The sequence below is a fragment of the Maricaulis sp. genome, from assembly GCF_039978735.1.
Lineage (GTDB): Bacteria > Pseudomonadota > Alphaproteobacteria > Caulobacterales > Maricaulaceae > Maricaulis.
Map to the genome: position 1 here is coordinate 1 of NZ_JBDWAS010000038.1, position 57,671 is coordinate 57,671.

Here is a 57,671-nt window from a genome sequence, read left to right on the forward strand (position 1 = left end):
CGCCCTGCGCCCGCTCGATACAGACGGCCAATACGCCCTCTGCTTCGGAGCCATAACCATCAAAACCATCAACCTCAACACACCGAAAATGTGTTAGCCATGTCCCCGAACAGGTGTCAGCCATGTCCCCGGGCTGAACACCTGTTCCGGGGGCCGGGGGAAGTGGACATAGAGTGAGGAAAGAAAGGGCCGCTCAATCGTGCAGGCCCTTGCCGGCCAGGATGCGGGGGCGGTGTTTGGCGATGCGGTTGCGCCGGGTCTGGGCCTGTTTGGCGCCGGCGATATGCAGGACATAGCCGCGCTGGCGGCCGGGGGTGAGTGCGTCGAAGGCGGCGCTGAGTTCGGCATCGCCGGCGAGCGCCTCGGTCAGTTCTTCCGGCAATTCCAGATCGGTCCGGGGCGGCAGTTTCGCGCCGGAAGCCTCGACATTGATCGCCGACGCGACAAGCGCCCGCAATTGCGGTTCCGCCGACCGGATCGCGTCGGCGCCGGTGAACTCCAGCCGTTTTGCCGAACGCGAATTGGGGCCCTGTTCACGCAGGAGGCCGTCCGGATCATCGACCAGCGCGCCCTTGAAGAACATCAGCGCCAGAAAGTCCTTCATCGGCTGCATGATGGCGATGTTCTCGCCATCACGGGCATAGCAGGGCTTGGCCCATTTCAGCGCCTCGACGAGCCCGCAATCGAGCAGGACGGACCGCAGGACCCGCATCTCATCGCGCCAGGCACCGGGCGTTTCAAGATAGTCATCGACGGGATTGGTCATCGCAAATCGCACCGCTTCTGTTTGCGCGCCCAAGAGAAACGCATGCGGCCGCAGCGTCAACGATATTGCCCTCTCCCCAAGACGGCAGCACCCCGCTAGTGTGCCCGCGAACAATTGGGGGAGAGCGTTTATGAAGTACCGGTTGATTGCCGCCACATCCGTCCTGCTGGCTGCGTGCCAGCCGGCGCAGGACCACACGGCTGCGACACAAGACGCAGCACCGGCGGCCGAGCCAGCCCTCTCCATCGAACGCGCTTTTGCCAGCCCGGACCTGGCCGGTGCCCGGCCGCGTTCGCTGACCTTCTCGCCGGACGGCAGCCGCGTCACCTTCCTGCGCGCCAAGGAGGAGGACGCCTCCGTGCTCGACCTCTGGGCGATGGATATCGATGGCGGCGAGCCCTATCGCCTGGTCGATGCCCGCGTGCTGGCGCCGGAAGAGCAGGAGCTGTCCGAAGCTGCGCGGCAATTGCGCGAGCGCGCCCGCATCTCCGAAAGCGGCATCGTTTCCTATGACTGGGACAGCCAGGGCGAGGCCATCCTCGTGCCGCTCGATGGCGACGTCTTCCGCGTCGATGTCGAGAGCGGCGAGGCGCGGCGTCTGATGGAAACGCCGCAATACGAGACCGATGCCCGCATCTCCCCGCAGGGCAATTTCGTCTCCTTCGTGCGCGACCAGAATCTCTACCTCATCGACCTGGAGACCGGCGAAGAGACCGCACTGACCACGGAAGGCGGCGGACTGATCTCCTGGGGCATGGCGGAATTCGTCGCCCAGGAAGAACTGGACCGGCGCACCGGCTATTGGTGGTCGCCGGACGAGCGCTATCTCGCCATCGCGCGGGTCGATGAAAGCCCGGTCGACAATATCGAGCGCATGGAAATCGCCACCGACGGTTCGGCGGCGGTGGTCGACCAGCGCTATCCGCGCGCCGGCACCGACAATGCGATCGTCGAGCTTTTCATCCTCGATCGCGAGACCGGTGAACGCCGCCAGGTCGAGCTGGCCGGGACCGACGACATCTATCTGGCCCGCGTGAACTGGGCGTCCGACAGTGGCACGGCCTACATCCAGGTGCTCAACCGGATGCAGAACGAACTCACCATTCTGGCCGCCGATCCGGCGACCGGCGAGGCGAGCGACTGGCTGGTCGAAACGACCGATGTGTGGATCAATCTGACGAATGATTTCCGCGCCCTCGCCGATGGCAGCGTCATCTGGACCAGCGAGGACACGCCAGGCGGCTATCGCCATATCCAGCACCGCGCCGCCGACGGCTCGCTGATCGCCCAGGTCACGGCCGGCGACTGGCTGGTCAACGAGGTCGATGCCGTCGATGCCGAAAACGGCCTGGTCTATTTCACCGGCTGGACCGAGACGCCGCTGGAACGCCATGTCTATTCGGTGCCGCTGGACGGCTCGGCCGATCCGGTACAGATCACGCAGGGTGAAGGCCGCTGGTCGGCCACGTTCGCCAGCGATGCGGCGACCTTCATCGGCACTTATGATGACAGCGACACACCGGCCCAGACCGCACTCTATGCGGTAGATGGCGAACGGATCCGCTGGATCGAGGAAAACGCCGTTGTCGAAGGTCATCCCTATTTCGACTATGCGGCCGATCATATCGTACCGCAGTTCGGCACGCTGACCGCGGCTGATGGCACGACACTGCACTACCAGCTCTACCTGCCGGCCGATTTCGACCCGAACCGGCAATATCCGGCGGTGCAGTATCTTTATGGCGGCCCGCACTCCCAGCAGGTGCATCGCGGCTGGCAGGGCGTGCGTCCCCAGCTCTTCGCCCAGCGCGGCTATGTCTATTTCACCATCGACAATCGCGGCGCGTGGAATCGCGGCCGGGAGTTCGAAAGCCATATCCAGCGCCGCATGGGATCGGTCGAAGTGGAAGACCAACTCGTCGGTCTGGACTATCTGAAAAGCCTGGATTTCGTGGACGCAGACCGGGTCGGCATCTGGGGCTGGTCCTATGGCGGCTACATGACGCTGATGACCACGCTGCAGGCGCCCGGCGCCTTTGCGGCCGGCGTGTCCGGCGCGCCCGTCACCGACTGGACGCTCTACGACACCGCCTATACCGAGCGCTACATGGACCATCCGGACGCGAACTTTGAAGGCTATCAGTCCTCCTCGGTCTTCGCGCATCTGGACAATTACGAAACGCCCCTGCTGCTGATCCACGGCATGGCGGACGACAATGTCATCTTCGCCAATTCCGTGCGGCTCTATTCGGAGATGCAGGAACGGCGCTACCCGTTCGAGATGATGACCTATCCCGGCCAGCGCCACGGCGTGCGCGGCGAGGCCCGGCAGGTCCATCTCTGGCACACGATCTTCGACTATTTCGACCGCAAGCTGAAAGACGGGGAATAGGCATTGCGTCAGGAGGGCAGACGGCAATGATCCGGGCCAATGTGATCGAGAGGGCGGACGAGATCCGGAACGCGTTCCAGAACGCGTCTCCCTTCCGCCATGCCTGCATTGAAAACTTCCTCAACGAGGACATCGCAAGACAGGCGCTGGCCGACTTTCCCGGCTTCGACGAGGACGCCGCGCGCAACGAGTTCGGGGATGTCGGCCGCAAGGCGGTGAATACCGACCTGCCCCGGATCAGCCCCTTCTATGCGCAGCTGAGCGATTATCTGGTCTCCGACGATTTCATGGACGCGATGAGTGCGCTTACGGGGATCGCCGGGCTCAAACCCGACGTGAACCAGTTCGGCGGCGGCACGCATGAAAACCTCGACGGCCAGTCGCTCGATCCGCATGTCGATTTCAACTACGACATGGCCACGGGCCGGCACCGCCGGATCAACCTGCTGATCTATCTCAACCCGGTCTGGGACGAGGCCTGGGGCGGATGTATCGAGCTGCACAGGAACCCGCGCGATCCCGAGCATGACGAGACGGCGGCCTTCGCGCCATTGTTCAACCGGGCCGTGATGTTCGAGACCAATGAGCATTCCTGGCACGGCTTCCGCCGTATCGCGATACCGCCGGGCGCGGGCGTGCAATCGCGCAAATGCCTGTCGATCTACCTCTATACGGATGACCGGCCGGAGGACGAGATCGCGCCGCCGCACGGCACATTCTACGTCCCGCCACCCCTGCCCGACACGCTGATCGAGGGACACACGCTGACCGGCGAGGATGTTGCGGAGATCCGCGACCGGATCCAGCGCTGGTCGCACTGGCTGGAATTCCACCAGAAGCGGGAATTGCGCATGTCGCAGGAGATCGAGGATCTGCGTGTCGCCGTGGCGCCTGAGCCCCCCTACATCAACCGGGGTGTCCGGCATCATGCCGCGGCCATGCTGCACGAGGCTGGCGAGCTTGTGATTGCGTTCGGAAACGCAGTGGGGCGGTTGTTCGGCCGCAGCGGCTAGAAGGCCACCCAGCGATCGGCATCGGCACGCATGCGGTCTCGCCGTGCCCTCCAGTCCGGCATCAGACCCGCCACCACCCGCCAGTAGGCGGGCGAGTGATTGTGCTCGACCAGGTGCGCGGCCTCATGGGCGCAGACATAGTCGATCAGTGCCTCCGGGAAGCCCATCAGCCGCCAGTTCAGCCGGATCGTGCCATCGGCCGCGCAGGAGCCCCAGCGGCGTTTCTGATCGCGCACGATAACCTTGCGGACCGGCCGCCCCAGCTGCGCGGCATAGGCCTCGACACGCGGCGCCATCAGGGCCTGGCCCTGCCGGGTGTAGAAGCGCTGCAGGGCCGCCGTGAGGGTGCGCACGCGCAGCTCGCCGGACAGGTCCGGATCGTGGCGCAGGACCAGCCCGTCGTCATCGCGGCGAACACTTGTGCGCACGCCCGTCGGATCCAGCCGCAGGCTGATCTCGCCGCCCAGCCAAGGCAGAACCGCTCCGTCTACCAGGTCCAGCGTGCGCGGGGCCGGCCGGGCCGACCAGGCATCCAGCTTGGCGAGGATCCAGCCGGACTTGGAGGCCAGCGCGCGTTCGATATCCCGCTCGCTCACCCGGCGCGGTGCCGTGACTTTCAGACCGTCATGGCCGATGGAGAACCCGATCGTGCGCCGGTCCGACCGGCGCAGCAGGTAGGCGATGTCCCGGCCCTCCAGCCGGATGGAGCGGGACGCCGGCGTCATGCCACCGTCAGGAGATCGCCGCAAATGGCTTCAAGCCCCGCCTGGTCCTCGGTGTCGAAGGCACCGAATTCGGTGGAGTCGACATCGAGCACCGCAACGAGCGCACCGCTGGCATCGCGCACGGGGACCACGATCTCGGAGTTCGAGCGGCTGTCGCAGGCGATATGTCCCGGAAAGGCGTGGACATCCTCGACCAGCTGGGTTTCCCCCGACGCTGCCGCCGCACCGCACACGCCCTTGCCGAAGGGGATGCGCAAGCAGCCCAGCGTGCCCTGATAGGGACCGACAACGAGTTCGGCCGGCTTGTCCGGATCGACAAGGTAGAAACCGGTCCAGAAAAAGCGCTCCCCGAAAGCCTCGCGCAGCAGGCAGGCCGCCGTGGCATAGCGCGCGGTCAGGCTGGTCTCGCCCGCAATCACCGAGGCGATCTGCTTGCGGACATCGGCATAGGTTTCGGACTTGGCGGACATGGTCGGTATTCCTTCTGGCAGGCCGGGCACAGATTGGGCGTGCGCCCTCCGGGTTCAAGCCCGCGCTGCAGCCCGCGGCCGCTAGAGCCGCACAAGCCCGCGCAGGGAGTGCCGGATTGCGCGCTCGATGACCTGCTCGGCAATGTCGCCGCCATCGCCTCCACCGGCACTGCCCTGCCCGCCGCCATCCCGGCGGTCGCCGCGGGGATCGTCGTGCTGGCCGGTCTCGTATTCCAGACGGGTGTTGATCATGCGGATACGGGCATCGACCAGCCCGTTGATCGTCTCGTCCACCTTGGACGCGACATTCATGCCCAGCTCGCGCGCTTCCTTCACGGAGATCGCCTGGCTGTGCGACAGTTCTCCGGAGGACAGATAGTCGGCCAGATAATGCTCCGGCTTGCCGGGCTTGCGGTGAACCGGATTGACGATCTCGCGCGCCACCTTGACCGCATACTGGTCGTATTTGCGGGCTTCGTGCGCCAGCATCACCAGCACGTCCTGGGTGGCCAGCACGCCCTTCTGCTCGATCAGGGCGTTATAGGCATCGGTGGGAAAGCCGCCATAGATCGTGTCGATCGGACCGAGCGAGGCGGTCTTGTTCATGCACACCTTGTCGGCCGCCAGCGCGATCATCGTGCCGCCGGACATGGCGATATACGGAATATGGGCAATGACCCGCGGTTCGCGCTTGGGATTGTGGTGGCCTTTGGTCTTTTCCAGATGCTGGCGCAGGGCCTGGGCGATCATGTGGGCCGGGCGGGCATAACCGCCCAGCGTGTGCAGCACGACCACGACCTTCGCCCGCGCATTCGCCTGCCGTATCGCCGCGACCGCCTGCAGCGCCTCGTCAAAAGCGATCTGCTGCTGGGCGCTATCGCGGCCGACAAAGTCGTCACCGAGATCATGGATCAGGTCGATCAGAACGGTATTGCCGGTCTCGATCTTCTTGCGAAGCTTCTCGTATTCCCGGCGTGCATCCTCATAGTCGGCGAAGCGCTTGCGGCGCAGCTTGACCATCTGTCGCTCGTCGGAGCTGGCGCGCTGCCGGGCCAGATGATGGGCGTAGACATAGACGAGGCCGGCGAGCACGACGAGCGCGACCGCCGCCCCGATCAGGACGGTATTGTCGATGCCTTCGGCCACGGCACCCCCCGGGACACGCATCCAACCGAGGATGCGAAACGTCCCGGAGATATTAACCAAACCCTAACGAGACCGACAAGCTGAACCGGTCCGTTTCCGCCCGATCAGTCGAGCGCACCCGACACCGTGGAAGCGCCGCCACCGCCTGCCGCGACCTCGCGCTCGCCGGCCAGCTGGTTCAGAAGACCGGCCAGACGAACGCCAGCCTGTTTCAGCCGGTCGCGGCTCGTGCGCAGCGAGCGCTGGTAGTAGGCCTCGCCTGGCTCGATCGTCTGGTCGGCCCGCGCCCAGTAGTAGGCAAATTCGCGCGAGCGGACGATGTCATGGCTCTCCTGAGCCCAGCCGATGGAGTCGAGCTGGGCGTAGACGTCGACACCGCCAAGCGGGATTTCCGCCTCGAGTGCATCGGCGAGATACTGCCAGCGTTGGGCTTCGGGGGCCCAGGGCCATTCCTCGCTCATATGGTCGAGCAGGATTTCGCTGTCCCAGACGCGATGCAGATTGGTGAAGCGCTCGCCGCGCCACAGCACGGGAATGTCATTGCCGCCACGATCACCCTCGATCGAGACATGTAGGGGCTGGTGCACATCGCCCATCCAGTGCGCCAGGAATTTCAGCGCTTCCAGCCGCTCCGCATCGCTGCGGGCACGGTCAGCGAAAATGCCGGCATGAAGGTCGATGGCCTGGGTAAGGCAGCCGTCCTCGGCACAGTCTTCCGGGTCGATGTGCGAATCTTCCCGGGTCTGGTTCACATAGTGCCAGGGTGCCGTGTGGCGGTGTGTCGTGCCACGCACTTCATCGGCCCAGGAACACGCATCGCGGAAATGATCGAACTGGGGATCAAGCGCGATCAGCCGGTCGACTTCGGACCGCGCGTCTTCGGTCAGGTGACGATAGGCGAGGTCGCAGACAATACGGTGGCCGTCACGGCCATAGGCTGCAGCCGGTGCCGGCACGGCAATGGCCGCCAGGGTCGCGCCCGCGGCGACCAGACAGATCGGGAGTTTCATGATGTTCCGCCCTTGAACCGAGCGGCCCTAACCGCTCTTCCGGGCCTGTCTAGGGGAGCGGAAGCCCTGCCTCTACTAGTCAGGGCGGGCGCGAGGCCGCCGCACCACCTGGGATGGCGGCGCGAGACCTTTTGTAATCAGCCGGTCATATACTATACCGTCCGGACGGTATTGACTGTACCGTCTGGACGGTTTATGTGCGCCGCAACATAAATCAGGTCAGTTCCGAAATGTCCGAAAAGCCCACCACCACCAAGGATCTTATTCTCGATGCCGCAGAGACCGTCGTTGCCCGCGACGGTACGCGCGCAATGACGATCGACGCTGTTGCCGCGGAAGCGAGCATTTCCAAGGGCGGCGTGCTCTATCACTACCCCAACAAGATCGCCCTGCTCGAAGCCATGGTGACCCGCATGGTCACTGGCGTGCGCGACGACATCCACCGCGCCGAGGCCGACGCCGAAGCGGCGGGCGAGCCACCCCTGCCGTGGGTCATCGAAGCCCTGCTGACCCGCACCACTGCGGCCGAGCCGATCGGCAATGCCATTCTCGCCGCCGCGGCCGAACAACCGCAATTGCTCGAAGCCGCCGGGAAGGTGCTGGCTGGCGAATTCCAGCGCCTGTCGGCCATGGCGCCGGACCCGGTGCTAGGCCAGATCGTCCTTCTTGCCCTCGACGGACTGAAGCTGAGCTCCATGCTGGGCCTGAGCCATGTCGAAGCACTGCAGGTCAATGCCGTGAACAACCGCCTCGTCGCAATGACCCGGGAGATGTACCAATGATCCGCCTTGCCCCGCTCCCGGTCCTTGCGACCATGCTTGCCCTTGCAGCCTGCTCGGGCGAAACCGCGCCGCCGCCGCCCCAGCCCCGCCTGGTCCAGCTCGGGGAAGTCCAGAGCAACGCGCCGGAAACCCGCCACGAATTCGTCGGCCGGGTCGAGGCGCGCCTGAGCGTCGACATGGCCTTCCAGGTCGGCGGCCAGCTCGCCGACCTGCCCCTGACGGAAGGCCAGCGCATTGCCGAGGGCGATCTGGTTGCACGGCTCGATCTGGAAGATTTCGAACTCGCCCGCCAGGAAGCCCGTGTGCAGCTGCAACAGGCGCGCACCGATCTGGAGCGCCAGCGTACCCTGCACGAGCGCGGCATCGCCTCGCAGGCGGCCCTGGACAGTGCCCAGACCCAATATGACCTGCGCCTCGTCGCCCTGGAAAATGCCCAGCGGAACCTGCAATACGCCACACTGACCGCTCCGTTTGACGGGCTGGTCAGCCGCCGACTGGTCGACAATTTCACCATCGTCTCACCAGGCCAGCCGATCGTGCGCATCCAGGATGTGGGCGAGCTGCGGGTATCCATCCCGGTCTCCGAGGACATGGTCGCCACCTTCGACCAGAACAATCTCGTCGCGCTGGAAGCGGCTTTCTCCTTCCTGCCCGGTCAGACCTTTTCACTGATACCGCGCGAACTGGTCAGCGAGCCGGACGATACCTCCAACACCTACCGCGCCATCGCGGCCCTGCCCGACGACATCCCGGCCAATATCCTGCCCGGCATGACCGCCACCGTGTGGGCTGAAGTGGAGCGCAACGGCCCTGTAACCACCGATGTCATGGTACCGCTGGCGGCCGTCTCCGAGCGGCCGGATGGCAGCAATTCGGTCTGGGTCTATGACGCAGAAACCGGCACGGTATCGCCTCGCGCAGTGGAAACGGCGGGCCTGCGTGGAAACAGCGTCATCGTGACCACGGGTGTCCAGGCCGGCGATCTCATCGTCACCGCGGGCGTTTCAGCCCTGCATGACGGCATGGAAGTCCGCCCGCTCGACGACACGCAACCGCGTTTCGGAACCGCGCAATGAGCATCCAGTCCCAAAGCGCCCTGTCGCTCGCCCGATTGTCGATCGAGAAACCGGTCCTCACCTGGCTCGTGATCCTGTTCTGTGTGCTCGGCGGACTGTACGGCTTCCTGAATGTCGGCCGTCTGGAAGACCCGTCCTTCACCATCAAGCAGGCGATCATCTTCACACCCTATCCCGGCGCGACGGCCGAAGAGGTCGAGCTGGAGGTCACCGAACACCTGGAGATCGCCATCCAGCAGATGGGCGAGGTGAAGGAAATCCTGTCGGAATCCTCCCCCGGCATGTCCGAGATCCATGTCGAGATGCTCGATACGATCGGCGGCGACGAGATTCCCGCTGTCTGGACCGAGCTGCGTGCCCGTATCCGCGACGCCACGGCGGGCCTGCCGCCGGGCGCCAGCACCCCCATAGTCTATGACGATTTCGGCGACACCTACGGCATTTTCTACGCGGTGACCGCCGACGGGTATTCGGACGACCGGGTGCGCGATATCGCGCGCATGCTGCGCCGCGAACTCCTGACGGTCGACAATGTCGCCAAGGTCTCGGTCGAGGGTGAGCCGGAAGAACGCATCTATATCGAGATCCCGCAGGAGACCCTGTCCCAGCTGGGTCTGTCCTATGAAAGCCTGCTGAGCGAGCTGAACCAGCAGAATGCCGTGGTATCTGCCGGCGCCACACCGATCGACGAAAACTATGTACGCATCGCCATTCCCCAGACCCTGGGCGGGGTGGATGCCATCAGCAACCTCCTGATCACGCCGGGCAATGGCAGCGAGGCGATCCGCCTGTCCGACATCGCCGAGGTCTCCCGCGCCCGTGAAGAACGGCCGCAACAGCTGATCTATCACAACAATGTCCGCGCCTTCACGCTGGGTGTCGCAGGCCTGTCGACGGCCAATATTGTCGATGTCGGTCATGCCGTCGAAGCGCGCCTCGCCGAGCTGGAATCGCAATTGCCGGTCGGCGTGGACCTGCACCCGATCTACCAGCAGCACATCGTGGTCGACGAGGCGATCAACAGCTTCCTGTTCAGCCTCGGCCTGTCGATTGCCATCGTGGTCGGCGTGCTGTGCGTCTTCATGGGCTGGCGCGCCGGGCTGACCGTGGGGTCGGCCCTCTTCCTGACCGTCGCCGGCACCATCTTCTTCATGAACATGTTCGCCATCGAGATGGAACGCATCTCGCTGGGCGCGCTGATCATCGCCATGGGCATGCTGGTCGACAATGCGATCGTCGTGGCCGAAGGCATGCTGACCGGCGTGATGCGCGGCAAGCCGCGCCTCGATGCCGCCGAGGAGGCGGTCCAGTCAACGCAATGGCCGCTGCTGGGCGCGACCGTGATCGGCATCCTCGCCTTCGCCGGCATCGGTCTGTCGCCGGACGCGACCGGGGAATTCCTCTTCTCCCTGTTCGCTGTGATCGGGATTTCGCTTCTCTTGAGCTGGGTCATCGCGGTCACCGTGGTGCCGATGATCGGCTTCCACCTCTTCCACGCCCAGCGCCAGAAAGCGCTGGCCCGCGGCGACGCGCCTGAGACTGACGCCGAGCTCTATTCCGGCCGGATGTACCGCTTCTATCGCGGCGTGCTGGAACCGGCCCTGGCCCGGCGCTGGCTGGTTCTGGCCGGCCTGATCGTCGTGACCGTTGTATGCTATGCCGGCTTCGGCTCGGTGAAGAACTCCTTCTTCCCGGATTCCAATACGCCGATGTTCTATGTGAATGTCGAGGAGCCGGAAGGCACCGACATTCTCGCCACCGCCTCGACGATGCGCGATATCGGCGCCTTTATCGGCGAACAGCCGGAGACGGTGTCCTACGACACCTTCGTCGGCGCCGGCGCAACGCGCTTCATGCTCACCTATAACTCCGAGCAGCCGAATACGGCCTATGGCCAGGTCATCGTGCGCACCGAACATCGCGACGAGATCCCGGCCCTCGCAGACCGCATCCTCGGCCATGTCCGCGACACCCATCCGAACGTGCAGATCCGGATCGACCGCATCGTCTTCGGTCCGCCCTCCGGTGCCAAGCTGGAAGCCCGCATCCTCGGCCCAGATGCCGGCATGCTGCGCACCATCGCCGACCGGATCGTCGAGGAACTGCATGTCCGCGGCAATGTCATCGACCTGCGCACCGACTGGCGCAGCCGGGCACCGGTAATCAATCCGGTCATCATCGAGGAACGCGCCCGCACCATCGGCGTGACCCGCGAAAACGTCGCCAATGCCATGCTGTTCGCGACCGAAGGCTCGCAGGTCGGCGTCTATCGCGAGGGTGAGGAGCTTATCCCGATCATCGCCCGCGCTCCTGCTGTGGAGCGTGCCGGCGAGACTTATCTGGGCGACCGCCTCGTCTGGAGTTCTCAGCAATCGGCCTATGTGCCGATCGACCAGGTCGTGTCGCGTTTCGACGTCGATTTCGAGGATGTCCTCATCCAGCGGCGCGACCGGACACGGGCCATCTCGGTGCGCGCCAATCCCCAGCCGCACGAGACGGCAGCGGAAGGCTTTGTCCGCTTCAGCGCGATCGTGGAGTCGATCGAGCTGCCACCCGGCTACACCCTGGAATGGGGCGGCGAGTATGAAAGCGCCATGGAGGCGAACCAGTCACTGGGCAGCCAGCTGCCGCTGACCTTCATCGCCATGCTGACCATCTCCTTCATGCTGTTTGCCAAGGTGCGCCAGCCGCTGATCATCTGGGCCGTCGTGCCGATGGCGGTGAACGGCGTGGTGATCGGCCTGCTGGCCACGAATGTCGCCTTCTCCTTCACCGCCCTGCTGGGCCTCCTGTCCCTGTCAGGCATGCTGATCAAGAACGCCATCGTGCTGGTGGACGAGATCGACATGCGGATCGCCGCCGGCGCCGATCCGTTCGAAGCCGTTCGCGACGGTTCGGTCAGCCGCCTGCGGCCTGTCCTGCTGGCCGCCGCCACGACCATTCTGGGCATGACACCGCTCCTGGCGGACGCTTTCTTCCAGGGCATGGCGGTGACCATTATCGGCGGACTGACCTTCGCCTCGATCCTGACCATGATCGCGGTGCCGGTGCTCTACGCGCTCTTCTTCGGCATCCGCCGGACACGGCGCGACGAACAGCCCGCTTGACGACCGGTGCGGGCGGGACAACGCTCCCGCCCATGAGCCGGATAGAAAACGCCCACAATATCGCGGCGCTGCGCCGAGAGGCGCAGCGCCGCCTGCCCCGCATGGTCTTCGATTATATCGATGGCGGGGCCGACGACGAGTTCACCCTCGGCGCCAACAGCCGCCGCTTTGCCGACTACGAGCTCCTGTTCAAGTCGCTGGTCGACATCTCCGAGATCGACACGGCCACGACGGTAATGGGCGATGCCTGCGCGGCGCCGATCATCGTCACCCCGACTGCAGTGCAGCGCCTTTTCCATCCGCGCGAAGGCGAAGCGGCTGTCGCGCGGGCGGCGAAGAAGGCCGGCCTGATCCATTGCCTCTCCACCCTCGCTTCGACCACGATCGAGGACATCGCCCGCTTCAACGACGGGCCGAAATGGTTCCAGGTCTATGTCTGGAAGGATCGCGGCCTGGTGGAACAGGCCTTGGAGCGGGCGCGCAAGGCCGGCTTTACCGGCCTGATCCTTACCGTCGATGTACCCGTCGCCGGCAATCGCGAGCGCGATCTGGTCAACGCCTTTTCCGTACCGCCCGAGATCAACGCCAAGACCGTCAGCCAGGTGCTCGCCAGGCCGGGATATCTCTGGGATATCGCAACGACGTCGAAAATCTCCACGGCCAACTGGGTCGATCTGGAAACCCGCGATATGGGCATCGCCGAGTTTCTCGACACCCAGTTCGATCGCTCGGTGACCTGGAAGGATGCGGCCTGGATGAAGGAAGCCTGGGGCGGGCCGTTCGCGATCAAGGGGATCTGCCGGGCCGATGATGCCAGACGCTGCGTCGATGCCGGCGCCGACGCCGTGTGGATTTCCAATCATGGCGGGCGCCAGCTGGACACGGCGCCGGCAACCATCGACACGCTGGCCGATATCGTGGCGGCCGTCAGCGGCCAGGCCGAGGTCATTCTCGACGGCGGCATCCGGCGCGGCACCGATATCGTGAAGGCGCTGGCACTGGGCGCACGGGCGGTCGCTGTGGGGCGGCCCTATCTCTACGGTCTCGGTGCCGCGGGGGAAGCCGGTGTCACGCGCGCGCTGAATATTCTCACCAGCGCCCTGCGGCGCGACATGGCGCTGACCGGCGTCACGCGGCTGGACGAATTGACGCCGGACTTCGTGCGCAAGCCGCGCTAGAACGATCAAAAGACAAGAACATACTCGGTTGGAGGACGTCTCGATGTTTGCAGCGGAAAGCCTGGTGCGCACCCTGATCAATCAGGGCGTGGAGGTGTGTTTCACAAATCCCGGCACCTCGGAAATGCACATGGTCGCAGCCCTCGACCGGATCGAGGGCATGCGGTCGGTCCTGTGCCTCTTTGAAGGCGTGGCGACCGGCGCCGCCGACGGTTATGCCCGCATGGCCGGCAAGCCCGCCTGCACCCTGCTGCATCTCGGCCCCGGCGTCGGCAATGGCCTCGCCAACCTGCACAACGCCCAGCGCGGCCATGCGCCTGTGGTGAACATTGTCGGCGATCATGCCCGCCACCACCTCGAACTCGATGCCCCGCTGACCAGCGATGTCGAGGGCGTCTGCCGCCCCATGTCGCGCTGGGTCGGCACGGTGCGGCAACCGTCCGAAGTTTCAGCCATGGCCGTCGAAGCCGTGCGTCAGGCCTACGGTCCGTCGCGCGGGGTCGCCAGCCTGATCCTCCCCGCCGATTGCGCCTGGTCGGACGCCGAGCCGGATGTGCTGCCAGCCATCGAGCCGCCCGCAGCGACGCCGGTGCCTGCCGACACGATCGCTGACATCGCCGATGCCCTGAGAGCGGCCAAGGCGCCGGTCATCCTGCTGGGCAATGATGCCTGTCTGGATAGCGGGCTTGAAGCCGCCGGCCGGATCGCCGAGGCGACCGGCGCGAAACTCTTCATGGACACATTCGTGCCCCGGATCGCCCGGGGTCATGGACGGGTTTCCCCGAAACGGCTGGCCTATTTCGGCGAGCAGGCGCTTGAGGAACTGGCCGGCACCGACCTTCTGGTGATTGCCGGCTCCAAACCGCCGGTCGCCTTCTTCGCCTATCCCGACCAGCCGGGCGAACTGACACCTCCGGGCGCCAGAACTGTCACACTGGGCGACGCTTCCAGCGGCATTCAGGAAGCATTGGTGAGCCTTGCCGACCAGCTCGCGGCAACCGCACAACCGGAGCTGCCGCCGCAATCCGGTGCTCCCGATGTCGATCCGGCAGCGCCGCTCAATCCGGGCTATGTCGGGATTTCCCTCCTGCGCCACATGCCCGAAGACTCGGTCATCTGCGACGATGCGACGACGTCGGGCATGGGCGTTTTCCCCTGGATCGAGCACGGCCCGCGGCATGACTGGTTGTGCCTGACCGGCGGTGCCATCGGCTCGGGCATGCCGCAGGCTGTCGGTGCGGCGATGGCCTGTCCGGACCGCCAGGTGTTCGCCCTGTGCGGCGACGGTGCGGCGGCCTACACGCTGCAGGCGCTGTGGACCCAGGCGCGGGAGAAGCAGAACATCGTCAATGTCGTTTTCGCCAATCACTCCTATCTGGTCCTGAACGTCGAGCTGGCCCGGGTTGGCGCCGGCGAGCCGGGGCCGGCGGCACAGCAGATGCTGTCGCTCGACAATCCGAAAATGGACTGGGTGAAGCTGGCAGAAGGCTTTGGTGTTCCGGCCCGCCGGGCTGCGACCGCGGGTGAGTTCGACGACGCCCTGCAAGCCGCGCTCGCCGAAGGCGGACCGCAGTTGATCGTGGCGGAGATCTAGCGCTTCGGCGCGGCTGCGCCGGGCTTCTCCACCGCCTCGTCCGCTTCCGCCGCTGTCAGCAGGTGGGCGAGGACCGAGCGCAGCGTTCCCAGCTCGACCGGTTTGGGCAGGTAGGCGGCGAAACCATCGGCCTCGAATTCGCGGCGATGGTCCTCGGACGCCAGCGCCGTGACGGCGACAATGCTCGCCCGTCCGGACTTGCGTGTCTCGCGGATGCAGCGCATGGCGCTGACGCCGTCCATTTCGGGCATCTGGATGTCCATCAGCACAATGTCATAGGCCTCGGAGGTTGCCTTGTTGACGGCTTCCCGGCCGCTGGATGCGCATTCGATGACAAGCCCGTCGCCGCTGGCGACCTGCTGCACCATGGCGCGCAGCACCAGCTGGTTGGTCATCACATCATCGACCACGAGAATGCGGACCGGCTTGTCGAGATAGATCGGTTCGGCCGGCGCCGAGACGGCTTTCGGCACGGGCTGGCTGCCGGCAGAGAAAGGCAGGTCGACGGTGAAGGTCGCGCCGCGTCCCGGATCGCTCGCCACACCGATATCGCCGCCCATCTGGCGCACCAGGCGGCGGCAGATCGCCAGGCCCAGCCCGGTGCCGCCATATTGCCGGGTCGTCGAGGCGTCGACCTGGGTGAAGGCCTCGAAGATAAGATCGTGCTTGTCCCGCGGAATGCCGACCCCGGTATCGCGCACGCTGATCCGCACCGGGATCACCGCACCGTTCTCGCTGTCCGGTCGCGACAGGACGACCGTGATGCCGCCGCGATGCGTGAATTTAACGGCATTCGAGAGCAGATTGTTGACGACCTGGCGCACCCGCATGGCGTCGCCGCGGACGTTGAAACGCTCGCCGATACCGTCCTTGCTGAACACCAGATCGACACCCTTCGCGCCCGCCTGCAGGCGCCAGTGCTCGACCGTACTGCGCACCAGCGCGACCAGATCGAAATCACCCTCTTCCAGATCCAGCCCGCCGGCTTCGATCTTGGACAGGTCCAGCACGTCGTTGAGTAGTTCCAGCAGCGACTTGCCCGACGCATCGATGAGTTTCAGCGAATGCTTCTGTTCCTCGGACAGGCGCGCATCCTGCAGCATGACACTGGTCATGCCGAGCACGCCATTGAGCGGCGTGCGCACCTCGTGACTCATGTTCGCAATGAATTCCGACTTGGCCCGGTTCGCCTCGCGCGCCGTCGCCAGCGCGGCTTCCAGCTTGGCGTTGTACTCTTCCAGCGCCTGCTGCGCATCATGGGCTGCCGAGCGGAAACTCGTGCCGAACAGCACGATCCAGCCGCAGGAAAAGGCCGAAGCGGCGACGAGGATGTGCAGCATTTCGCCAGGACTGAAGGCCAGCAGGCTGCCGTCATTGCGACCGGCCTCCCACAGGACATAGCCGAAATAGGCGGCTACCGGCAGGGCCGCGACGAAAATCGCCTGGCGTCCCCAGGCGATATAGGCGCCGAGAATGATGCCGGGCAGATAGAGCGAAGCCGGCGGAAAGGACCCGCGATTGGCAAAGGCCGCAGCCCCGAGCGCGAGCGCGCACAGCCCCAGCATCATCGCGATGGTCAGGTTCGGCCGGCGCAGCCGCAAGCCGACACCGCCTACAATTGCGGCCAGGAAGGCCGTGCCGACGGCCAGCTGCGCCATGCCCGGGCGACCGTCGACGATCAGCGCCAGCATGGCGGCATTGACCAGCCCCATCAGGCAGAAAACGACCGTGAAGGCGGCGGCCACGCGGCAGCGCACCGCATGTTCCAGATCCAGGCGCGGATCGGCTCCGACCAGCCTGTCTATCCATTGCCAAGACATGCAAGCGCCTCCCTGCCGCCGTACTAGCCCGGCTGGCGTTAACAAGAGACATACAACCCGACGCTGGATCGCTCTGCGCGCGCACCCGGCCTCGACACAAGCCGCCGGGGCGCGGGAAGGTTCATATCCTATGAAGACCGGCTTAACGCCTCGGCAAGATTGTCCGCCGACGCTGTCGGACAGGTTTCAGGTATTCGACCTGCTCCGGGGACGCAAACCAGGGCATTGGAGGATGGATGTATACCGAGGACGGTTTCGAACTCCGCCCGATCGGCGACACCATGGAGATCTATGCATCGGGCGAACAGTTCCACGAAACCCGTCCGCCGGTGATTGCCGCCTTCCAGGCGCTGACATCCCGCATGCCCGTCACCAAAGTCCTCTGCGATGTCCGCCTCGCGACTTATGTCCTCGATCCAACCGAGCTGGAGATGCGGGCCCGCGCGACGGCGCGCGCGCTGGCCGGCTACCGGACGGCCCTGGTCTGCCTGGCGAACCAGCATGAACTGATGGAGCGGACCGCCAGCAATATCCGCAGTCAGGGCGGCACCGCCGAACTCTTCTCCGGCAAGGGCGCCGCGCGCGAATGGCTCGCTGGCAAGGATGGCTGCCGTAACGACGCGAAGGCCGCCACGACAGTCTAGACGAGTTCCGCTCCCGGAACGGCGGCAGTACCGACGCCACACATGAAAAAGGCGGGCTCCGAAAAGCCCGCCTTTCCCGTCAGCTCCCCCAAGACCCCTAGAAGGTCCAGTCGAAACCGATCCGGACAGACCGCGGCGACTGATAGTACCGCACGGCGCCATAGTTCGGATCCGGCGTACCCGCCGAGGTGTCGCCGTTCTCGTTGTAGTCGACACCCGCTTCCAGGCCGAGCACGTTGAAAACGTCCGCTCGCAGGATCAGGTCACCCCGATTGTCACCCATCGGCACAGCATAGCGTGCAGACAGATCCAGCCGGGTTTCCCAGTCGCTCTCGAACTCCGAGCTCCGGCGGGAGGCAACACCCTGGCAATACCAGGACGAGGCACCGTAGGCGGCCGAGGAGGCTTCTGTCGGGTGAAGACCGCGGCACCCGTACAGGCGCGGCGAGGTCACCGACAGATTACCACCGACCAGCAGATCGTCGAGGAGCTGGTAGCTGCCCCAAACCTTGAACTGGTGACGGCGGTGGTTCGGCAGATAGCCATAGGCGTTGTCGGTCAGACCCGGGTGATCGTACAGGATCGTCGTACCGGCATCGTCTTGGCCATTGTCGGACAGAACCGTGCCCTCGTAATTGCCGTAGGATGTGGACCAGACGTAGGAACCGCGCAGCCCCCACACGCCGTCGAACGCCCGCTCGAAGCTCAGCTCGAGCGCCGCATAGTCGCGTTCGGCGGTCGGCAGGTTGAGCTGTTCTTCCGTGAGGTGGATGATCGTGCGTTCGGACTGACCCGGCAGCGGATCGCGCGTGTAGACGTCGATCGCCTCGCCCGGATTCATGATGACGTACTGGTAGTCGCCGAACCAGATATCCTCACAACCGGCGATGCCGTTGTCCTGGCAATAGCGGATGATGGCGTCGTCGATGGCAACGTCTTCTGACACATCGCCCAGGGTCCGCCAGGTGGCACGGGCACCGATGGTCCAGTCGTCATTGAGGTCGTGATCGATACCGATCGAGAATTCGTCCTCATAGGTCGCCCGCAGGTCACGCGACGTCTTGGAGATCGCCGGCTCCTGAGAACCATTGCCATAGATGAGACAGGACGTCGTTCCCGCCGGCGAGATCGCGCCATCCGGACAAGCACTCGCGCCGAGCGCCGCGACACCGGAATTGTTGGTCGTGCGAACATCGCCGAGCACGAATTCACCCGTCGTGGTGTTGAGCGACAGGAGCTCGAAATACTCGCGCACGAAGAGGTCGGCCCCGCGGAAGCTCATATTGAGCGCTGGCGGGATGTAGTAGCGGCCATAGGAGCCATAGAGACGCGTTCCGCTGTCGCCGAAGACATCATAGTTGAAGCCGACCCGCGCACCCCAGTTATTGTCGAGATCGACCGGCACTTCACCGATCAGGTTCTCGAGCAGGAAGTGATCGTTACGCACACCGATCTGCAGGTTCAGGCGATCTGTCACATCCCAGGAGTCCTGAATGTAGAACGCCTGGTTTTCACCTTCCACCGAGCCCCCGAACCGGCCGACGGTCGAGCGGATGATTTCCGACCCTTCCGGCAGGCCATAGATACTGGCCGTACTCGCGGACACGGTATAGGCACGCCAGTCGGCGCCGCCCGTGCGGGCGAGCTCGTGCTCCATGGACAGGCGCTCGTTCTCATAGCCGATGCGCAGGTGGTGAGACCCCATGAAGTCGAAGAAGACATCACCGTCGATCCGGTAGAATTCCCGCCGGGTCTCGTTGAAGTCGTTATTGCCCGACGTCTGCGGGCCGACACGCACGGCGGTGCCGGAACGCTGGTCGACGACGTAGGGCGCATTCGGGTTCGATGCGAGTTCGGAGTGACGATCTTCGCTGACGCCATAGGCAGCCGAGATGGTGAAATTGTCGGTGAGGTTGCCGGTGTATTTGGCAACATAGCTCGGACCGCCATTCTCATAGACCGTGGTGCCGATGACATCCGTTCCCACCGTGTCGACACCGTCGAACGCGTAGGAGCTCATCGTCGTCTCCCGCGTCGTGTCAAAATAGGTGAGCTCGAAGTGATGGTTATCGGTCAGATACCCGTCCAGCTTCAGGCCGAAGAACGGATCGTCGGATTCGGTGACGTCGAAAGTCCCGTTGGCAATCGATGCATTCGAGTTGCTCGTGTCGCGGAACTGGTAGAGGCCGTAGAAGAACAGGCGATCGGGGATGATCGGGCCGCCCGCCTCCAGGATCAGATCCATCGCCTCGTTCTCGTCCAGCGAGTTGCGGGACAGATAGGTGTCCGGGCTGTCGGAACGCAGGGCGTCCGGCGACCAGTTGCCGTGAATGCCGAACTCGAACTCGTTCGTACCCGACTTGGTCACGGCATTGATGACGCCGCCGGTCGCGCGGCCGAACTCGGCCGGATAGCCGCCATTCTTCACTTCAACCGTCTGGTAGAAGTCGAACGGCACCGTTGCGCCACCCAGATAGGTGTCGAAATTGGTGATGTTCAGACCGTTGACGTAGAAAGCATTCTCGGCTGCCGAGGCGCCACCGACTGCCGTCGCGCCGGCTCCGCCGCCGCCGACACTGCGGAAGTCGTTGTCGCTGGCCACCACGGTCGGTGCGAACTGGATAATGGATTCGATGTTGCGGCCGACTGGCAGTGTTGCAACGAGGTCTTCCACATCGACATTCAGACCTGACGTGGTCTGCTGGAACTGCAGCTGCTGCACAGCCGTGCCCGTCACCACAATGGTTTCGGTGTCGCTCGCTTCGACGGCGTTGAAGGTGTAGTTCGACAGGCCGCCGACCCGGATCGCGACCGTGTCAGACATGTCGGCAAAGCCCGGCGCGCTGATCGTCACATCATAGCTGCCCTGCGGCAGCAGGGTGGCGCGGAAGGAACCATTGGCATCGGTCGACAAGTTACGGCTGAAGCCTTGCGCCTGCGAACGCAGCGTCACGCTGGCGCCCGAAACCGGATTGCCATTCGCGTCAACCACCGTGCCGACGATACCGCCGCTGGTGTAGTCCTGTGCGGTCGCGACAGTCGCGACGGCAGGAACAGCGACGGCGGCCCCCATCACGACAGCCAGCGCATAGGCAGTAGAGCCCAGACAGGCTCGCTTGAAACTCTTCATTATTATCCCCTCTTCATGCCCCGCCGGTTCGGTTTTCGGGCATCGAGGCCCGGGCGGGAGATGCGACGGATATCGCGAGGTCTGCGACGCGCGCAGCGGGGGATGCGACCGCGAATGCGATCCGGTCGATCACGGCTCCGTGTTTGCGATGAACGAATGAAAACCGCGACGAATGGCATCCGTAAGGTTCGCCGGGTCAAATAATCTCAGGACGTTATCCGCTTACCGGAGCGCCAGAGTGCCACAGAGCCTGTCCAACCCTGTCTTGAGGATCCGCATATTCGGGGTGATCCTCGTTGTCGTCCTCGGCCTGGCCCAGCTTCTGTCTCTGGTGGTGCTGCCCCTGCTGCTCGACGTCCACATCACCCGGGTCACCTATCTGAAAATCATTGCCAGCGTCTCGTTCGGCATTGTCGTGGAGCAGGCCTGTTTTACGGTGTTCGTGCGCCGCGGGCTGAAGAGCAAGCTGGCCTGGCTGGCCGCGGCCGCGGGCCTGCTGGCCTATGCCGGTTTCGACTCGATCGTGAGCTTCCTGACCAAGGAAACCGAACCGCTCACGCTCGAACTCGTCCTGCTCTATTTCAGCCTGAGCCTGACGGGCAACACGATCTGGACCTATGGCATCTGGCTGGGCGCCAGCCTGTTCATGCTGTCACAGCACCAGGTCGCCGAAGAACAGCAGAAGAATCTGATGCTGGAACGCGCCCACTTCGAGACGCGCCTGTCCTTCCTGGAAAGCCAGATCAATCCGCATTTCCTGTTCAATGCCCTGAACACGGTCGCGTCACTGATCGTGCTGGAGCGCGCGCCCGATGCGCGCAATGCCGTGATCCATCTCGGCCATCTCCTGCGCCGCAGCCTCAATGGCGAAGGCTCGCCGCTGGCGACTCTGGACGACGAGATAGAAGCCGCCCGTGCCTACCTGGCCATCGAGAAACTGCGCTTTGCCGATCGCCTGGATGTGGAGTGGAACATCGCGCCGGGGCTGGGCGGCATTCATCTGCCGCGCTTTTCGCTTCAGCCCCTCGTCGAGAATGTCGTCAAGCACGGCGTCGCCCACGCTCTCGCCCCCGTCAAAGCCCGCATCACCATCAATAGCGGTCCGTCCGGAATTGCGATTTCCGTCTGGAATGACGGGCTTCCGGACCGCCCGGCCGCGGCCGATCCGCAGCGGCGGCCGGGCGTCGGTCTTCGCAATCTCGAACAACGCCTGCATCTGCTGTTCGCCGGCGAGGCGTCACTGGAAACAGACCGGCCGGAACCGGGCGCATTCGAATGCCGCGTGACCCTGCCGCTCCCAGCCCTGAGGGAGGCCGCCGAATGAAAATCGCCATCATTGACGACGAACCGCTCGCCATCTCCAGCCTGCGCCGCATGATCGAGACCATCCCGGCAACCGCGATCGTGGGCAGTGCGCGGTCAGCCGCCTCGGCGATGCATCTGTGCGAAGCGCGCCAGCCCGATCTGGTACTCCTGGATATCGAAATGCCGCAGATGGACGGCATGACCTTCGCCCGCGAACTGAAGCAGGCCGGAAACCCGCTGATCATCTTCATTACCGCCTATGACAAGTTTGCCGTCGATGCCTTCGATGTTGAGGCCATCGATTACGTGCTCAAGCCGGTCGATCCCGCCCGGCTGCGCGGGGCCATCGAACGGGCCCGTTCGCGCCTGTCCCTGCGCCCGCTGATGCAGGCGGTGGAGAGCGCCGCGCTGCGGCTGCATTCCGCTGTGCCGCATCCGCCGGAAACGCCGGAGCAACCGGTCTACTGGGCCAATGTCGGCGGCCGCACGATCCGCATCCCGATCGCCGATATCCGCCATGTGGAGGCGTGCCGCGACTATGCCTTCATCCATACCGGCCGCGACCGTCACATGGTGCGAGAGACCATGGCCCGGCTGGAAACCGCGTTCGAAGGCACAGCCCTGCAACGCATCCACCGCTCGCACATCGTCAATCTGGACCGCATCCAGGCGGTCTCCCGCGATACCGGGCTGCGTCTCGTCACACTCGACAGCGGCGAGGAAATCCCCGTCGGCCGCCGCTTCTACAGCCGCCTCGTCGACGCGATCGACATCGCTGCGGGATAGGAACGGGTTCCGATCGCAGGGGCTAAGCGGACACACCGAACCCGCAGGGTTCGCAAGCGCGACCGCGCGCCGGGCGGTGCGATCTCCACATCACCCTGAAAAGCGGGGATGGTGTCTGGTCGGTGATGTGGAGTGCGTCGCGGATACGCCCTCCTGCGCCAAGGCTTCGGAGAGCATCTCTTCGCCCTGCGGGCTTCGGATGGCTTGCCATCCGAAGCCCGCAGGTGTGCGGCGACATTTGGATTGATTCTTACTCTTGAATAAAATCAATCGCTTGTAGAGTTTCACGCCAACAACACTGATTCATTGTGAGTCATGTGATTCAGCCTCGCCAATGCGACAGACACCGACGAGAGTGAACCTGCTTCACCCAACTAGTTAAATAACGTGCGACCTGCGAATGGCCGGGCCTCTCTAACCGTCTCCCCAAAAACCTCGACGGCATCTTCAAGCTTCCAAAGCTTGAACTTGTTCCGAATGACGAGACCCGGCTTGATCCCCGCCTTTCCCATCGTGATACTTACAGACCGCAGACCACGTCCGGTCGTATTCATGATTTCCTGGGTCGTGACGTGCGTATTGAAATAGGTCTGCAGGTCGGCCACGCTGACAAAAGAGCCGCGATCACGCACCTCGGTCTCGAGCACTTCAGCGTTGGCAACTCCCGTAAGGATCACGTCGATCCATGGCAGGAACCGCTCACAAGAATTGGCCGTGACAAAGCCCTTTGGGCGAAATGCCGCTGTTGGAAGGCTCTCCATCCACGACATCGCCTCATCAACATCGAACGTCAGGTCAGCCAACCCCTGCCGTCGACCGTCGCGCGCGAAGGTTTGGAAATCGCCGGCAAGCGCCGCATGGTAGAGGCAAGCCCAGAATTTTGGTGACAGGATACCTGCAAAGATCTCCGTAGCCCAACGGTTGTTGGCCGGGCGGGTAATGCGCATCCCGTTGATCTGGTCTTCGATCCGCCCGACATCCGCGCCAGCAATCCGGTCTTGACCGTTGCAGAGCATACGGACGCCCGGGTCGGTCTCGTAGCTAACGACGCCCTTGTCAGCCAAGGCATCGACAACCTGGACGCTTGTCTTCAACCGGATTGCCGCCTGACGCGGCGAGAGAGACTGCTTCCAAGCCGCCGCTACACGGGTCAACTCAGCCCGCTGATCCTCGGTGAGAAAGGGCGGGTTTCTTCTCCTAGCGGAATAGGCCCGCAGATCGGCCAGAAGCGGGTAAAGCGGCGTCAGAGGCGCCCCAACGTTGTTTGCGATCTCCACCAACTCATCGATCACACGACCCGCGACGACGTATTTGTCAGCTTCAACTACAACGTCCGGCCAAACGATCCTTTGCCGTGCACACATTCCCGACATGAACGTCCGCGAAAGTGTGTCGCCCGCTTTCGCCAGTTCCGGCCTGTTCGCGAAGGGCTCAAACAGCGTCCCGAAAGTTCGATGACGCACTGGAAACTTGGCACACTCCCAAAGGGCGTCCGCGCCACACGGCCAATTCGACAACACATCCCCTGCCCTTGCCAGCGCTTCTTCAGACAAGCCGGGGGACTGGATGGAATAGCGGGACACCTTCGCGCGCTCCTCGCGCATTTCCGCGTCGAGATGCTCAGCAATTTCGCAAGCAAAAACGAAAACGTCGCCAGGCTCTTCTTTGGCAAATGCCGGATCAAGCGCAGCCAGAGCATGCTGCCGGACTTCCCTGTGCGGCGCCACGAGATCAACGATCAATTGGGCCGAACGCGAGACCGGCGGAGGGTTGGATGTTCGATCGAATGTGAAGCCGCAGCTCGCGCACTGGTCGAGCCCCGTAACCTGGGTCCAGCCGAGGCGCTGTGAACACTGCGGACAGACATCGACGAGCGGCGCACCCGACACCGGACAAAAATCCAACTTTCTAAGAGACCATCGCGCATCCGCAACGATCTGGTTTGACGCCCAGACGGATGGCACACGCCGCGCATTGTATTCGATGCACCACCGCGGCAGTTGTGTTCCGTACCAATTCACGAGCCGGTGGTTGGCTCCGCCGCCCAGCGACCGGTGCATCCGAGCTTCAATATCGGCCACGTCACATCGCATGAGGTGGGCCAGCCCTTGAAGATCCAGCTTGTCACTGAACGCAACGTTCAATGGTTTACGGACACGCCCGGCCTGTTCGTGCTCGATAAGGGCAGTGACGCGATAGAGCCCGCTGTCAATCGCGGCTCTGGCAAGCCACGATAAAAGAGGCTCTCCAGCCTTCGGCGCAACGACGACAGACAGGCGCTGCGAGGGCACCACTTTGTTGGCGGACAAGGGCTCTTTGATCTCAATCCCCATAGCGCACCCTACCGAAACGGATTCGCCCGAGGGCTGGTGTGCTGAGCGATGACCTCAGCCGCAGCAGCAAGGTCTTCGACCGATAGTCCGCTATCGCGACGCTCGCTCATTTCGGCGAGCGCATGTCGGATCAACCGGCAGACCCGTCCCAGGAGACCGCCCGTCACCTCGTGAACGGCATATGCGATTTCCTTGTTCGCAACCGCTTCGGCATTGTTGATGATACCGCGTTGTTCAAGCGCGATCAGGTAATCGACAAGGAAGTCGAAGAAGAGCTTGCGCTCTGCTGCCTTGTCAGCCCGCAGCGGATTGAGCGACAGCTTCTTTTCAGCCCGCAGAGCCAGTTGCTCATTCATGGAGAACGGCGCCTCGGCAGCTTCACCGACGCCAGCCATGGCGACACTGCACGCACCACGCAACAGGATGGATTTGATCATTTCACCCACATCCGCGGCATATTCGTCGCGCGTGCCGCGTTTAAGATGGTGACACTCGTCGATGATCAACAATTCGGTTTGGAGGTTTCGTAGCGACTTGCAGACCCGATCGAGCAAGACACTTTCGGTGCCCGAGCTTGGCGCTGTGAAGAAGCCGAAATCCTCAATCCGCAGCAAGATGTCCTGAAGCAACCCTTTACGGGTGATCCTGGACGGGATCGACAGGTGAATGACCGGAACGATCCCGACCTCAAGCTTGCTCTCGATATTGCGCTCACGCTGGAACTCGCGGCAGATCGTCGTCTTTCCGGACTGCGAGGGACCATTGATCAACATGCAGCTTCCCTCGGCGAACCGGCCCGAGCGACTTTGCTCGCACATCCGTCCCAGTCGATCGTGGGCCTGCCGCATGAGCGGATGGGCAATCACGATTTCGCTGGCACGGGCCTGAAGTTCGCTGGTCTGTTCCATGTCCATCTAGTCGTCGTTGCCGCGGGACCGTCGCTGCTGGAACAGGTCCGCGATGTCATCACGTTCAGGCTCGGATAGGTTTACCTTGGCTCTCTCAGCCCAGCCGGATTTTTTGCTTGGCGTCGACCGGCCGGTCCGGCCGGCGTCCTCTGCATGAGTACCCAACTCGTTTTCGGACAGGGTCACACACCCAGCTGCTTCGGGTGGCGAAATGGGCGCCAGTCGAGGCGTCGTGTTTCCGGCACGGTCATCGGTCCTGGCTTGGTCGCTAGGGCGTTTCTCCCCCGCTCCACGCAATCGATGCGACTTCGTGCGGTAGGAAAGTCTCTTGTCCCGACGCATCTCTTCAAGCCTCTCAAGTCGTGCCACCGCAGCCCTTTGGAGTTCCTTCTCTCCAATTTCGTCACCTGCTTCAGCACGCGCTTGCTTGCGCAGTTCGTCCAGCAAATATTTGCCGATACCATCCGGATACCCATCTTCAACGCGAGGGATCTCAACGAACCTCGACGTCACTGTGTTGAGAACGAAGATCCGACTTAGATCATCGGGCAAATAGCGCACCTTGACCGGCACGGACCGTTCACCGGCGCGCCCAGGCGCACGCGGCAAGAGGTCGCCCAGCAGTGCATTCACGCTTGAGCCGTTGAAGCGCAGACTGAGAAGCTCGATACCTTTGACGCTGAGATGACGGTCTACCTCCACGCCAAGCGAGGCCTCATATTGGTCAAGACACGGTGGGATAAAGGGCGGTGTTGTTCGGCTGGCTTCGATCCACAGCGATCGCGGAGATCTGCCCAAGGCGCTGTGAACACGGTTGTGGTATTCCAGCGCAATAAATTGCGCCAACTCGGCTCTCAACTGACCGATGTCCAATCGCGCGAGCTTTTCGGGATCGATATCACGCTTGTTCCGCTCTTGAGGCGTAAACGGCTTTCCACCTGGCAGGCCGTGGAAGGGCCCCTCATTGAGAGTCTTGAAGAAGCGCTCGACCTGCCCCTTCGCTTGCGGCCTGCGTACAGGTGCAAAGACAAGGTCGATGCCGTTCAGCTCACAGCTCGCAGGAAACGAGCGGCCGACATTCTCCAGCGCATTGTCGACGATGATCTGACGCGGCAAGCCGATGGGAGCAAACGCGGGAACCTCAGCGGTGGACGATAATTCCAACTCAGCAGGCCAACCTCGCCCAAACTGACGCATCAGTGCCGTCAGGGTCTCAAGGCTCGGCGGGGTAAAGGTCAGCTCCCACGCACAGATTGCTCGCGTGTGAACGTCCATGGCTACGGCGAGCCAAGGGCATCCTGCGGAAAGCCCCGTTTCCAGGTCGATCGTCATGACATCGACCCGGGTATGGTCGATCATCACCAGTTCACCTGGCCGCTCGGCAGTTATGGGTTGTCCAACAGGCTGAAATCGCGATTGGGCAAAGCGCTTCCCATAGAGGCGCGCTGTGGTGCCCTCATCGAGACGCACTTTGAAGCGCCGGTAGAATTCGCGCAGTGAAATCGGGCGCGCGACATCAACGCCATAGCCACGCCGCTCTGCATTCTTTTCATCCAGCCGCGTGCAGTAAAGAGCGTATGCATCCTTGATATTCATCGCGCACTTCTCAGAAACGCTTCAAAGCTGTCTTCGAAAATCTCCTGGGCGTATTCCGGTTCTCGCGAACAGCGGGGTCCTCGCGGATACCGGCCTCGCATTTGTCCTGGCCATCGACGCCCTGGCTCCCCGCGGCCATTAACCCAGCGGCGCACGGAACCAGGCGACGGTTTATGATGGGGAAAATCCGCAGTCGGATAGACCTCGTCGATGAAGCGCGCGAGCTGGGCCGTGCTCTTTGACGGCTGAAGGCGGTCAAACTGTTCGACGTAGAACAGCCGCCGCCGCGCCGCATCGTCCAGCTGATCACCCGTTTGTGCGTAGAAATCTTGTGGCACGGAGTTCCGGGCGCGAACGCGAAGGCGCTTGACCTGGAACAACTCGGTCATCTCAGCTGGCGAGAACTGTACACAGCGGCGTGTCAGGACACTTTCCAGGCGCATCCACTCGATCTCATCCGTACGCCCGGGCACACAGTTGATAAGGTCGACCCGATGCAACTCGTCATCCAGATCGAGCAATTCGCCGGCCTTCAGAAACGACCAGCTAAACACCTGTGACCTCCCGGCAGATCGGTTCGATCAGGGTCGCCTCGCAGAAGTCTGAACAGATGGTCGTTGCAACCCGGCGCCTGACCAACCAGCCTGAAAGCTTGGCAAAAGCGGTTGGCTCGTCACCATAGGCCTCACACAGTGCTCCGAACGGAAAGCCGCTGGTAAACCCGCTCGTCAAACCGTCCAGAATGGCGTGATCACTGGGCTCCAGCACAGTACGCCTGTGATGAAGAACGCGCGCAACGAAGTCCGCACCGGAAGAGCGCACAAGCTCGCTTGCAAACTCCACCTTGAACCCAACATCGACTGCGTGAAGCAGGCCTCGAACAAGGCCCAGCTTCTCCACCATCTCAGGCTTCCAAAGAGCCTGGCGGTCCGACTTGACCTCCACGCACTCAAGTTCGCCGTTGCTGTTCAGATCCAGCCTGTCAGGCGTGTAGGAAATCTGACGATGCCCGTTGTACCAGGAGAGGCGGAAGGGTTGCGCCCTGAAGTCGATGCGATGCGGATCGACTTCGGCACGCTCGAGCCCGATCCGTTCGGCTCCCGATTCCCAAGGCAGTGACCTCCCAGCCTTGATGCTTGCGAAGTTACCGACATAACGCGCCCGCCGCCCGTGTGACTTGAGGCGCACCGGTTTGAAGTCGGGCTCATAGCGAACACGCACATTGGAAAGGCCGCAGAGGCGGTCCGCATTGAGTCGAGCAATCTTGTCTGACCAGATCAACATGAGCGTCGATTAGCAACGAATTAAATTTAGATCAATACTAATTTTGCCGTAATTACTATTGTCAAAAATTTTGACATGATTGACATAAATATTGACACCAAGAGTCCGATTTATTTATTTGATTTGCTGCCATCTATAGCATATATCAGCCAAAAGTACGGAGCACACCATGTCCCTTGATCTGACCGCGCTGGCTGCAGAAACCGAGATCCCCCTGACAAGGCTCAAAGCGTGGAATCGAAATAGTTCGGCCATTCTCAGCATCGAAGAACGTTACCGCGTCGCCGTTGTCACAGGCATGCCCCTCGCATCCATGCTGACCAGCACAGAACGGCGACGCGCATTCTCAGAGGGCGCCCTATGCGCTTGCGAGGCGTCATCCGTTGGAGGCCGCGCACTCCTCTTCACGGGCGGACACACGATTGAGGCATTCTGCACCCCAGAACTGCACGAAGCTATTTCGGGACTTGCACTCGCACCGCGGGAAAATCCGCCCACTTTTCATGACCAGTTCGTACGCCTGGATTGCGCTTCAGGCATCACGCACATCGTCTCAACAGGCAAGATACGGCGCATTGAAATCAGCGACGAGAACGAGCTCCAACGCAGCCATGCCTTCCACCCCGAGTTTCAGCTGGCCATTTCCGGCGCGTTCTCAGGCCTCGCGGCCGACTCCAACTTTACGGAGAGCATTTGCTCTGCCCGCACCCGGCGGGTCGCAAGCTTGCAGTCGCTGATCGAGGACGATCTCGCGTGCCTTCATTTTAGCAACGGCGACACCCAGAGATTTCCCATTGACAGCGACGAACGCGGCTGTCTTTGCAAAGTCATTCGCGAAGTATTTTCAGAAACCTTCGGCCTAACCTACAACTTCTTTCCGATCGCGCTCGAGGATGCAGACGAACAAACATTTTTCCGGGCCGAAGACATCGATTTCGTCTCTGTTCCCACAGAGCACCTCGCCCGACATATTTGAGGGCCAATGTGGCCTGCCGAGACGCACGCGTTGAAACGCGTATTAGGTTGAAAAATTGAGCACCTGCTCGGATGGGTAGCGTCAGCTGGCCCCACGCGAGGCCACCGCTTGTGGGTGGGAAACCCCACCACAGGAGTCCGAAAACCACCCACAAGCTGCGCCACCTGGCACCCCGTCCGAGCAGGCGCTAAGTGATCGATGCTGAAAGTCGGCCTTTGTTGGTCTCTATCCTTTCAACATCGGCGAATGGGGGCCAGCGATCTGCCCGGCCACCACCGCTTCAGTAACGCTTTTATAAGCCATGTCTGATTTTCTTTCAATGTGAAAATTGGAAGAACTTTGATATTTTTCTTGGCTATGGTGAATAACGGGAGTGATCACAAGATGCGGTATCTCTACGGCACAAACGCAACGCTACACTCTCCTGCGCAGATCGAACGAATGACAGGTCTAAGCAGCCAGACACAATTCAACTGGCGCACGCGCGGCCTGCTTCGACGGGGAAAAGGGCCCAAGGCCCACCTCAACACCTGGGAAGTCGGCGCACTTGCCGTACGCAGCTGGGCCACAAAATTGGGCTTCCCAGCCAGCAAGAACGAAGCATTGGGGGAAGATGCCAAGGCGTCTGTCATCTACTTCGCGCTGATGCACGGCGCGGAAACACTCGAAACCGATCTTAAACGCGCCGCGCACAGGCAGTTTCAAAAGAACTTTCTCACCGACGACACGATCGCGCGCGATCTGGCAGGCTTGAGGCCCAGAGAAGCCCCGATCTACGCAATTGGCTGGATTGATGACGAGTCCCCTCGCCTGCTTCGCCACCAGGATGACGAATGTGATTTCGAGGACGCCATTGCGATCAGAAAGATCAATCTGGCTGAACTGGGAGACAGGCTGGCCAGGGAGGCCTCTGGGGTGCTGTTCCGGCTCAGATTCGAGAAGCCCTGAAAGCTCCAGGACGGCAGAGACCCTCGCCACACGACGCGATCCTTGGAACGGCCCCTTGCCAGAAAGCCGACACAGAACGAGACAACGACGCGCCAAATACCCCGAGATTTTTCTTGCAATTTTAGATACTTGCTGTATAAAGGGCGCAATTGGCGGCGGTGCCGCCTTTCCCCCAACATTTCAGAAATAAGGATATCTCCCATGGAGATCTCGCATCTCGTCATGTGTGACGAGCACGTCATGCTGTCGGCGTTCAGCCTGGCCGGCAATATCGATCTCGATACGCGTGGGCACGCAGAGTGGCGGATGGGTGCGGCCGTGTCGTACGGCAACGCCTTTCCGGTCGTCATCAACAAGAGCGGACAGCTCCAAAAACTCCTGCTTCCGGTCGGCATTGAAGCATCCAACCCGCCAGCGGCTCCTGACCCTACCGCGGACTGGTTTCCAGAACAGCGCGCCCTTGTTCCGATGATCCGTTATCGCGCACGCCTCACATCGCCGTCAGGCATCGCGCAGTACAAGTCGATGGCCGCCCGCAGGGAAAACGAGATCTTCTTTGCCGCGGCGCACTGGTACACGACGAGTGATCCTCGCAGGCCCGGCGCTGTAAGGCCGGCCTTCATCGCGGCGGTTGGTGATCGCGTGGAGTGGGCGACGTCGGAGCTGTTCGTCCTCACCGCTGATAATGCGAGGGCTTGGCTCTACCCGGACGAAGGCATGGCGCCGGCGAAAGCGAACGAGGACTTGTTCAGCTCCGACTTCCGGCGCGAACTGGTGAGCCACTAACTGCGGGCCCATGGACCGCTTCAAGGCGTGGTCCGCTCATGGCTCTCCTGGATATTGAGCCAGAACCGCACTGTCGTGCCCAGGCCCTCGGCCAAACGGTGCGCCAGAGCTTCCGTCAGCCGTCCACCTTCCAGCAATGCTATGACATCCGGAACTGGCGCGCCGATCCGCCGCGCCAGTTCCGCCTCGTCCCAGCCGAGTTCGGCCAGAAACTCTTCGCGCAGGATTTCACCAACACTGGAGCGGATTCTCACGCGTTCATCCATGACTTTCACTCCGACGACGAAATTGCCGCATCTCTTCGGAATGTATCATGGGAATCCGAAAATATCTCTTAAAAACAGATGGTTCCATTCGTCACCAGATCGGTGACGAATGCAATGCCGGCACTCTTCACGAATGACAGGAAACGCGGCTTCTATCGTACCCGCATCTTGCAAAACTGTTCTTTGAGCGATTGCCTCCTGGCGCAGATCGGCCCCCATAATCGAAACTAGGGGCAGGCTCACTCTTCGCCCAACCCCAGCCTTGCCGCGTGCCAGGATGCTTCCGCGCGCGAGGAAATGCCGAGCTTGCGGTAAACGCTCTTGATGTACCCCGCCACAGTGTTTTCCGAGATTTGCAACGTGGACGCGACTTTGCCGTTGCGAAGACCGCGTCCGACTAGGGCGAGCACTTCGCGTTCGCGCCCTGTGAGGTCGTCATCTTGAGCGGCCGGACCGGTTCTACGAAAATGTTCCATGATCCGGTGCGCAACCGACGGCGAAAGCGCTGGGATCGGTGGTGTCAGACAAAACCGGACTGGTCTCGAAAGGCCGCGTTTGACCCCAACTCTGGCCGCGAGTTGACGCCATTTGGCTAGGGCCAGGGTGCGGTTTTCCTTGAATTCTTCGCGGCGGCAAAATTGCGCTCGAGGTTGAAGTGGTTGTGGATGGACGATTGGATGGCTGCGAACTTCTGAAGACTTCGCATCGACCTGAACCGCGTCATGACTTTTTCTCGTCGGCGCAACGGCTGATGCGAGTTTTCGGCTCTATTATTTCGCCACCTCCCTGTATCTTGGCGGCCAGCAATTCCGAGTTTACGAAACGCGGCTTTGCAGGACGGAAGCTTGTCGGTAACGACCCGGTCCGGCGCCCCATATCGCTTCATCGCTTTGCGCAGAAACTTCAATGCTGACTTACGATCTCGACGCTTCGTAACGAACGCTTGGAGCACTTCGCCCTCATGATCGACGGCGCGCCAAAGATAGTGAAGCTATCCGTTGATCCGGACGAAAACCTCATCCAAATGCCATGCCCAATTCGAGTAACGCTTGTTCTCCATGCGGCGCTTCCGGATCGACTTCGCGAACAGCAGCCCAAACCGGTTCCACCAAAACCGAACTGTCTCATGCGTGATGTCGATGCCGCGTTCGTGGAGCAGGTCCTCCACGTTCCGGAGCGAGAGCGGGAAGCGGACATACATCATCACAGCAAGGCGGATGATTTCGGGCGAAGTCTTGAAGTACCGGAACGGATTACGCATCGGAGAACGCTACGAGTTCACGCCAACGCGCTCAAACGCATTTTCCTCTGACAGCGCCAGACCGTATCGTGGCCGCTTTTAGCGACGCCCGGCCAGAGGAAGAATATCCGTTGCGTCTCCGGGGGCGGATGCCGGCGCCTCCGCCGGCCGGCGAATGAGACAATTGGCCCGCGCCAGTGCCGAAAGGGCCGACGAGTCCTGATTGTCCAGCGGGGTCACAACGCCCTGATCGTCGCACCAGCCCCGCAGGAAGCCTTCCCGATAGTCATTGGCGACAAGTGCGCAACCCAGCCGCGCCCGGTCGTAGACCGGCGGGTGACTGCAGCCCTCCAGCCGCCACACTGCTGGTTGCAGCAGGAGCTGGGCGATTACCAGGGCCGAAACCGGATTTCCGGGCAATCCCAGATAGGGCACGCCACCGAGGCGTCCGAACCAGGTGGGCTTTCCCGGCTTTACAGCGATCTTCTCGAAGTACAACTCACCGCCATCGCGGGCGAAGACCTGTCTGAGATGATCGTGGTCGCCGACGGACGCCCCGCCGATCGTTACCACGAGGTCCAGACCGGCGCCTGCAGCCAGCCGGGACTTCACATCATCGACATTGTCCCGGGCTATTCCAAGGTAGACAGGCTCGGCACCCCAGGCCCGCACGGTCTCGATCACGCCCTTGGACACCGAGTTCACGATCTGGGACGGCCCGGCCGGCTCGCCCGGCTCCACCAGTTCGTCGCCCGTGGCCAGAACACCAATTTTCGGATGCCGGTGAACGGTCAGGGCTGTTAGTCCGGCACTGGCAGCCAGAGCGACCGCTTCAGGTGCTGCCCGCGCGCCTTCGGGCAACAGGATGTCCCCCTTGGAAAAGTCGACGCCTGCTCGGCGAACATTGGACATCGGACGAGCCGTATCGTCCAGGATAACGTCATCCCCGTCCCGAACGGAACGCTCCTGGATCACGACCTGGTCGGTGCCTTCGGGGAGAGGGGCTCCGGTGGAAATCCGGACCGCCATACCGGGCTCGACCGTTCCGGAAAACGCATGCCCAGCAGCGGATTCCCCTCCCAGGCGGAGCCGGACAGGCACATTGCCTAAATCCATCGACCGGACCGCATACCCGTCCATGGCGGATGCAGGGAAAGGCGGTTGTGTGCATTGCGCAACCATCGGTTCGGCCAGGATGCGGCCGGAAGCGTCGGACAGCGCAAGCGGGACGCTTCCAGTAGGTTGAAGAATTTCGACGATGTGTCGTCGCGCCTCGTCCAGAGAAATCATTGATAACACCTCTTGCTCTGCTCGCGGCACGCCACCCAGCTTCATTGCTCTGTCAGCCGTGGAATGAGTTCGACGAGATTGCAGGGTCCGTGCGCCCGGTCGAACTCGATCCGGAGCACCGCATTCCAGGCGTCACGGCAACCACCGCTCGACCCCGGAATGGCAAAGAGATAGGTGCCGCCGGCTATGCCGGCCGTTGCGCGGGACTGGATGGTCGAAACGCCAACCGAAGCGAAACTCACCTGATGGAAGACGGCGGCGAACCCGTCCATTTCCTTTTCGTATACACCGCGAAAGGCTTCCGGTGTCACGTCACGCCCTGTCAGTCCGGTTCCGCCGGTTGCAATTATGGCGTGGATCTGCGGATGATCGATCCACTTGCGCAAACAGGCCCGGATCCCATCCACCTCATCCGGGATGATGGTATGATCGACGACGCAATGACCATCCGCCGCAATCGCCTCGCGTAGCCAGGGTCCGGTCTTGTCAGTCTTGCTATCCCGTGTGTCCGAGACAGTCATTACAGCGAATCCCACTTGGGAAGGCACTTCGGACATGCGCTTATTCCTTGTTTTCCAACCAGTAAGAGGCCGCGCCGTGGTCCTCGGGACGTGGTTCTATCCAGCGCTCGCCTTCGACCGTGTGCTCCTTCTTCCAGAAAGGCGCCTGGGTCTTCAGTACGTCGATCATGAACTCCACGGCCTCAAGCGCTGCGCGTCGATGCGGCGCTGCCGTCCCGACAAATACGATCGGTTCACCGACACTCATCAGGCCGACCCGGTGCACGACAATCGCGCGTGACAGGGGCCAGCGGCTCGCCGCGTCTTGGGCCAACCGCGTCAGCATATTCTCGGTGACGCCGGGATAGTGTTCGAGTTCCAGCCCGGTCAGCCCCTCTCCTGCGCGAACTTGCCCCAGGAAACTGGCGACAGCGCCGCTGTCGGGATCGCATTCCGCCAGCCCTTCCAGAAGCGTGGCGAGCTGAAGCGGCGCTTCGGATATCCGGACCTCACAACGCACCATGTCAGCCACCGGAAAACGGCGGGCAGAACGCGACTTCGTCATGGTCGCACAGTAGTGCGGCTCGGTCGGCCACTGCACCATTCAGGATGACCCGGACCGTCGGCTGCATGAGAGCATCACCCAGCGCGCCACGTTGGGACACCTGCGCCGCCAGAGCATCGATGGTGGGAGGCTCCGGCAGGTCCTCGACGTCCAGGCTCGTGCAGCCGGCCTTGTCCCTGAGTGCAGCAAAAAAGCGGACAGTTACTGCCATTCATCACCCTCCGGTATGAGCCATGTTGCGGCCCACTGCGGGCTCGGCCAGACGGGAGACATGGAAGTCGTGCGCCTCGGGCTTTGCCCTCATTGCAGCATCGAGAAGTTCGTCCACGGCATCTGCACCACCGGAGCGGACGGCGGCTCGTAGATCGAACTCGCTTTCCCGGCCCAGACACAGATGGAGCTGCCCCGTACAGGTCAGCCGGACCCGGTTGCAGCCCTGGCAGAAGTTTGAAGTCAGCGGCGTGATAAAGCCGAGGCGTCCGCCGGTCTCGGCAATCCGAACATAGCGGGCGGGACCGCCCGTCCGGTCCGGAATATCGGTCAACGTCCACCGTGTTTCCAGATCCCGTCTTACACGGTCGAGCGGTAAAAACTGATCTTCCCGGCTCGCCTCGACATCACCCATCGGCATGATTTCTATAAGGCTAATGTCGAAACCGCGGTCGTGCGCCCAGCGGATCATGTCCGGCATGGTGGTGTCGTTGCCCCCTTTCAGCGCGACCGCATTGATCTTGACCTGCAACCCGGCCGCGGCGGCCGCCTCAATCCCTGCAAGGGTGTCGGAAAGCCGGCCGCCACGGGTCAACCGTGCAAAGACGTTGGCATCCAGAGTGTCCAGCGAGATATTGACGCGCCTAACGCCCGCCCGGGCCAGGCGCTCAGCAAACCGGGGCATTTGCGTGGCGTTGGTGGTGAGGCAGATCTCTTCAAGTCCGGTGGCTGGGAGGCGCGTGCCCAGAGCTTCAATAAGCGACACCACATCGCGGCGCACGAGCGGCTCGCCGCCGGTAATCCGGATCTTGCGGACCCCACGCCGGATGAAGGCATCGCACAGCACGGTCAGCTCCTCGAGCGACAGCAGCTCGGATTTGGGGAGGAAGTCCGGCCGCGCTTTCATGCAGTAGACACAACGCAGGTCACAACGGTCCGTTACCGACAGCCGGAGATAACTGATCTTGCGACCAAACGTGTCGATGAGAGGACGCGGCGGCTCAAAACTCTGGGCGCGATCCATATCGGGCGGCTTCCCGGTGCAGCTTCAAAACTTGATAAACATCAATTTCTGAGGATGCGCCAAGCGACGTCTCGTCGCAAGCCTAGGGAGCGAGCCCTGCGATGTCCGCCGGTGTATTGATGTTTGCGAACGCGTGCCGCCGCCCGTCGGGAATATCCATTGAGGAGGCACCCGCCGCGCTCAGCAGGGTCTTCAGCGATCGTGTTTGCGCCGGCACTAGCGACAGGGATTCAACACCCGCGACAAACGGCACCGGGTGATCGCGGTAGAAGCACGCCTGCACTCCCGGCTCGTCAAGTAACCGCGTGACGTCCTCTACCTGCAAACACGGCATATCGACAGGAACAACGACCAGCCGTCGAGTGTCCTGATGCAGCCTGTTTACTGCTCCGAGAAGTGCTCGAGCTGGACCTGCGAAGCGTTCGGCGTCAGCTATTCCACCGGGTTGTTCTGGTCGGCCCAGGACATGAATGCGCTCGCAGCCCACCCGTTGGAGAAGCGCGCACGCATGATCCAGTAGCGTCTGGCCACGCCAGTGAATGGCGGCCTTGTCCTCGCCCATGCGGGAGGATCGCCCGCCGGCCAGAACGAGGCCCGCCAATCCAGATTCAACTGTTCGGGTCATCGATCAGCGTGGTTGGGCGGCAGAACGCAGCCAGAGCTTCGGTATCGAGTATCTCGATGCGGGGACCGTCGACCATCACGCCGTGCGACTGCAGCGCCAGGAAGGCGCGTGACAGGTTTTCTGGTGTCATTCCCAGCATTGAGGCCAATTGCTTCTTTCCCATGGGTAGAACAACCTCGTTCGACCCATTTGTCCCATCCTGAAGCCGAAGCAGATAGTTGCCAACACGCTCGACGGCAGTCCTGAGTTTGAGGTTCTTCATCGACTTTACGACGACACGGTAGCAGCAGGCCAGCTCCGCCACGATCGCGCGTGCAAATGCGGGGTCCTTCTCGAAGACGTTTCGCACATTCCTCGACGGGATAAGCAGAAGCTGACTCGGCTTTACCGTCCGCGCGGACATCAAAAAAGGAGCATCCTTGATCGTGGCCGCAAGAATGAAGGTGGAAACGGGCGTTACCATCGCCATTGTTGTTTCCCGAGCATGGTTGGCAGAGAAGAGCTCGACGGCCCCTTGGAGAACGACATAGAGGAAGTCCGCCGGATCACCTTCACGGATCAGCTGAACGTGAGACGGGAAGCGTTGCACGTACGCAGCATTCAGAAGCACATCCAAACCGGCATCACTGAGCGATGAAAACAGCTCCAGCTTCCGGATGGATTGTCGGTCTTCGTCTCTCACAGCCCTCTCCCGCAGCCCCCAGTTCGCTATCAGGAGGCTTGATAATTATCAAGCAATAATTTGACTTAAAGCATACATTAGAACCAATAGCATCAATGCTATATTTGACTGGTTGTTCAGAAATTCTTTTTTGTGCGCGGTATTGACGCGCGTCACATATCCACACCAGTATTGTGATTAAATTACCGTATTCATTATGCACCTTCTCTCTCGATGCGGGGTGTCCCGCGCAGGGCACAATTGGGGGCACTAGATGCAAACGCTCGATACCATTACCGAAGGCCAGAAGAACCGCGCGCTCGGAATGAGCACGCTGGCCTTTACGGTCTGCTTTGCCGTCTGGACGATATTCTCCATCGTCGGCGTCCGGGTGAAGGCGGAACTGGGCCTTTCCGACACACAATTCGGCCTGCTCCTGGCGACACCGATCCTGGCCGGGTCGGTCAGCCGGATATTCCTGGGCATTTGGACCGATCAATACGGTGGCCGGCGCGTCTTCACCCTGGTCATGATCGCGTCCGCCATCTCGACCTGGTTGCTCTCCACCGTCTCCACCTACCCGATGTTCCTGCTCGCGGCACTGGGTGTCGGCCTGGCCGGCGGCGGGTTTGCCGTTGGCGTCGCCTATGTCTCCAAATGGTTCCCGCCCCAGCGGCAGGGCACGGCACTCGGTATTTTCGGCGTCGGCAATGTCGGCGCGGCCGTCACGAATTTCGGCGCACCATTCCTGCTGGTCGCTATGGGGTGGCAAACAACCGCCCAGATCTACGCCGTCGCCTTGTTCGTGATGGCCATTCTTTTCTTCCTCTTTTCCAGGGAAGACCCGGCAACAGCCGACAGGAAAGCCCGCGGCGAGAAACCCCGCTCCGCCTGGATGGAACTCGAGCCGCTCCGCAAACCGCAGGTCTGGCGCTTCGCGCTCTATTATTTCTTCGTGTTCGGCGGTTTCGTCGCGCTCGCCCTCTGGCTGCCGCGCTATCTCGTCGATGTCTATGGACTGGATATCCGTGCCGCGGGCATGATCGCGGCCGCCTATTCCGTGCCGGCCTCGATTTTTCGCGCCTATGGCGGTCACCTGTCCGACAAGCGCGGCGCGCGGTCGGTCATGTACTGGACATTCGGTGTATCGGCCATCCTGACCTTCATGCTGTCCTATCCCAATACGGACTACGTCATTCACGGCACGAACGGCCCGATCGCCTTTTCCACCAGCATGGGGCTGATCCCCTTCATCATCGCCATCTTCATCCTGGGCTTCGTGATGTCGCTCGGCAAAGCGGCCGTGTTCAAGCACATCCCGGTCTACTATCCGGATCATGTCGGCTCGGTGGGCGGCCTGGTCGGCATGATCGGCGGTCTCGGCGGCTTTGTCCTTCCGATCGCTTTCGGCGCCATGCTCGATCTGACCGGCGTGTGGACGAGCTGTTTCGCCCTGCTCTTCCTGATCGTGGTCGCCGCGCTGCTCTGGATGCATTTCTCGATCCGGGTCATGGAATCGAAAGCCGTCGGCGAAGCGTTCGATCACCTGCCCGAACTGCCGGAAATGCAGTCGATACACGGGCCGGAGCAGCAGCGTGCGCTCGCAGGCACGCTGGACGAATGGCATCCGGAGGATGAAACCTTCTGGGCAGAGAAGGGCCGGCGGATCGCCAACCGGAATCTCTGGATATCGATCCCGGCCCTTCTACTCGCGTTTTCGGTCTGGATGGTCTGGAGCGTCGTGGTCGCCAAGCTACCGACCATCGGGTTCGACTACTCCACCGATCAGCTCTTCTGGCTGGCGGCACTGCCCGGCCTGTCGGGCGCGACATTGCGGATCTTCTATTCCTTCATGGTGCCGATCTTCGGCGGCCGGCTGTGGACCACGCTGACCACGGCCTCCCTGCTGATCCCAGCCCTGGGCATCGGCTATGCCGTGCAGAACCCCGACACGCCCTATCTGATATTCCTGGTTCTGGCCCTTCTATGCGGCTTCGGCGGCGGCAATTTCGCCTCTTCCATGGCCAATATCTCCTACTTCTTCCCGAAGAAGGAAAAAGGCAACGCGCTCGCACTGAATGCCGGCCTCGGCAATCTGGGCGTTTCGGTGATGCAATTCCTTGTTCCCGTCGTGATCACCACAGGCGCTTTCAGCGCCTTCGTTGGCGATGGCCAGGCTGCAAGCGACGGCTCGATGCTCTGGCTCCAGAATGCCGGCTTTGTCTGGGTGCCTTTCCTACTCGTCTCGACGGCACTGGCATGGCTGGGCATGAATGACATCGCTTCGGCCCGCGCCTCCTTCTCGGAACAGGCGGTCATCTTCTCCCGCTTCCACAACTGGGTGATGTGCTGGCTCTACACCGGGACGTTCGGTTCCTTCATTGGCTATTCCGCCGGGTTCCCGCTGCTGACCGCGACGCAATTCCCGCAGGTCAACGCCCTCTCCTTTGCCTTCCTGGGGCCACTGGTCGGTGCATTGAGCCGCGCGGGCACGGGCTGGGTCTCCGACCGGTTCGGCGGCGGACGCGTCACCTTGTGGACATTCGTCGGCATGAGCATCGCCGTCGGCGGCGTGCTCTACTTCCTCGGCATCAAGGACCAGCCCGGGGCCTTCTGGGGCTTCTTCGCCTGCTTCATGGCGCTGTTCTTCCTGACCGGGGTCGGCAATGCCTCCACCTTCCAGATGGTGCCGACCATCATGCGCCAGGAAATCGCCCGCCTCATGCCCGAGCTGGACGACGAGGCGAAGCTGAAACAGGCCGAACGCGAAAGCGCGGCCATCATCGCCTTCACCTCGGCGATCGCCGCCTACGGTGCCTTCTTCATTCCCAAGGCCTACGGCACGTCGATCAGCATGACCGGCGGCGCCGGCGCGGCCCTGACCGGTTTCCTCGTCTTCTATGTCACCTGCGTGCTTGCGACCTGGTTCTTCTACACCCGCAAGAACGCCTCCACCCCCTGCTGAGCCCGAAGAAAGGACGACATCGTGTCTCTACTCCTGGACCGCCTCAACTTCCTGAAGCGCACGGAAACGACCCCGTTTTCGGACGGGCACGGCATCACCACAGAAGAGAACCGGGGCTGGGAAGACGCCTACCGAAAACGCTGGCAGCACGACAAGATCGTCCGCTCCACGCACGGCGTGAACTGCACCGGGTCCTGCAGCTGGAAGATCTATGTGAAAGGCGGGCTGGTGACCTGGGAAACCCAGCAAACCGACTATCCGCGCACCCGTCCCGACTTGCCCAATCACGAACCGCGGGGCTGTTCACGGGGTGCCAGCTATTCCTGGTACATGTATTCGGGCAACCGGGTGAAATACCCGCTCATCCGCTCGCGCCTTCTCAAGGCCTGGCGCAAGGCGCGCGAGACGATGACGCCGGTCGCCGCCTGGCGGTCCATCCAGGAAAACCCGGAAACCCGGAAGTCCTACGTCTCCAAGCGCGGGGCCGGGGGCTTCGTGCGCGGCGACTGGGACGAGGTGACCGAGATCATCGCCGCCTCCAACGCCTATACCGCCAAGACCTATGGCCCTGACCGCGTCTTCGGTTTCTCGCCGATCCCGGCCATGTCCATGGTCTCCTATGCGGCCGGCTCACGCTATCTGTCGCTTCTCGGTGGCGTGTGCATGTCTTTCTATGACTGGTATTGCGACCTGCCGCCGGCCAGTCCGCAGACCTGGGGCGAGCAGACGGACGTTCCGGAGTCGGCCGACTGGTATAATGCCGGCTTCCTGCTGATCTGGGGCTCCAACGTGCCGCAGACCCGCACGCCGGACGCCCACTTCTATACCGAGGCGCGCTACAAGGGCACGAAGAGCGCGGTGATCAGCCCGGACTATTCGGAAGCGGCGAAGTTCGGCGACATCTGGCTGAACCCGAAACAGGGCACGGATGCAGCCCTGGCGCTCGCCTTCGGACATGTCGTCCTGCGCGAATTCCACCTCGACCGCCAGACGCCCTATTTCCAGCAATACGCCCGCGAGAACACGGACATGCCGATGCTGGTCCGGCTGGTAAAAAAGGATGGCCGCTATGTGCCCGACCGGCTGCTGCGCGCCTCGGATTTCGATGCCGATCTGGACGAGACAAACAATCCGGACTGGAAGACCGTCGCCTGGGATCGCAAGACCGGAAAAATCGTTGCGCCGTGCGGCTCGATCGGCTTCCGGTGGGGCGAGGAGGGCCAGTGGAACCTCGAGCAGAAAACCGGCAAGGGTGAGGACGTCGATCTCGAACTGAGCTTCCTGGCCGACGAACAGCATGACGGGATTCTCAATGTCGGCTTTCCTTACTTTGGCAATCGCGAACACGATCATTTCGCCGGGACCGACCATCCCGACGTGCTGGACCGCAAGATCCCGGTCAAGACGCTCAAGCTGAAGGATGGCGAGACGCCGGTCGCGACCGTGTTCGACCTGTTCTGCGCCAATTACGGCCTCGACCGCGGCCTCGGCGGGGACCATCTCGCCGGCAGCTATGACGACCTTGAGCCCTATACACCGGCCTGGGCCGAAAAGATCACCGGCGTGCCGCGCGACCGCATTATCGCCGTGGCCCGTGAATTCGCATCGAATGCCGAGAAGACCGAAGGCAAGTCCATGGTCATCCTCGGCGCCGGCCTGAACCACTGGTACCACATGGACATGAACTATCGGGGGATCATCAATCTCCTGATCATGTGCGGCTGCATCGGTCAGTCCGGCGGCGGCTGGGCCCACTATGTCGGCCAGGAAAAGCTGCGCCCGCAGACCGGATGGCAACCGCTCGCCTTCGGCCTGGACTGGAGCCGGCCGCCCCGGCACCAGAATTCGACCTCCTGCTGGTACGCCCACACCGATCAGTGGCGCTATGAGACCCTCGGGGTCGATGACATCCTCTCGCCCACTGCGCCGGACGGTGACTGGTCGGGCTCGATGATCGACTGGAATGTCCGCGCCGAACGCATGGGCTGGCTGCCCTCAGCACCCCAGCTCAAGGCGAATCCGTTGGCCCTCGCGGGTCAGGCCGAAGCGGCCGGTAAATCCCCGAAGGACTTTATCGTTGATCAGCTGAAATCCGGCGATCTGGAAATGTCCTGCGAAGACCCGGACGATCCCGTCAACTGGCCACGCAATCTCTTCGTCTGGCGCTCCAACCTGCTCGGCTCGTCCGGCAAGGGGCACGAGTATTTTCTCAAACACCTCGTCGGCGCCCAGCACGGTGTTCTCGGGGAAGAAGCTCCTGAGGACCAGCGTCCCAGCGAAGTGAAATGGGTCGCTGAAGCGCCGCGCGGCAAGCTGGACCTGCTGGTGACCATCGACTTCCGCATGTCCACGACCTGCGTCTATTCCGACATCGTGCTGCCGACGGCGACCTGGTACGAGAAGAACGACCTCAACACATCCGACATGCACCCTTTCATCCACCCGCTGACCAAGGCCGTCGACCCGGCCTGGGAGGCGCGCTCCGACTGGGACATCTTCAAGGGCATCGCCCGGAAATTCTCCGAAATCGCACCGGAAGAACTCGGTGTGGAACAGGATGTCGTCCTGACCCCCATCCTGCACGACACGCCCGGCGAGATTGCCCAGGCCGTCGATGTGAAGGACTGGAAGAAGGGCGAGACCGATCCGGTTCCCGGCAAGACCATGCCGCAGATCACCGTGGTCGAGCGCGACTATCCCAACCTATACAAGCAATACACCTCGCTCGGCCCGCTGATGAATTCGCTCGGCAATGGCGGCAAGGGAATCGGCTGGAACACGGATCACGAGGTCGATCTGCTCGGCAAGCTCAACGGCACGGTCGACGAAGACGGACCGAGCAAGGGCCGCCCGCGTATCGACACCGCCATCCATGCGACGGAAATCATCCTCTCGCTGGCTCCGGAGACCAATGGCGAGGTTGCCGTGAAGGCCTGGGCCGCCCTGTCAAAAGCCACCGGGCGCGACCACACCCACCTGGCCCTGCCCAAGGAAGACGAGAAGATCCGCTTCCGCGACGTTGTCAGCCAGCCGCGCAAGATCATCTCCTCGCCAACCTGGTCAGGCATCGAGAGCGAGCATGTCTGCTACAATGCCGGCTATACCAACGTCCATGAGCGCATTCCCTGGCGCACCCTGTCGGGCCGGCAGCAGCTCTATCAGGATCACAAATGGATGCTGGCTTTCGGGGAGGCGCTGTGCGTCTACCGCCCCCCCATCGACACGAAGACCGTCGGCCCCGTGATCGACAAGAAGTCGAACGGTCGGGACCAGATTGTGCTCAACTTCATCACGCCGCACCAGAAATGGGGCATTCACTCCACCTATACGGACAATCTTCTGATGCTGACCCTGTCGCGGGGCGGTCCGATTGTCTGGATGTCGGAGAACGACGCGGCGAAGGCGGGCATCGTCGATAACGACTGGGTCGAGGCCTACAACGCCAATGGCGCCCTCGTGGCGCGGGCCGTGGTCTCGCAGCGGATCAAGGACGGCACGCTGTTCATGTATCACGCCCAGGAAAAGATCGTGAACGTGCCCGGCTCCGAGACGACCGGACAGCGTGGCGGCATCCACAACTCCGTGACCCGCACCACGCTCAAGCCGACGCACATGATCGGCGGTTACGCCCAGCAATCCTACGGATTCAACTACTACGGAACGGTCGGATCCAACCGGGACGAGTTCGTGATCGTCCGCAAGATGGACGAGGTCGACTGGCTGGAAGGCCCGGCCCAAGACCCGATGGAGGCAGCCGAATGAAAATCCGCGCACAGATCGGCAAGGTCCTGAACCTGGACAAGTGCATCGGGTGCCATACCTGCTCGGTGACCTGCAAGAACGTCTGGACCAATCGCGAAGGCGTTGAATACGCCTGGTTCAACAATGTGGAGACCAAGCCCGGCATCGGGTTTCCCAAGGACTGGGAGAACCAGAAGCGCTGGAATGGCGGCTGGGTGCGAAACCGCAATGGATCCCTTCGCCCGAAAATGGGCTCGAAATGGCGGATACTGGCGAAGATCTTCGCCAATCCGGACCTGCCGGAGATCGACGACTACTACGAGCCCTTCACCTTCGACTACGAGCACCTTCAAACGGCGAAGGAAAGCCGTGCCGTCCCGACAGCCCGGCCGCGCTCGCTGATTTCCGGCGAACGCATGGAGAAAATCAACTGGGGACCCAACTGGGAGGAGATCCTCGGCGGCGAGTTCTCCAAGCGGTCGGAGGACTACAATTTCGCAGGCGTCGAGAAGCAGATCTACGGCGAGTTCGAAAACACCTTCATGATGTATCTGCCGCGCCTGTGCGAGCACTGCCTCAACCCGACATGCGTGGCCGCCTGCCCGTCTGGCGCCATCTACAAGCGCGAGGAAGACGGCATCGTCCTGATCGACCAGGAAAAATGCCGCGGCTGGCGCATGTGCGTGTCCGGCTGTCCCTACAAGAAGATTTATTTCAACTGGCAGAGCGGCAAGTCCGAGAAATGCACCTTCTGCTATCCGCGCATCGAAGCCGGCGAGCCGACTGTGTGCTCGGAAACCTGCGTCGGTCGCATCCGCTATCTCGGCGTGATGCTTTACGATGCCGACCGCATCGAGGAAGCCGCTTCTGCAGAGAGCGAGACCGATCTCTATCAGGCACAACTCGACATCTTCCTCGACCCTCACGACCCTGAGGTACAGGCACAGGCCCGCAAGGACGGCGTTCCGGATGCCTGGATCGAGGCGGCCAAGGAAAGCCCGGTCTACAAGATGGCGATGGACTGGAAGATCGCCTTCCCGCTCCACCCCGAATACCGCACGCTTCCCATGGTCTGGTACGTCCCGCCGCTTTCGCCGATCAATTCCGCGGCCGAGGCAGGCGCGATCGGCATGGATGGTGAAATGCCGGACGTACGCTCGCTCCGGATCCCGCTGAAATACCTCGCCAATCTGCTGACTGCAGGAGACGAGGCGCCGGTGGCGCTGGCCTTGGAGCGCATGCTCGCCATGCGCGGCTACATGCGCTCGAAGACCATCGACGGTGTGATCAATGAAGGAATTGCCCAGCGTGTCGGCCTGACACCCGCCCTGATCGAGGACATGTACAAGATCATGGCGATCGCCAACTACGAAGACCGTTTTGTCATTCCCTCCAGCCATCGCGAATATGCAGAAAACGCGTTCGACATGCGTGGTGATTGCGGGTTCAGCTTCGGCAATGGCTGTTCGGACGGCTCTTCGGGCGGCTCGCTCTTTGGCAAATCCAACAAGCGCAAGCCAAGCAATCCGATGGAGAAAGCGTGATGGCTCGCACTTTCAGGGTTTTTGCTGCCCTCTTGAGCTACCCGACTGAAGAGATCCAGACGGCAGCTCCGCTGTTCAGGGAGGTCCTCGCCGAAGACGGGCTTCTCCCGGACCGCCAGCAAACGCGGCTGGGTCACCTGATCGACCAGATCGCCACGAGAGATCTCTATGATCTCCAGGAACGCTATGTGCAGCTGTTTGACCGGTCAAAGTCGCTCTCTCTTCATCTGTTCGAACATGTGCACGGTGAGAGCCGCGACCGCGGACAGGCCATGGTGGATCTCCAGAACCTGTATCAGCAACACGGCCTGGAGATCGCTGCTCGAGAACTGCCGGACTTCCTGCCGCTCTTCCTGGAATTCCTCTCGACTTTGCCCGTCAACGAGGCCTGCGAGCTTCTGAGTGAGCCGGGTCATGTCCTCGCGGCGCTGCGGGACCGGCTACGCAAGCGCAAAAGCATCTACAGCGCTGTATTTGCTGCCTTGCAGAGCCTGACGGCGGACAGTCCTGCCGCCAGCAAGGCTGACATCCATACACCGGATGACGACCCGGACGATCTCGAAGCGCTCGACAGAGCCTGGGAGGACGAGCCGGTCACATTCGGTCCTGGCGAACAGAGCTGTCCCGTGGCCGACCAGATGGTCCAACGCATGAGTCCCACCGCCAAAACGGCCTCAAAAACCCAGGGAGCGTAGATGATGAGCGAATTTTTCCACACCGCCCTGTTCGGGATCTATCCGTACATCGCCCTCTCGGTTTTCGCGATCGGGTCGATCATCCGCTATGATCGCGAGCCATACTCGTGGCGCGCCGGGTCAAGCCAGTTGTTGCGCCGCCGGCAGCTGGTGACCGGATCCGTGCTGTTCCACATCGGGGTGCTGGTCATCTTCGCTGGTCACTTCGTCGGCCTGCTCACCCCGATCGAGATTTTCGACGCGCTGGGCATCAGCCATACAGCCAAACAACTTCTTGCGATTATTGCCGGCGGGTTGGCCGGCCTGATGGCCCTGGCCGGCGCAAGCCTGCTGCTTCATCGGCGTCTGTTCGACGCGAGGATCCGTGCCACATCCAGCTTCGCGGACAATGCTATTCTGATCATTCTCTATATCCAGCTCCTGCTGGGGCTAGGTACCATCTTCGTCTCCGTAAACCATCTGGACGGACACGAGATGGTGACATTCATGGAGTGGGCTCAGGGCATATTCACCTTCGACTTCGCCGCCTCGAGCTACATTCTCCACGCGCACTGGATCTTCAAGGCGCATCTCTTCTTGGGCCTGACGATTTTCCTCGTCTTCCCTTTCACGCGACTGATTCACATTTTCAGCGCTCCGGTTCGCTTCATCTTCCGCCGCGGGTATCAGGTCGTGCGGCGCCGGCCTGTCCCGGGAGCAATGAAATGAGCCGCCACTCTTTGATCGACACCGACAAAAAACCGCCCGCACCGGTGAAGGTGAACGGCGTGACGATCTCTGCGCAAGCGATCGCTCAGGAGACACAGAACCATCCGGCCTCACGGCCGGAAGTGGCTTGGCAAGCAGCAGCGGAAGCGCTGGTGATCCGTGAAGCCCTGCTCCAGATGGCGGAGCGGCGCGAAATTGAGGCCGCACCACAGGCCGTTGACAGCGGCAAGCTTGAAACGCACGAGGACGCCCGAATCCGCGCTCTTGTGGAGCAGGAGGTCACGACGCCCGAACCCGACGAAGACAGTTGCCGACGCTACTACGAAAACAACCGCAACAAGCTTCGCACCGCGGATCTTTATGAGCCGGCTCACATCCTGATCCAGGCCCACCGGGACGATACGAAGAACTATGAAAAGTGCCGGAACGAGACCTGTGCCCTGATCGCTCATCTGACCGAACAACCACATGATTTCGAGCGGATCGCACGGGACCGGTCAGACTGTCCCTCCTCTTCCGACGGTGGCCGTCTCGGTCAGGTCACAAAGGGGCAGACAACGCCGGACTTCGAACGCGCAATGTTTCAATTGGGACCGGGAGAAATGACCCGGGAGCCGGTCGAGACACCGTACGGTTTTCACATTATCCGCGTGGACCGGATGGAACGGGGCTATGTTCCGGAATTCGAGCTGGCACGCCCACTGGTCGAAGAATTTCTTCGAGATGCTAGCTGGCGGCGTGCTGTTGCACAGTTTGTTTCGCTCGTTGTCGGCGAGGCCCGGATCGAGGGGGTCGAACTGAACGGTGCCAGTTCGCCGCTCGTGCAGTGAGCCGAGTACGCTCCCCTTTTGGAAATCTGAAGTGCATTGAACCTGCTTGCGTGCCGCATCATGCACGCCTTGCCCCGGGGCGATCAGCCCGGAAACGGTCGCCCGGGGCAATTCTTTGGACATAGCCTGATGGTCTGGGGAGCGCTGTAGTGATTGAAGATCTGCTGGACAACAATAGGCGCTGGGCGACGGGTAAGACGGCGCAGGATCCGGGCTTTTTCGCCCGCCTGGTGGCACAGCAGACACCAGAATACCTCTGGATTGGCTGCTCGGACAGCCGCGTTCCCGCCAACGATATTGTCGGCCTGGACCCCGGTGAACTCTTCGTGCACCGCAATGTCGCCAACCTCGCCTGTCCCAGCGACGCCAATTTCCTGTCGGTTCTTCAATTTGCCGTGGAGCACCTCAAGGTGCGCCATGTGATCGTATGTGGTCACTATGGATGCGGCGGGGTCGCGGCAGCGATGTCGGGGGAACGGCACGGCTTGATCGACCACTGGCTTCAGCCCATCCGGGACGTGGCCGACGAGTTTGCCGAATACCTGTTGAGGATACGCAACGAGGAGCGCCGGCTGGCTAAACTCTGCGAGGCCAATGTCGTTGCACAAGTCCGGAATGTCGCCTGCAACCCGATTATTCATGACGCTTGGCGCAGGGAGCAGCCGGTCTGCGTTCATGGTTGGATCTATGCTGTCGGAAACGGTCTTCTGCGCAATCTGGAAGTGACGATCGCGTCCTTCTCCGATCTTGCGGATCACTTTCCTCAGCGCTTGAGTGCGCAACTCGGCTCGCCCTGCGGCCACCTACATTCCCAGCAATTCTAGTCAGGACGGGGGAAGCCACACGTGACCCGGGACGTAGTACTCACAGGCGCCGAAAGGTTTTTCGGTGAAGACGAAATCATAGTCAGCAAAACCGACCTCAAGGGGAGGCTGACCTACTGCAACGATGTCTTTCTGCGGATATCCGGATACACTGAGAAAGAATGCCTTGGTCAGCCACATAGCCTGATACGACATCCTCAAATGCCGAGATGCGTTTTCAAGCTGCTCTGGGACACGGTTCAGGGCGGACACGAGATATTTGCCTACGTCCTGAACCGCAGCAAGAACGGCGATCACTACTGGGTTGATGCGCACGTTACACCGAGCCGCGACAAGTCCGGCGAGATCAACGGCTATCATTCAAACCGGCGGGTGGCTGATCCCTCGATCATAGGCGAGATCGTCTGGCCCTTGTATCGAGAGCTTCTTGCCGAAGAGCAGCGGCACACCAATCGACGCGATGGGCTCGCAGCATCGACCTCTATGATCTCGAAGCTGCTTGAGGAAAAAGCCCTACAATACGACGAATTCATTGCGCGCGTGCGAGCGGCATAGACAAGGACCTGCCCCTTTTCCATCAGGATCGGCCAACATGTTGTCAAATCAATACAGATCCGCGATCCGTCGCGCGATAGGTGTCTGCGAGGCTGTCGCCGACGGCGACTTCGATGCTCGTATCGTCAATATCGTCGAGACCGGTGAAGCCGGACGTCTGCTCCACGCAATCAATCGTTTGATCGATCGGACGGATGCCTATGTGAGGGAGTCACGAGCCTCACTGGAGTATGTAGCGGCTAACAAGTACTTCCGACGCATTTCCGAGCGAGGCATGACAGGCGCCTTCGGCGAAGCGAGTCGCAGCGTCAATGCCGCCATGGCTTCCATAGAGATCCGCGTCAGCGAATTCGGACGGGTTGTCGAGACCTTTGACGGTCAGATGGAGAGCGTGGTCGGGTCGGTCGCAACGACGGCCGCCGAACTGGAACAATCTGCGCAAAAGTTGGAGGCCGGAGTTTCCTCAACCTGCGAACAGGCCGGTACGGTTTCTGCCGCCGCGAAACAAGCATCTGAAAACGTTGCTTCGGTAGCGGCTGCCACGGAAGAAATGACCAACTCGGCACAGGAAATCAGCGAGCAGGTCCTGCAGTCGTCACGCACGACAACCGACACCATGCGAGAGTTCGAAAGAACGATGTCGGACCTGAAAGCACTGGAGTCGTCTTCGACCCGGATCGGAGAAATCGTCGGGCTCATAGCGGAAATTGCCGAGCAGACTGACTTGCTTGCCTTGAACGCCAGTATCGAGGCCGCCAGGGTTGGCGAAGCGGGACGCGGGTTTGCTGTCGTCGCATCAGAGGTCAAGGAACTGGCTGGGCAATCAGCGAGCGCAACGGAGAGGATCAAGACCCAGATTGCAGACATACAATCTGTCAGCAGTCAGGTGATCCACTCCTTCCGGGATATCCAAGCCAGGATGCACCTTCTCGATGAAGCATCCGCCGCAATAGCCGCTGCAATTGAAGAGCAGCGGGCAGCGACCTGCGAGGTTGCACGCAACATCGAGCGTGCAGCAGAGGGAACATCCGCAGTCAGTTCCAATATCGCTGCGATCAATCATACGGCCAGCAGCTCCGGTACGATTGCAGTCGGCGTGAGAAATGCTTCTTCGGACCTGGCCGAAAGGAGCACATCGATGAGGCGTGTCGTAGAGGCATTTCTAAGTGAAGTGCACACCGTGATCTAAGCGACAGATCTCCCCGGTCCGCGTACTCGCGGATCTCGGCTTCCAGGTGCATGTGTAGGCTCGATCCTCGCATTGGGCTGTGATGGCGTGAATTGTTCTAGGGCAAATCACCACAACCCAAACCCCCGCATAACTCTCGTTCTTTGAAGCTAGGAACAGCGCTTCTTCCGGTTGATGGCGGTACCGCCTGCGCCCGGCGCGAACGAGAGAGCCATGATCGCTTTGCAAAAAATTTCGACGGATATCTGGGAGATGAAGTACCGCTTCAAGAATCCGGACGGTTCGCCGATCGACACAACGCTGGAAGACACTTGGGACCGCGTAGCCCATACGCTTTCGCGCGTTGAAGGAAAGAAGGCCGCCTTCTGGAAGAAGGCATTCCGAAACGCTTTGGAGGATTTCCGCTTTCTCCCTGCGGGCCGCATCGTGTCGGGTGCCGGCACGGGGCGCAGCGTGACGCTCTTCAACTGCTTCGTCATGGGCACCATACCTGACAGCCTTGAGGGCATTTTTGACATGCTCAAGGAGGCCGCTCTCACCATGCAGCAGGGTGGCGGTATCGGCTATGACTTCTCGACCATACGTCCCAAGGGGACACCTGTCGCCGGTGTTGCTGCAGACGCCAGCGGTCCCCTGACCTTCATGGACGTCTGGGACGCCATGTGTCGGACGATCATGAGCGCAGGCACCCGGCGCGGTGCGATGATGGGGGTCATGCGCGACGATCACCCGGACATTCTGTCTTTCATCGATGCCAAGAAGGACGGAAGCCGCCTGCGTATGTTCAACCTGTCGGTCCTTGTGAGCGACGCTTTGATCGAGGCGATCGACAAGGATGCAGAATGGCCGTTGCACTTCAACGGCAAAGTCTACGACACCATTCAGGCGCGAGATCTATGGGACGCCATTATGAAGGCGACCTACAACTACGCCGAACCGGGCGTCATCTTCATCGATCGGGTCAACGCTGCGAACAATCTGGCCTGGCTGGAAGACATTGCAGCGACCAATCCCTGTGGTGAACAGCCCCTGCCCCCTTATGGGGCCTGTCTGTTGGGCTCGATCAATCTGAGCCGGTTCGTGGAGGCGCCCTTCACCGAGAATGCGCGGCTGAATCTGGACGCGATGCGGGACTGTGTGTCCACGGCGATACGGATGATGGACAATGTCATTGATGCCAGCAACTTCCCACTCCGAAAACAGCAGGAAGAGGCGCTAAACAAGCGCCGCCTGGGCCTGGGCATCACCGGCCTCGCCGACGCTCTCATCATGTGCGGCCTGCGTTATGGTTCAGAGCAGGCGGTTGCGGAAGCCGATTGCTGGCTGTCGGCCCTGACCAATTCGGCCTACCGGACCAGTGCGTTGCTCGCGAAGGAGAAGGGCGCGTTCCCGCTCTACGAAGCAGAGCAATTCCTCAGGGCGCCGATGGTCCAGACACTCGATGACGATGTGCGCGACCTCATCGTCGAGCATGGCATCCGGAACAGCCACCTGACATCGATCGCACCAACGGGGACGATCTCGCTCTATGCCAACAATACCAGCGGCGGTGTGGAGCCCGTGTTCGGCTACACGTTCAACCGGAAGGTTCTCCAGAACGACGGATTCCATATCGAGGAGGAAATTCACGACTACGCCTATCTCGTCTTCCGGTCTTTGCACGACGAAGACACGGAGCTGCCGGACTATTTTGTCGAAGCCGATGGTCTCACCCCGCGAGAACACGTGGTTATGCAGGCCACGGCCCAGAAGTGGGTCGACAGCTCTATCAGCAAGACGATCAACCTGCCGCGCGACATCTCCTTCCAGTCCTTCAAGGATGTCTATCGCATGGCCTACGATTTGGGCTGCAAGGGATGCACGACTTACCGTCCCAACGACACAACCGGGTCGGTTCTATCCAAGAAGAATGACGACAAGGCCGAGGAGCCTGTGACCGAACAGACGTCCCAGACCGTCGGGTATGAGCACGTGCGGCGGCCGGAAGAGCTGCCCGGCCAGACCTACAAGCTGCGCTGGCCGCACAGTGAGCACGCGATCTACGTCACCATCAACGATATCGTTGAAGAGATAGACGACGAGATCGGCGGGCAGCGGCATCGTCGGCGCCCGTTCGAGATCTTTATCAACTCCAAAAATATGGAACACTATGCTTGGACACTGGCGTTGACCCGGATGATTTCTGCGGTCTTCCGCCGGGGCGGCAATGTCATGTTTGTCGCCGAAGAGCTGAAGGCGGTGTTCGACCCTCAGGGCGGAGCATTCGTGGGTGGACGCTATGCGCCCAGTCTTCTTGCGGTGATCGGCGGCGTAATCGAGCGCCATCTGAACGCACTGGAAGCGGACCGCTTGCCGATCGAGATCCTGTCCGATGCGCAACGAGATGATGTCGCGGCGATGCAGATCGACGAGGTTTCTCCGCCCCTCCAAAGCGCGATGTGCCCGAAGTGTCATCAACCATCGATCGTAAAAATGGAGGGCTGTGACACCTGTACGTGCTGTGGCTTCTCCAAGTGCAGTTGAGCAAACGAGGGCGAGGCATGGGACGATCCCGGCTCTCCCCGACATTCGCGTTCCATCGTCGTGTAACATCAGGAGACTGACCATGATTGAGGCCCCACCTGCCAACGATCCTGCGGCTCTCACGCAGTACATTGAAACCCGGTTTCATACGCGACATCGCGAACAGCTTCCCGAGCTTGTCGAACTCGCCGTGCGTGTTGAATCCGTTCACGCCCAAGCCCCTGGTGTTCCCGCCGGCCTGTCGGTTCTGCTGCACCGCATGTACGGCGAACTGGAAGTCCACATGAAGAAGGAGGAACTCATCCTCTTTCCTGCAATGCGCCAAGGTGCCGGGCCGGGCATCCAGCATCCCATTTCTGTGATGCGGAGCGATCACGACGACCATTCAGCGGAAATAGCGGAGCTGAGACGGCTCACGAACAATCTCCGGCTTCCTGTCAACGCCTGCCGAACCTGGACCGTACTCTACGAGAAGCTGCAGATTTTCATCGACGATCTGGAAGCGCATATTCATCTGGAAAACGAGGTTCTGTTCCCCCAGTTCAAGACCGATGCTTCCGCCGAAACGTGATGCTGAATCAAGCGGACGCACCCCATCGACAGACCGTGCAGTGGCAGTTTGTCGCAATTGATACGCATTCGCATAACACGTAAGCACTTCTTGACTTTTATCAAACAACGCCGCGGCCGACGTTGTTTGACGCGCTCAGAGGTGTCTCATGTCCAGTATGCTGTCCAACCGTCCCGAACCCCGCTCCGCAGCCTTGATGACCACGGCTATGTCCTCTGGATTATTCATGGCGCTCGCGGCCGGAGGCGCGGCCGAGCCCCAGTCTGTTTTTCCCGGTGGGCATAGCGACAACGCCACGGAAACAATCGTCGTTCTCGGCCATCGCCCTTCAGCCCTGGACATTGCCCGCGTGCGCGCCGAAATCACGGCGGGGGGCGCCAGTGTCATCGACACGGCTGACATTGCGCAACTCGCCAATGTGAAGCTCTCCGACGCCCTTTCGGCGGCCCCCGGTGTCGTCGTGCAGGATTTCTTCGGAGCAAACGACCAGCCGCGCCTTCAAATCCGCGGATCCGGCCTTCAGCAGAACCCCGTCGAACGCGGCGTATTGTTTCTCCAGGACGGTTTGCCACTCAACCGGGCGGACGGTTCCTACGTGGTCGGCCTCGTGGATCCCCGGCAATCGGCCTTCATCGAGGTGTTTCGCGGATACACCGCCAATCGGCTCGGCTCTACGGTGCTGGGTGGCGCCGTCAATTTCGTCTTGCCCGAGGGCGACGCCGCCGGCACGCGCGCTGCCGTCGAGGTCGGCGAATACGGTCATGCCTTTGCGAGTGTCCAGACCGGATGGGCGGGCGAGCGCTGGTCGGCGCTGGCTGCGGCAAGCCACACAGAGCGAGACGGTTTCCGCGACTACAACGGTTCGGAACGCAGCAATGCCCATCTGGCCTTCACGGTCGATTGGAACGAGACGGTAGAAACCCGTTTTCTCGGTGGATACGTCGAAAACAGCTTCGATGTGGCCGGCCCCCTCAACATCGTGGCATTGGAGGCCGATCCGACCCAGGTCTGGACGGGTCCGGAGATCGTCGGAGGTGTTCCCCGCAATCCGGGCCCCAATGTCGTTCGGGACCAGCCACGTCGCGACACGACGCTCTACTGGATCGGCAGCCGGACGACCGCATCTTTTGACCGCCATTCGCTTGATGCCGCGGTGAGCCATGTGCAATCCGACGACAGTTTCATGTTCCCGATCCCGTCAGGCGAACGTGTCACCGATGGCGGCGATACCAATCTGATGCTCCGCTACGCCTACGCGGCCGACAACGGCGCCCTGCCCCTGCTCGAGATGACGACGCACATCTCTGTCGGCAGTGCCGACCGCGACTATTATCTGAACGCGGCCGGACACCGCGGGGCCCTGTTCGGCACCGGTGAGCTGGAAGCGGCGACCTATAGCGTCAACATCAACGCAAACATTCCGGTCGCCGGAGATTTCACACTTTCCCCCTCGCTGTCCTATGCGCATGCCGAGCGTCGCTTCGACGACCTCTACGAGAACGCGACACGGCCGACCCTCGCATTCAGTCCGATGAATCCCGACATGCGCCTTCCCGACGGTGCGATCGCGACCGTCGACTACAGCTATGACCGGGACTACAGCGAAATCAGCCCTGCGCTCGCCCTGAGCTGGTCTCCCAATGAGCGCGACTATCTCTTCCTGGCGGTGAGCCACACGTTCGAGCCCCCGTCCCACAACGACCTGATCGCCACGGTGAACGGAACTCCGAACTCATCCGCAGGGCGGCCGAATCCAGGCAATCCCGGTCTTCAGGCCGCCGTATTCTCGACCCCTACGCTCAGGGCCCAGAGTGGGGAAACGCTGGAAGTGGGCTGGCGTGGTCAACGCGGCGAGCTCCGCTTCGATGCCCTGGCATACTACTCGTGGCTAGACAACGAGCTGCTCAACCTGCGCGATGAAACGGGCGCATCTCTTGGCGCCATCAATGCCGGTGAAACCCGACATTTCGGAATCGAGCTTGGCGCAAGTGCATCTGTGACAGACCGTTTCACGGCCCGTCTGGCCTATGTCTATCAGGACTTCCGCTTTCACGACGACCCCGTACGTGGCGACAATAATCTGGCCGGCGTTCCGCCACACGTCGTCAATATCGCGCTCAACTATGCCATCACGCCACGGCTTGCGCTCGGCGCCAGCTCACACTGGCTCCCCGACGCCACGCCGGTCGACAATTTGAATGAGCTTTACAACGACGCCTATGCGACGTTCGACCTGCGCGCGGTCTTCCGGCCGACCGATACCTGGTCGATCTTCCTGGAAGGGCGCAACATCACCGACGAAACCTATGCCAGTTCGACGCTTGTCGTCGATGTCGCGCGCCCCGATCAGGCCGCCTACCTGCCCGGTGACGGACGCGCCTTCTATGCCGGCCTGAGTCTGGAGTTCTGAACCATGGACTATACCCGTGCCACACTGTCGCGACGACACGTCCTGACCGCCGGGGCTGCGTTGGCGGCCACGGCCTGCTCGCCTCGCGGCAATGCGGGTATAGGAGGCCCTCGCATATGGGGTCCACCAGCAGGGCCCAGCATCATCCTGGCCCTTGCCGCACAAGACGGTCTTCTTCAGCAAGCCTTCCCAGAGGCTTCCATCGCAGCATGGCGCAGTCCCGACGAGCTTCGCGCCGGTCTGACATCCGGTTCGATGCAGATCTCCGTCATGCCGTTGAATACAGCCGCAAACTTGTACAACCGGGGGCAGGACATCAGGCTGTTCAACATCATGACGCGCGGCCTCCTCTACATCGTGTCCGACAACGAAGTGCTCAGCGATATCCCCTCGCTCGCCGGCCTCCGGCTAGCAGTTCCCTACAGAAAGGACGCGCCGGACATCATTCTCAGACGATTGCTCGATCATCACGGACTCGATCCGGACTCGGACCTGACCGTGCGCGCAACAGGCTCACCCGTTGAAGCGACGCAGCTGCTTCTAACCGGCCAGGTCGACGCCGCCTTCGTTCCCGAACCGGCCGTATCTGCTGTCATTGCCGCGGCGTCTGTCATGGGCCGGCACCTGGAACGCAAGATCGACGTTCAGAGCGCGTGGCAGGACATCGCGGGTTCTGACGCCAGCCTTCCACAGGCCGGTCTTGCCGTCCTCGGCCAGTTTCATGATGAGCACGCGGATGAATTCAGCCGCTTTGGCCCGGCACTGGTCGAAGCGACCCGGCGCACACTCTCCTCACCCGGAGATGCCGCGCACGCCGCAGCCTCCACATTCCACTTGCCAGCCCCGATCCTCGAGGCATCAATCCCCCATTCTAATCTTGTCAGCGTGTCAGCCACTCAGGCACGGGATGAAGTGCAGGCATATTTCTCTGCCATTCACACACTGGACACCGACATCCTT

The 57,671-nt window shown here is 61.8% G+C and carries 46 protein-coding genes and 2 pseudogenes (1 of these 48 running past the window's edge); 26 read left to right on the top strand and 22 right to left on the bottom strand.

Translation table 11 applies throughout. The features are described from left to right. Positions 1–193: 193 nt before the first annotated feature. Complete coding sequence (locus ABJO18_RS10265) at positions 194–766, bottom strand: YdeI/OmpD-associated family protein (RefSeq protein ID WP_348509516.1); 573 nt, start codon at positions 764–766, stop codon at positions 194–196. 130 nt (positions 767–896) lie between these two features. On the opposite strand from ABJO18_RS10265, the gene ABJO18_RS10270 reads away from it, so the two are divergent. Continuing rightward, positions 897–3,158 (top strand): S9 family peptidase, encoded by a 2,262-nt coding sequence (locus ABJO18_RS10270; RefSeq protein ID WP_348509517.1) that lies wholly within the window; start codon positions 897–899, stop codon positions 3,156–3,158. A gap of 26 nt (positions 3,159–3,184) precedes the next feature. After that, positions 3,185–4,171 (top strand): 2OG-Fe(II) oxygenase, encoded by a 987-nt coding sequence (locus ABJO18_RS10275; RefSeq protein ID WP_348509518.1) that lies wholly within the window; start codon positions 3,185–3,187, stop codon positions 4,169–4,171. Here the strand turns inward: ABJO18_RS10275 and ABJO18_RS10280 are convergent. The 4 genes from ABJO18_RS10280 to ABJO18_RS10295 all read right to left on the bottom strand — a co-directional run bounded on the left by ABJO18_RS10280 (position 4,168) and on the right by ABJO18_RS10295 (position 7,522). Then, positions 4,168–4,896: a SprT family zinc-dependent metalloprotease gene (locus ABJO18_RS10280; RefSeq protein WP_348515870.1), complete on the bottom strand. Its 729-nt coding sequence runs from the start codon at positions 4,894–4,896 to the stop codon at positions 4,168–4,170. The genes ABJO18_RS10275 and ABJO18_RS10280 overlap by 4 nt on opposite strands. After that, positions 4,893–5,366 (bottom strand): GAF domain-containing protein, encoded by a 474-nt coding sequence (locus ABJO18_RS10285; RefSeq protein WP_348507895.1) that lies wholly within the window; start codon positions 5,364–5,366, stop codon positions 4,893–4,895. Before ABJO18_RS10285 ends, ABJO18_RS10280 begins: the two co-directional genes overlap by 4 nt. An 81-nt stretch (positions 5,367–5,447) precedes the next feature. Continuing rightward, on the bottom strand, positions 5,448–6,512 hold the full coding sequence (locus ABJO18_RS10290; RefSeq protein WP_348507896.1) for a hypothetical protein: 1,065 nt from the start codon (positions 6,510–6,512) through the stop codon (positions 5,448–5,450). A 104-nt stretch (positions 6,513–6,616) separates the two neighbouring features. Then, the gene (locus tag ABJO18_RS10295; RefSeq protein WP_348507897.1) at positions 6,617–7,522 is read right to left on the bottom strand and encodes a S1/P1 nuclease; all 906 of its coding nucleotides are present in this window, start codon (positions 7,520–7,522) and stop codon (positions 6,617–6,619) included. 230 nt (positions 7,523–7,752) lie between these two features. Between ABJO18_RS10295 and ABJO18_RS10300 the strand changes: the two genes are divergently transcribed. Genes ABJO18_RS10300 through ABJO18_RS10320 form a run of 5 tightly spaced genes read left to right on the top strand, consistent with a single transcriptional unit; the run spans position 7,753 to position 15,259 of the window. Continuing rightward, the gene (locus ABJO18_RS10300) at positions 7,753–8,304 is read left to right on the top strand and encodes a TetR/AcrR family transcriptional regulator (protein WP_348507898.1); all 552 of its coding nucleotides are present in this window, start codon (positions 7,753–7,755) and stop codon (positions 8,302–8,304) included. Next, positions 8,301–9,380, top strand: a complete 1,080-nt coding sequence (locus ABJO18_RS10305) for an efflux RND transporter periplasmic adaptor subunit (RefSeq protein ID WP_348507899.1) — start codon at positions 8,301–8,303, stop codon at positions 9,378–9,380. The genes ABJO18_RS10300 and ABJO18_RS10305 overlap by 4 nt, the downstream gene beginning before the upstream one ends. Next, entirely contained in the window at positions 9,377–12,487 is a 3,111-nt protein-coding gene (locus tag ABJO18_RS10310) for an efflux RND transporter permease subunit (protein ID WP_348507900.1), read from the top strand. The genes ABJO18_RS10305 and ABJO18_RS10310 overlap by 4 nt, the downstream gene beginning before the upstream one ends. A gap of 32 nt (positions 12,488–12,519) precedes the next feature. Then, entirely contained in the window at positions 12,520–13,665 is a 1,146-nt protein-coding gene (locus ABJO18_RS10315) for an alpha-hydroxy acid oxidase (RefSeq protein ID WP_348507901.1), read from the top strand. Between the two features lie 43 nt (positions 13,666–13,708). Beyond that, a complete protein-coding gene (locus ABJO18_RS10320) occupies positions 13,709–15,259 on the top strand; it encodes an acetolactate synthase large subunit (protein ID WP_348515871.1) in 1,551 nt (516 codons plus the stop codon). On the opposite strand, the gene ABJO18_RS10325 is transcribed toward ABJO18_RS10320, so the two are convergent. Beyond that, positions 15,256–17,079: an ATP-binding protein gene (locus ABJO18_RS10325; RefSeq protein WP_348507903.1), complete on the bottom strand. Its 1,824-nt coding sequence runs from the start codon at positions 17,077–17,079 to the stop codon at positions 15,256–15,258. The two genes, ABJO18_RS10320 and ABJO18_RS10325, sit on opposite strands and share 4 nt — an antisense overlap. Before the next feature lie 236 nt (positions 17,080–17,315). On the opposite strand from ABJO18_RS10325, the gene ABJO18_RS10330 reads away from it, so the two are divergent. Continuing rightward, positions 17,316–17,723, top strand: coding sequence for a hypothetical protein (locus ABJO18_RS10330; protein WP_348507904.1), 408 nt, complete (start codon positions 17,316–17,318; stop codon positions 17,721–17,723). Positions 17,724–17,820: 97 nt separating this feature from the next. On the opposite strand, the gene ABJO18_RS10335 is transcribed toward ABJO18_RS10330, so the two are convergent. After that, complete coding sequence (locus ABJO18_RS10335; RefSeq protein ID WP_348507905.1) at positions 17,821–20,853, bottom strand: TonB-dependent receptor; 3,033 nt, start codon at positions 20,851–20,853, stop codon at positions 17,821–17,823. A gap of 286 nt (positions 20,854–21,139) precedes the next feature. On the opposite strand from ABJO18_RS10335, the gene ABJO18_RS10340 reads away from it, so the two are divergent. Next, complete coding sequence (locus tag ABJO18_RS10340; RefSeq protein WP_348507906.1) at positions 21,140–22,177, top strand: histidine kinase; 1,038 nt, start codon at positions 21,140–21,142, stop codon at positions 22,175–22,177. Then, positions 22,174–22,944: a LytTR family DNA-binding domain-containing protein gene (locus tag ABJO18_RS10345; RefSeq protein ID WP_348507907.1), complete on the top strand. Its 771-nt coding sequence runs from the start codon at positions 22,174–22,176 to the stop codon at positions 22,942–22,944. The genes ABJO18_RS10340 and ABJO18_RS10345 overlap by 4 nt, the downstream gene beginning before the upstream one ends. Before the next feature lie 374 nt (positions 22,945–23,318). Here ABJO18_RS10345 and ABJO18_RS10350 read toward each other — a convergent pair whose 3' ends face one another. Genes ABJO18_RS10350 through ABJO18_RS10370 form a run of 5 tightly spaced genes read right to left on the bottom strand, consistent with a single transcriptional unit; the run spans position 23,319 to position 29,065 of the window. Next, complete coding sequence (locus ABJO18_RS10350; protein WP_348507908.1) at positions 23,319–25,277, bottom strand: hypothetical protein; 1,959 nt, start codon at positions 25,275–25,277, stop codon at positions 23,319–23,321. An 8-nt stretch (positions 25,278–25,285) separates the two neighbouring features. Further along, entirely contained in the window at positions 25,286–26,185 is a 900-nt protein-coding gene (locus ABJO18_RS10355; RefSeq protein WP_348515872.1) for a TniB family NTP-binding protein, read from the bottom strand. 6 nt (positions 26,186–26,191) lie between these two features. Next, on the bottom strand, positions 26,192–27,781 hold the full coding sequence (locus ABJO18_RS10360; protein ID WP_348507910.1) for a hypothetical protein: 1,590 nt from the start codon (positions 27,779–27,781) through the stop codon (positions 26,192–26,194). Continuing rightward, positions 27,778–28,335, bottom strand: a complete 558-nt coding sequence (locus tag ABJO18_RS10365; RefSeq protein WP_348507911.1) for a hypothetical protein — start codon at positions 28,333–28,335, stop codon at positions 27,778–27,780. Before ABJO18_RS10365 ends, ABJO18_RS10360 begins: the two co-directional genes overlap by 4 nt. Next, entirely contained in the window at positions 28,328–29,065 is a 738-nt protein-coding gene (locus ABJO18_RS10370; RefSeq protein WP_348507912.1) for a hypothetical protein, read from the bottom strand. The genes ABJO18_RS10365 and ABJO18_RS10370 overlap by 8 nt, the downstream gene beginning before the upstream one ends. A 169-nt stretch (positions 29,066–29,234) precedes the next feature. On the opposite strand from ABJO18_RS10370, the gene ABJO18_RS10375 reads away from it, so the two are divergent. The 3 genes from ABJO18_RS10375 to ABJO18_RS10385 all read left to right on the top strand — a co-directional run bounded on the left by ABJO18_RS10375 (position 29,235) and on the right by ABJO18_RS10385 (position 31,775). After that, entirely contained in the window at positions 29,235–30,041 is an 807-nt protein-coding gene (locus tag ABJO18_RS10375) for a hypothetical protein (protein WP_348507913.1), read from the top strand. 384 nt (positions 30,042–30,425) lie between these two features. Beyond that, entirely contained in the window at positions 30,426–30,989 is a 564-nt protein-coding gene (locus ABJO18_RS10380) for a hypothetical protein (protein WP_348507914.1), read from the top strand. A 201-nt stretch (positions 30,990–31,190) separates the two neighbouring features. Further along, complete coding sequence (locus ABJO18_RS10385; protein WP_348507915.1) at positions 31,191–31,775, top strand: hypothetical protein; 585 nt, start codon at positions 31,191–31,193, stop codon at positions 31,773–31,775. A 20-nt stretch (positions 31,776–31,795) separates the two neighbouring features. Here ABJO18_RS10385 and ABJO18_RS10390 read toward each other — a convergent pair whose 3' ends face one another. From ABJO18_RS10390 to ABJO18_RS10435, 10 genes and pseudogenes are all read right to left on the bottom strand, one after another. Further along, entirely contained in the window at positions 31,796–32,041 is a 246-nt protein-coding gene (locus ABJO18_RS10390) for a HigA family addiction module antitoxin (RefSeq protein WP_348507916.1), read from the bottom strand. A 239-nt stretch (positions 32,042–32,280) separates the two neighbouring features. Further along, positions 32,281–32,553: pseudogene (locus ABJO18_RS10395) on the bottom strand (LuxR C-terminal-related transcriptional regulator); the annotation flags it as partial. A gap of 57 nt (positions 32,554–32,610) precedes the next feature. Further along, a pseudogene (locus tag ABJO18_RS10400) lies at positions 32,611–33,302 on the bottom strand (IS6 family transposase); the annotation flags it as partial. 78 nt (positions 33,303–33,380) lie between these two features. Further along, positions 33,381–34,616 carry a gephyrin-like molybdotransferase Glp gene (glp, locus tag ABJO18_RS10405; RefSeq protein WP_348515873.1) on the bottom strand — a complete coding sequence of 412 codons (1,236 nt, stop codon included), beginning with the start codon at positions 34,614–34,616 and terminating at the stop codon, positions 33,381–33,383. Beyond that, positions 34,613–35,128: a molybdenum cofactor synthesis domain-containing protein gene (locus ABJO18_RS10410; protein ID WP_348515874.1), complete on the bottom strand. Its 516-nt coding sequence runs from the start codon at positions 35,126–35,128 to the stop codon at positions 34,613–34,615. Before ABJO18_RS10410 ends, glp begins: the two co-directional genes overlap by 4 nt. Before the next feature lie 4 nt (positions 35,129–35,132). Beyond that, complete coding sequence (locus tag ABJO18_RS10415) at positions 35,133–35,594, bottom strand: molybdenum cofactor biosynthesis protein MoaE (protein WP_348335790.1); 462 nt, start codon at positions 35,592–35,594, stop codon at positions 35,133–35,135. A 1-nt stretch (position 35,595) separates the two neighbouring features. Then, complete coding sequence (locus ABJO18_RS10420; protein WP_348335791.1) at positions 35,596–35,847, bottom strand: MoaD/ThiS family protein; 252 nt, start codon at positions 35,845–35,847, stop codon at positions 35,596–35,598. A gap of 3 nt (positions 35,848–35,850) precedes the next feature. Continuing rightward, positions 35,851–36,870 carry a GTP 3',8-cyclase MoaA gene (moaA, locus tag ABJO18_RS10425; protein WP_348335792.1) on the bottom strand — a complete coding sequence of 340 codons (1,020 nt, stop codon included), beginning with the start codon at positions 36,868–36,870 and terminating at the stop codon, positions 35,851–35,853. Positions 36,871–36,952: 82 nt separating this feature from the next. Beyond that, the gene (locus tag ABJO18_RS10430; RefSeq protein WP_348335793.1) at positions 36,953–37,495 is read right to left on the bottom strand and encodes a molybdenum cofactor guanylyltransferase; all 543 of its coding nucleotides are present in this window, start codon (positions 37,493–37,495) and stop codon (positions 36,953–36,955) included. After that, on the bottom strand, positions 37,479–38,177 hold the full coding sequence (locus ABJO18_RS10435; RefSeq protein WP_348335794.1) for a helix-turn-helix domain-containing protein: 699 nt from the start codon (positions 38,175–38,177) through the stop codon (positions 37,479–37,481). The genes ABJO18_RS10430 and ABJO18_RS10435 overlap by 17 nt, the downstream gene beginning before the upstream one ends. A 253-nt stretch (positions 38,178–38,430) precedes the next feature. Between ABJO18_RS10435 and ABJO18_RS10440 the strand changes: the two genes are divergently transcribed. The 13 genes from ABJO18_RS10440 to ABJO18_RS10500 all read left to right on the top strand — a co-directional run. Further along, on the top strand, positions 38,431–41,121 hold the full coding sequence (locus ABJO18_RS10440) for an MFS transporter (RefSeq protein ID WP_348335795.1): 2,691 nt from the start codon (positions 38,431–38,433) through the stop codon (positions 41,119–41,121). A gap of 21 nt (positions 41,122–41,142) precedes the next feature. Beyond that, positions 41,143–44,883, top strand: coding sequence for a nitrate reductase subunit alpha (locus tag ABJO18_RS10445; protein ID WP_348515875.1), 3,741 nt, complete (start codon positions 41,143–41,145; stop codon positions 44,881–44,883). After that, positions 44,880–46,406 carry a nitrate reductase subunit beta gene (gene narH, locus ABJO18_RS10450; protein WP_348515876.1) on the top strand — a complete coding sequence of 509 codons (1,527 nt, stop codon included), beginning with the start codon at positions 44,880–44,882 and terminating at the stop codon, positions 46,404–46,406. Before ABJO18_RS10445 ends, narH begins: the two co-directional genes overlap by 4 nt. Further along, positions 46,406–47,101, top strand: coding sequence for a nitrate reductase molybdenum cofactor assembly chaperone (narJ, locus tag ABJO18_RS10455; protein ID WP_348515877.1), 696 nt, complete (start codon positions 46,406–46,408; stop codon positions 47,099–47,101). The genes narH and narJ overlap by 1 nt, the downstream gene beginning before the upstream one ends. Positions 47,102–47,104: 3 nt before the next feature. Further along, positions 47,105–47,809 (top strand): respiratory nitrate reductase subunit gamma, encoded by a 705-nt coding sequence (gene narI, locus ABJO18_RS10460; protein WP_348515878.1) that lies wholly within the window; start codon positions 47,105–47,107, stop codon positions 47,807–47,809. Continuing rightward, positions 47,806–48,639: a peptidylprolyl isomerase gene (locus ABJO18_RS10465; RefSeq protein ID WP_348515879.1), complete on the top strand. Its 834-nt coding sequence runs from the start codon at positions 47,806–47,808 to the stop codon at positions 48,637–48,639. The genes narI and ABJO18_RS10465 overlap by 4 nt, the downstream gene beginning before the upstream one ends. 149 nt (positions 48,640–48,788) lie before the next feature. Next, positions 48,789–49,463 carry a carbonic anhydrase gene (locus ABJO18_RS10470; protein ID WP_348515880.1) on the top strand — a complete coding sequence of 225 codons (675 nt, stop codon included), beginning with the start codon at positions 48,789–48,791 and terminating at the stop codon, positions 49,461–49,463. A 21-nt stretch (positions 49,464–49,484) separates the two neighbouring features. Continuing rightward, on the top strand, positions 49,485–50,018 hold the full coding sequence (locus tag ABJO18_RS10475) for a PAS domain-containing protein (RefSeq protein WP_348515881.1): 534 nt from the start codon (positions 49,485–49,487) through the stop codon (positions 50,016–50,018). A gap of 37 nt (positions 50,019–50,055) precedes the next feature. Beyond that, positions 50,056–51,207 carry a methyl-accepting chemotaxis protein gene (locus ABJO18_RS10480; RefSeq protein ID WP_348515882.1) on the top strand — a complete coding sequence of 384 codons (1,152 nt, stop codon included), beginning with the start codon at positions 50,056–50,058 and terminating at the stop codon, positions 51,205–51,207. Between the two features lie 213 nt (positions 51,208–51,420). Beyond that, positions 51,421–53,730 (top strand): adenosylcobalamin-dependent ribonucleoside-diphosphate reductase, encoded by a 2,310-nt coding sequence (locus ABJO18_RS10485; RefSeq protein ID WP_348515883.1) that lies wholly within the window; start codon positions 51,421–51,423, stop codon positions 53,728–53,730. An 82-nt stretch (positions 53,731–53,812) separates the two neighbouring features. Continuing rightward, the gene (locus tag ABJO18_RS10490) at positions 53,813–54,301 is read left to right on the top strand and encodes a hemerythrin domain-containing protein (RefSeq protein WP_348515884.1); all 489 of its coding nucleotides are present in this window, start codon (positions 53,813–53,815) and stop codon (positions 54,299–54,301) included. A gap of 148 nt (positions 54,302–54,449) precedes the next feature. Continuing rightward, positions 54,450–56,711 (top strand): TonB-dependent receptor, encoded by a 2,262-nt coding sequence (locus ABJO18_RS10495; protein WP_348515885.1) that lies wholly within the window; start codon positions 54,450–54,452, stop codon positions 56,709–56,711. A 3-nt stretch (positions 56,712–56,714) separates the two neighbouring features. Continuing rightward, positions 56,715–57,671: the 5' portion of an ABC transporter substrate-binding protein gene (locus tag ABJO18_RS10500; RefSeq protein WP_348515886.1), read on the top strand. It continues 36 nt past the right edge of the window; only the first 957 of its 993 coding nucleotides appear in the window; the start codon lies at positions 56,715–56,717; its stop codon lies off the right edge, out of view.

What these genes read in the sequence shown, in the direction of transcription:
- ABJO18_RS10465 (WP_348515879.1), top strand. Translation starts at nt 47,806, where the DNA reads ATGAGCCGCCACTCTTTGATCGACACCGACAAAAAACCGCCCGCACCG.
- ABJO18_RS10305 (WP_348507899.1), top strand. Translation starts at nt 8,301, where the DNA reads ATGATCCGCCTTGCCCCGCTCCCGGTCCTTGCGACCATGCTTGCCCTT.
- ABJO18_RS10375 (WP_348507913.1), top strand. Translation starts at nt 29,235, where the DNA reads ATGTCCCTTGATCTGACCGCGCTGGCTGCAGAAACCGAGATCCCCCTG.
- ABJO18_RS10310 (WP_348507900.1), top strand. Translation starts at nt 9,377, where the DNA reads ATGAGCATCCAGTCCCAAAGCGCCCTGTCGCTCGCCCGATTGTCGATC.
- moaA (WP_348335792.1), bottom strand. Translation starts at nt 36,870, where the DNA reads ATGGATCGCGCCCAGAGTTTTGAGCCGCCGCGTCCTCTCATCGACACG.
- ABJO18_RS10495 (WP_348515885.1), top strand. Translation starts at nt 54,450, where the DNA reads ATGTCCAGTATGCTGTCCAACCGTCCCGAACCCCGCTCCGCAGCCTTG.
- ABJO18_RS10390 (WP_348507916.1), bottom strand. Translation starts at nt 32,041, where the DNA reads ATGGATGAACGCGTGAGAATCCGCTCCAGTGTTGGTGAAATCCTGCGC.
- ABJO18_RS10350 (WP_348507908.1), bottom strand. Translation starts at nt 25,277, where the DNA reads ATGGGGATTGAGATCAAAGAGCCCTTGTCCGCCAACAAAGTGGTGCCC.
- ABJO18_RS10440 (WP_348335795.1), top strand. Translation starts at nt 38,431, where the DNA reads ATGCAAACGCTCGATACCATTACCGAAGGCCAGAAGAACCGCGCGCTC.
- ABJO18_RS10280 (WP_348515870.1), bottom strand. Translation starts at nt 4,896, where the DNA reads ATGACGCCGGCGTCCCGCTCCATCCGGCTGGAGGGCCGGGACATCGCC.
- ABJO18_RS10275 (WP_348509518.1), top strand. Translation starts at nt 3,185, where the DNA reads ATGATCCGGGCCAATGTGATCGAGAGGGCGGACGAGATCCGGAACGCG.
- ABJO18_RS10285 (WP_348507895.1), bottom strand. Translation starts at nt 5,366, where the DNA reads ATGTCCGCCAAGTCCGAAACCTATGCCGATGTCCGCAAGCAGATCGCC.
- ABJO18_RS10270 (WP_348509517.1), top strand. Translation starts at nt 897, where the DNA reads ATGAAGTACCGGTTGATTGCCGCCACATCCGTCCTGCTGGCTGCGTGC.
- ABJO18_RS10430 (WP_348335793.1), bottom strand. Translation starts at nt 37,495, where the DNA reads ATGACCCGAACAGTTGAATCTGGATTGGCGGGCCTCGTTCTGGCCGGC.
- ABJO18_RS10295 (WP_348507897.1), bottom strand. Translation starts at nt 7,522, where the DNA reads ATGAAACTCCCGATCTGTCTGGTCGCCGCGGGCGCGACCCTGGCGGCC.
- ABJO18_RS10380 (WP_348507914.1), top strand. Translation starts at nt 30,426, where the DNA reads ATGCGGTATCTCTACGGCACAAACGCAACGCTACACTCTCCTGCGCAG.
- ABJO18_RS10315 (WP_348507901.1), top strand. Translation starts at nt 12,520, where the DNA reads ATGAGCCGGATAGAAAACGCCCACAATATCGCGGCGCTGCGCCGAGAG.
- ABJO18_RS10325 (WP_348507903.1), bottom strand. Translation starts at nt 17,079, where the DNA reads ATGTCTTGGCAATGGATAGACAGGCTGGTCGGAGCCGATCCGCGCCTG.
- ABJO18_RS10490 (WP_348515884.1), top strand. Translation starts at nt 53,813, where the DNA reads ATGATTGAGGCCCCACCTGCCAACGATCCTGCGGCTCTCACGCAGTAC.
- glp (WP_348515873.1), bottom strand. Translation starts at nt 34,616, where the DNA reads ATGAAGCTGGGTGGCGTGCCGCGAGCAGAGCAAGAGGTGTTATCAATG.
- ABJO18_RS10485 (WP_348515883.1), top strand. Translation starts at nt 51,421, where the DNA reads ATGATCGCTTTGCAAAAAATTTCGACGGATATCTGGGAGATGAAGTAC.
- ABJO18_RS10370 (WP_348507912.1), bottom strand. Translation starts at nt 29,065, where the DNA reads ATGTTGATCTGGTCAGACAAGATTGCTCGACTCAATGCGGACCGCCTC.
- ABJO18_RS10345 (WP_348507907.1), top strand. Translation starts at nt 22,174, where the DNA reads ATGAAAATCGCCATCATTGACGACGAACCGCTCGCCATCTCCAGCCTG.
- narH (WP_348515876.1), top strand. Translation starts at nt 44,880, where the DNA reads ATGAAAATCCGCGCACAGATCGGCAAGGTCCTGAACCTGGACAAGTGC.
- ABJO18_RS10330 (WP_348507904.1), top strand. Translation starts at nt 17,316, where the DNA reads ATGTATACCGAGGACGGTTTCGAACTCCGCCCGATCGGCGACACCATG.
- ABJO18_RS10355 (WP_348515872.1), bottom strand. Translation starts at nt 26,185, where the DNA reads ATGGAACAGACCAGCGAACTTCAGGCCCGTGCCAGCGAAATCGTGATT.
- narI (WP_348515878.1), top strand. Translation starts at nt 47,105, where the DNA reads ATGAGCGAATTTTTCCACACCGCCCTGTTCGGGATCTATCCGTACATC.
- ABJO18_RS10320 (WP_348515871.1), top strand. Translation starts at nt 13,709, where the DNA reads ATGTTTGCAGCGGAAAGCCTGGTGCGCACCCTGATCAATCAGGGCGTG.
- ABJO18_RS10410 (WP_348515874.1), bottom strand. Translation starts at nt 35,128, where the DNA reads ATGTCCGAAGTGCCTTCCCAAGTGGGATTCGCTGTAATGACTGTCTCG.
- ABJO18_RS10335 (WP_348507905.1), bottom strand. Translation starts at nt 20,853, where the DNA reads ATGAAGAGTTTCAAGCGAGCCTGTCTGGGCTCTACTGCCTATGCGCTG.
- ABJO18_RS10300 (WP_348507898.1), top strand. Translation starts at nt 7,753, where the DNA reads ATGTCCGAAAAGCCCACCACCACCAAGGATCTTATTCTCGATGCCGCA.
- ABJO18_RS10415 (WP_348335790.1), bottom strand. Translation starts at nt 35,594, where the DNA reads ATGGTGCGTTGTGAGGTCCGGATATCCGAAGCGCCGCTTCAGCTCGCC.
- narJ (WP_348515877.1), top strand. Translation starts at nt 46,406, where the DNA reads ATGGCTCGCACTTTCAGGGTTTTTGCTGCCCTCTTGAGCTACCCGACT.
- ABJO18_RS10420 (WP_348335791.1), bottom strand. Translation starts at nt 35,847, where the DNA reads ATGGCAGTAACTGTCCGCTTTTTTGCTGCACTCAGGGACAAGGCCGGC.
- ABJO18_RS10360 (WP_348507910.1), bottom strand. Translation starts at nt 27,781, where the DNA reads ATGAATATCAAGGATGCATACGCTCTTTACTGCACGCGGCTGGATGAA.
- ABJO18_RS10265 (WP_348509516.1), bottom strand. Translation starts at nt 766, where the DNA reads ATGACCAATCCCGTCGATGACTATCTTGAAACGCCCGGTGCCTGGCGC.
- ABJO18_RS10480 (WP_348515882.1), top strand. Translation starts at nt 50,056, where the DNA reads ATGTTGTCAAATCAATACAGATCCGCGATCCGTCGCGCGATAGGTGTC.
- ABJO18_RS10385 (WP_348507915.1), top strand. Translation starts at nt 31,191, where the DNA reads ATGGAGATCTCGCATCTCGTCATGTGTGACGAGCACGTCATGCTGTCG.